The organism is Micromonospora sp. NPDC049089, assembly GCF_040648775.1.
Classification (GTDB): domain Bacteria; phylum Actinomycetota; class Actinomycetes; order Mycobacteriales; family Micromonosporaceae; genus Micromonospora.
In genome coordinates, this window is the sequence record NZ_JBEZEH010000026.1 from 1 (window position 1) to 45,872 (window position 45,872).

At 68.6% G+C, this 45,872-nt stretch carries 32 protein-coding genes and 1 pseudogene; 9 read left to right on the forward strand and 24 right to left on the reverse strand.

All coding sequences use genetic code 11. The annotated features are described in order from the left end of the window. Positions 1-221, forward strand: a 221-nt coding sequence (locus AB0B48_RS07100) for an oligopeptide/dipeptide ABC transporter ATP-binding protein (protein WP_357197138.1), incomplete at its 5' end; no start/stop codon positions are given. A 96-nt stretch (positions 222-317) separates the two neighbouring features. On the opposite strand, the gene AB0B48_RS07105 is transcribed toward AB0B48_RS07100, so the two are convergent. From AB0B48_RS07105 to AB0B48_RS07175, 15 genes are all read right to left on the reverse strand, one after another. After that, positions 318-1,154: an aldo/keto reductase gene (locus tag AB0B48_RS07105; protein ID WP_357197141.1), complete on the reverse strand. Its 837-nt coding sequence runs from the start codon at positions 1,152-1,154 to the stop codon at positions 318-320. Further along, entirely contained in the window at positions 1,151-2,953 is a 1,803-nt protein-coding gene (locus AB0B48_RS07110; protein WP_357197144.1) for a glycoside hydrolase family 15 protein, read from the reverse strand. Before AB0B48_RS07110 ends, AB0B48_RS07105 begins: the two co-directional genes overlap by 4 nt. Before the next feature lie 70 nt (positions 2,954-3,023). Then, positions 3,024-3,500: a hypothetical protein gene (locus AB0B48_RS07115; RefSeq protein ID WP_357197147.1), complete on the reverse strand. Its 477-nt coding sequence runs from the start codon at positions 3,498-3,500 to the stop codon at positions 3,024-3,026. A 186-nt stretch (positions 3,501-3,686) separates the two neighbouring features. Next, a complete protein-coding gene (locus AB0B48_RS07120; RefSeq protein ID WP_357197150.1) occupies positions 3,687-4,091 on the reverse strand; it encodes a hypothetical protein in 405 nt (134 codons plus the stop codon). Beyond that, positions 4,088-6,541, reverse strand: a complete 2,454-nt coding sequence (locus AB0B48_RS07125) for an AAA family ATPase (RefSeq protein WP_357197153.1) — start codon at positions 6,539-6,541, stop codon at positions 4,088-4,090. The genes AB0B48_RS07120 and AB0B48_RS07125 overlap by 4 nt, the downstream gene beginning before the upstream one ends. A 92-nt stretch (positions 6,542-6,633) precedes the next feature. Beyond that, a complete protein-coding gene (locus AB0B48_RS07130) occupies positions 6,634-7,470 on the reverse strand; it encodes an RNase H family protein (RefSeq protein ID WP_357197156.1) in 837 nt (278 codons plus the stop codon). 44 nt (positions 7,471-7,514) lie between these two features. Then, positions 7,515-8,132, reverse strand: coding sequence for a hypothetical protein (locus tag AB0B48_RS07135; protein WP_357197159.1), 618 nt, complete (start codon positions 8,130-8,132; stop codon positions 7,515-7,517). 50 nt (positions 8,133-8,182) lie between these two features. Beyond that, the gene (locus AB0B48_RS07140) at positions 8,183-9,958 is read right to left on the reverse strand and encodes a DUF6119 family protein (protein ID WP_357197162.1); all 1,776 of its coding nucleotides are present in this window, start codon (positions 9,956-9,958) and stop codon (positions 8,183-8,185) included. A gap of 95 nt (positions 9,959-10,053) precedes the next feature. Further along, entirely contained in the window at positions 10,054-10,581 is a 528-nt protein-coding gene (locus AB0B48_RS07145) for a DUF4352 domain-containing protein (RefSeq protein WP_357197164.1), read from the reverse strand. Between the two features lie 474 nt (positions 10,582-11,055). After that, positions 11,056-12,054 (reverse strand): IS481 family transposase, encoded by a 999-nt coding sequence (locus tag AB0B48_RS07150; protein WP_357197167.1) that lies wholly within the window; start codon positions 12,052-12,054, stop codon positions 11,056-11,058. 538 nt (positions 12,055-12,592) lie between these two features. Continuing rightward, positions 12,593-13,960 carry a hypothetical protein gene (locus AB0B48_RS07155; protein ID WP_357197170.1) on the reverse strand — a complete coding sequence of 456 codons (1,368 nt, stop codon included), beginning with the start codon at positions 13,958-13,960 and terminating at the stop codon, positions 12,593-12,595. 29 nt (positions 13,961-13,989) lie between these two features. Further along, positions 13,990-17,181 (reverse strand): type I restriction endonuclease subunit R, encoded by a 3,192-nt coding sequence (locus AB0B48_RS07160; protein ID WP_357197173.1) that lies wholly within the window; start codon positions 17,179-17,181, stop codon positions 13,990-13,992. 49 nt (positions 17,182-17,230) lie between these two features. Next, the gene (locus tag AB0B48_RS07165) at positions 17,231-18,430 is read right to left on the reverse strand and encodes a restriction endonuclease subunit S (protein WP_357197176.1); all 1,200 of its coding nucleotides are present in this window, start codon (positions 18,428-18,430) and stop codon (positions 17,231-17,233) included. Further along, positions 18,427-20,040, reverse strand: coding sequence for a class I SAM-dependent DNA methyltransferase (locus AB0B48_RS07170; RefSeq protein WP_357197179.1), 1,614 nt, complete (start codon positions 20,038-20,040; stop codon positions 18,427-18,429). Before AB0B48_RS07170 ends, AB0B48_RS07165 begins: the two co-directional genes overlap by 4 nt. Before the next feature lie 20 nt (positions 20,041-20,060). Beyond that, a complete protein-coding gene (locus AB0B48_RS07175; RefSeq protein ID WP_357197182.1) occupies positions 20,061-22,097 on the reverse strand; it encodes an SAM-dependent DNA methyltransferase in 2,037 nt (678 codons plus the stop codon). Between the two features lie 548 nt (positions 22,098-22,645). On the opposite strand from AB0B48_RS07175, the gene AB0B48_RS07180 reads away from it, so the two are divergent. Continuing rightward, a complete protein-coding gene (locus tag AB0B48_RS07180; RefSeq protein WP_357197185.1) occupies positions 22,646-24,532 on the forward strand; it encodes a DUF262 domain-containing protein in 1,887 nt (628 codons plus the stop codon). Between the two features lie 299 nt (positions 24,533-24,831). Here the strand turns inward: AB0B48_RS07180 and AB0B48_RS07185 are convergent, their stop codons facing one another. Further along, entirely contained in the window at positions 24,832-25,035 is a 204-nt protein-coding gene (locus AB0B48_RS07185) for a DUF397 domain-containing protein (RefSeq protein ID WP_357197188.1), read from the reverse strand. Beyond that, positions 25,028-25,915, reverse strand: a complete 888-nt coding sequence (locus AB0B48_RS07190; RefSeq protein WP_357197191.1) for a helix-turn-helix transcriptional regulator — start codon at positions 25,913-25,915, stop codon at positions 25,028-25,030. The genes AB0B48_RS07185 and AB0B48_RS07190 overlap by 8 nt, the downstream gene beginning before the upstream one ends. 228 nt (positions 25,916-26,143) lie before the next feature. On the opposite strand from AB0B48_RS07190, the gene AB0B48_RS07195 reads away from it, so the two are divergent. The 4 genes from AB0B48_RS07195 (at position 26,144) to AB0B48_RS07210 (ending at position 28,488) form a co-directional block, all read left to right on the forward strand. Beyond that, positions 26,144-26,446 carry a DivIVA domain-containing protein gene (locus tag AB0B48_RS07195; RefSeq protein ID WP_357197194.1) on the forward strand — a complete coding sequence of 101 codons (303 nt, stop codon included), beginning with the start codon at positions 26,144-26,146 and terminating at the stop codon, positions 26,444-26,446. Then, positions 26,443-26,694 carry a hypothetical protein gene (locus AB0B48_RS07200; protein ID WP_357197197.1) on the forward strand — a complete coding sequence of 84 codons (252 nt, stop codon included), beginning with the start codon at positions 26,443-26,445 and terminating at the stop codon, positions 26,692-26,694. Before AB0B48_RS07195 ends, AB0B48_RS07200 begins: the two co-directional genes overlap by 4 nt. Before the next feature lie 85 nt (positions 26,695-26,779). Next, positions 26,780-27,682 (forward strand): phospholipase D-like domain-containing protein, encoded by a 903-nt coding sequence (locus tag AB0B48_RS07205; protein WP_357197228.1) that lies wholly within the window; start codon positions 26,780-26,782, stop codon positions 27,680-27,682. Positions 27,683-27,762: 80 nt separating this feature from the next. Continuing rightward, positions 27,763-28,488, forward strand: coding sequence for a CBS domain-containing protein (locus tag AB0B48_RS07210; protein WP_357197200.1), 726 nt, complete (start codon positions 27,763-27,765; stop codon positions 28,486-28,488). A gap of 111 nt (positions 28,489-28,599) precedes the next feature. On the opposite strand, the gene AB0B48_RS07215 is transcribed toward AB0B48_RS07210, so the two are convergent. Further along, positions 28,600-29,088: a hypothetical protein gene (locus AB0B48_RS07215; RefSeq protein ID WP_357197203.1), complete on the reverse strand. Its 489-nt coding sequence runs from the start codon at positions 29,086-29,088 to the stop codon at positions 28,600-28,602. A gap of 119 nt (positions 29,089-29,207) precedes the next feature. On the opposite strand from AB0B48_RS07215, the gene AB0B48_RS07220 reads away from it, so the two are divergent. Continuing rightward, positions 29,208-35,168: a DUF4011 domain-containing protein gene (locus AB0B48_RS07220; RefSeq protein WP_357197206.1), complete on the forward strand. Its 5,961-nt coding sequence runs from the start codon at positions 29,208-29,210 to the stop codon at positions 35,166-35,168. Between the two features lie 364 nt (positions 35,169-35,532). On the opposite strand, the gene AB0B48_RS07225 is transcribed toward AB0B48_RS07220, so the two are convergent. The 6 genes and pseudogenes from AB0B48_RS07225 to AB0B48_RS07250 form a co-directional block, all read right to left on the reverse strand. Further along, a complete protein-coding gene (locus AB0B48_RS07225) occupies positions 35,533-36,048 on the reverse strand; it encodes a PASTA domain-containing protein (protein WP_357197208.1) in 516 nt (171 codons plus the stop codon). Positions 36,049-36,379: 331 nt separating this feature from the next. After that, positions 36,380-36,478, reverse strand: a pseudogene (locus tag AB0B48_RS07230) (DUF397 domain-containing protein); the annotation flags it as partial. Between the two features lie 279 nt (positions 36,479-36,757). Further along, positions 36,758-37,042 (reverse strand): hypothetical protein, encoded by a 285-nt coding sequence (locus tag AB0B48_RS07235; protein ID WP_357197211.1) that lies wholly within the window; start codon positions 37,040-37,042, stop codon positions 36,758-36,760. Continuing rightward, positions 37,042-38,049 carry a WXG100 family type VII secretion target gene (locus AB0B48_RS07240; RefSeq protein WP_357197214.1) on the reverse strand — a complete coding sequence of 336 codons (1,008 nt, stop codon included), beginning with the start codon at positions 38,047-38,049 and terminating at the stop codon, positions 37,042-37,044. Before AB0B48_RS07240 ends, AB0B48_RS07235 begins: the two co-directional genes overlap by 1 nt. Positions 38,050-38,183: 134 nt before the next feature. Next, entirely contained in the window at positions 38,184-38,504 is a 321-nt protein-coding gene (locus AB0B48_RS07245; RefSeq protein WP_357197216.1) for a type VII secretion target, read from the reverse strand. Then, complete coding sequence (locus AB0B48_RS07250; RefSeq protein WP_357197219.1) at positions 38,491-38,970, reverse strand: YbaB/EbfC family DNA-binding protein; 480 nt, start codon at positions 38,968-38,970, stop codon at positions 38,491-38,493. Before AB0B48_RS07250 ends, AB0B48_RS07245 begins: the two co-directional genes overlap by 14 nt. 321 nt (positions 38,971-39,291) lie before the next feature. Here AB0B48_RS07250 and nhaA point away from each other — a divergent pair, with 321 nt between their 5' ends. Continuing rightward, positions 39,292-41,226, forward strand: a complete 1,935-nt coding sequence (nhaA, locus tag AB0B48_RS07255; RefSeq protein WP_357197222.1) for a Na+/H+ antiporter NhaA — start codon at positions 39,292-39,294, stop codon at positions 41,224-41,226. 472 nt (positions 41,227-41,698) lie between these two features. Further along, positions 41,699-45,736 carry a discoidin domain-containing protein gene (locus AB0B48_RS07260; protein ID WP_357197225.1) on the forward strand — a complete coding sequence of 1,346 codons (4,038 nt, stop codon included), beginning with the start codon at positions 41,699-41,701 and terminating at the stop codon, positions 45,734-45,736. The last annotated feature ends 136 nt before the right edge of the window (positions 45,737-45,872 follow it).

Below are 45,872 nucleotides of genomic sequence, written 5' to 3' on the forward strand. Positions count from 1 at the left end.
TCGTGCGCGGCGGGGCGCCGAAGACTCGGATTCGGCTGGCCGGCGACGTGCCGGGCCCGATGGACCCGCCGACCGGCTGCCGGTTCCGCAGCCGCTGCTGGAAGGCCGAGGACGTCTGCGCCACCACGACCCCGCCGCTGCGCCAGGTGGGCGACGGGCACGCCGCGGCGTGCCACTTCGCCGGCCCGTTGCAGGAATCGGCCACCGCGGTGGCGGCCTGACGAGCCCGGCGCGGCCTCGTGGATGCCGCCGCCGGCCTGGTCGCCGGCCGGCTACGGCACCCGCCGGAGGTACGTCAGCATCGTGGGGCGGGCCCGTCAGAACTCCTCGTACACCGCGGGGTCCTGGTCCGAGAGCCGCCCGTCCGGGCGGCCCAGCGCGGTGATGGCCTCGACCTGCGCGTCGGTGAGCGCGATACCGAAGACGTCCAGGTTCTCGGCCTGCCGCTGCGGCGAGGCGGCCTTGGGCAGCGGAATCACCTGACGGGCCACGTGCCAGGCGAGGATCGTCTGCGCCGGGCTGACGCCGTGCGCGGTCGCGATCTCCACGACGACGGGGTGCTGCTGGAGGTCATTGCCGTGGCCGAGCGGGCTCCACCCCTGCACCAGGATGCCGTGCTCCCGGTGGTAGTCGATCGCCTCCTGCTGCGGAAAGTACGGGTGCACCTCGATCTGGTTGACCACTGGGGCGACCCCGGTCTCGGCCACCAGCCGCTCGATGTGCTCCGGCAGGAAGTTGGAGAGCCCGATGTGCCGCACCAGGCCACGCTCACGCGCCTCGATCAGCGCCCGCCACGCCTGCACGTACAGGTCTTCCTTGGGGTTCGGCCAGTGGATCAGGTACAGGTCGACCCGGTCGAGGCCGGTGCGGAACACACTTTCCTCGATGGTGGTCAGCGCCTCGTCGTAGCGGTGGTGCCGACCCGGCAGCTTCGAGGTGACGACCAGCTCGTCCCGCACGTCACCGGCCGACCGGGCGGCCCGGCCGACAGCGCCCTCGTTCTCGTAGTTCACCGCCGAGTCGATCAACCGGTAGCCCGTCCGGATCGCCTGACCGATCGCGTCGACACCCGCCGAGCCGTTCAGCTTGTACGTACCCAGCCCGATCGCCGGCAGAGCCGTGCCGTCAGCAGCCGTCAGGTGCGGAATCGTCATGATCGGAACCCTACCCGCGTGGGGGCGTCCCGGATGGCGAGCGCGGCCTGGATCAGCGCGGCGTGGGTCAGCGTCTGGGGATAGTTGCCGAGGTGGGCACCCGTCGCCGGGTCCACCTCTTCCGGGTAGAGGCCGAGTGGGCTGGCGTGGTCGAGCATGGCCTCGAACAGCTCGACGGCCTCGCGGCGACGCCCGGTGCGGGCGAGGGCCTGAACGAGCCAGAACGAGCAGGGCAGGAACGCGCCCTCGGTGCCGGGCAGCCCGTCCCGCCCGGGCGGGTAGCGGTAGAGCAGCGGACCGCCTGCGGAGAGCCTGTTCCAGATGGCGTCGATGGTGCCCCGAACCCGGGGTGAATCGGTCCGGTCCATGTCGAGCAGCGGCAGGACGAGCAGGGCCGCGTCGAGATCCGGAGAGCCGTAGGTGCGGACGTAGCTGCCCGCCGTCGGGTCGAAGCCTCGCGTCCGGACGTCGGCGGCGATGGCGTCCCGGGCGTCCTGCCAGCGTCGACGTTGACGCTCTGGCAGGGGATGTGTGCCGGCGATGGCCAGGGCGCGGTCCAGGGCGAGCCAGCCCATGAGCTTGGAGTGGACATGGTGGGCCGGCTCCCGTACCTCCCAGACACCGGCATCGGGCTCCCGCCAGCGACCGGCGACCACGTCAGCGAAACCGCGAACCGCCCGCCACGTCTCGGCGGGGAGGCGGTGCCCGGCCTGAGCGAACACCCAGGCGGCGTCGACCACCCACCCGTAGCCGTCGAGCTGGTGTTGACCGGCGGCGCCGTTACCCATCCGTACCGGAACGCTGTTGAGGTAGCCGGGCCAACCGGCCAGTTCACGTTCCGCTGGAACGCGCCGGCCGTGCAGGGTGAGCAGCGCCGGAAGGCGTGGCCGTTGCAACCGGGTGGCATGCAACAGCCAGGCGAGGAAACCGCGCGCCTCGTCGGTCTTGCCGACGCTGAGGAAGGCGCCGACACCGATGCTCGCGTCGCGGGGCCAGACATAGCGGTAGTCCCAGTTCCGTACACCGCCGGGATCCTCGGGCAGTGACGTGGTGGGTGCGGCCACCGGCGCCCCCGAGGGCGAGTAGGTCAGCAGCCGCAAGGTGAGCAGACTGCGTGCGACGTGTTCCCGGAACGGCAACCGCTCGTCGATCTCCGCGGTCCAGGCCCGCCAACGGGCCTCGTCCTCGACGAGCAGTTCCCAGGCGGCTGTCGGGTCGACGTGGATCATCGGCTCGCGGTGGGCCACAGCCAGGACGACTGTGACCGGGTGTCCCGGCCTGACCGTGAACGAGGTGGGCCGACCCGGTTCACATCTGAACGTGGGCGTGCTGTCCAGCGCGACCGCCAACGCCCCCCACTCACAGACGAGCCCTCGGCGCCGGTGCTGTGCTCGGGGCCGGTGGTGCTGCGCGCCAAGGCGGGGATCGAATTCCACCACCGCCTCGACCGCTGCCTGCTCGGCCGACAGCCGTCGCACGATCAGTGTCGTGGGCAGCAGGCGACCGCTGACCTCGGCCACCATCGCCTCGGTGAGGCGGAGCCGCCCGCCGCCCGTCGCCCAGGTGGTCTCCAGGGTGGCGGTGTGCTGCCGGTAACGGCGTTCAACGACGGTTGCCGGCCCGGCCGGGCCAACCCGGAACGTTCCGGCGTCCGGGCCCCCGACCAGTCGGCCGAACAGAGGATCGCCGTCGAAGCGTGGAACGCAGAACCAGTCCATCGCGCCGTCACTCGCGACCAGGGCGGCGGCGCGCGTGTCGCCCAGCAGACCGTAGTCGCTGATCGGTGGCCCACCGGTCATGGAGACCGCTCCTCGATGCGCCACGCCGAGGAGCAGCCCGTGTCAGGCCGGGACGGCAGGCGGGCACCGGTCACCTGGCCTGCAGGAGCAGCCCGAGACAAACCCCGTAGACGACGTGGACGACAGCCGTGACCAGCGGGGTCTGGATGCCGTAGTTGAGAGCGAACAGCCCGGGCGGCTCCAACACCGCCGTGCTGGCCGGTCCCGCCCGTTGCGAGGCCATGCGCGGATGGACACCGGGAAGCAGCGGCAGAATCACCGTCAGCGCGATCCCGACGTGCACAATCCCGAGCAGCGCCCCGATCCACCAGTCCGCCCGGTGCAGCAGCGCGAAGGTGGCCGCGTAACCCAGGGCGAAACCCTGACCGGTGCAGAGGTGGAGGAAGAACCCGACGACCCGGGCCCGGTCGGGGTCCTCCGTGACGAAGGCCCCCAGCACCAGGGGGATGTCGAGCCGTGTGAGACCGGCCAGTTGAGCGGTGATCATCGCCGCGGTGAGCGCCGCGGTGGCGACCAACCCGAACAACGCCCATCCGGCCCAGTCCATCTCAGCAGTCGTCGACGTCGCGGGCGTTCGCGGTCATCGGTCACCCTCCGGCTGAACAGCGTGAATCCCACGGCCCGGACCGGACACCAGCCCACCGGGTGTCCGGTTTCTCACCATAAGCCACTGGAGCTGTCGCGCTGACCTGCTCGCCCAGACGTCCCGTGACGAGTTGGCAGCGGGACGGGGTCACTTTCTGGTGTCCACGGTCGGCTCAAGTCGCGCGAGCAGGGTGCTCACCTCGGTGTGCAGGCGACGCAGCTCTGCTGCCGTGGGGGCCAGCTCGTAGCAGTGGTGGTGCGTGGCGGCGGAGAGCGTCGCCCAGGCGAACGCCACCCGACGAGCGGTTTCGCGGCCCGGGCCGAGCCGGCCGCGCAGCATCAACTGCTTCGCGCGGCCCTGCCGGCACTCCGCCACGGTCGGCTTGACCCGCTGCCAGTAGGCGTCGATGCCGCCTTCGAGGGCGAGCCGGATCAGGCAGGCGCACGCCCGCGGCCACCAGCCCGCAGTGATCGCCGCAGCACCGAGCAGACCGGTGCCGCGCAGCAACTGGTCGGCCGCCGCCAGGCAGCGCTGTGGCGTCGGCGCGGTCACGACAGCGCCGCCGCGAGGAGGCGGGCGTCCGCGACCAGGCCGGGCAGGTCCGCCAGGTACGCGCCGTGCACACCATCCCGACACGCCTGGTACGCGTTCACCGCACGTCGTCCGTGCCGGCGGCCCAGCCAGCCGAGCACCTCGCCGCCCTTCTCGGCGTCGTCGAACACCGCAAGGGCGACGATGGTGGCGACTCGACGCGACGCGTCCTCGATGGCCGCCTCGATGTCGGCGTGCCGGACACCCCGCGCCACCCGGTTCCGCCAGACCGAGCGGTGACAGGCCGCTTCGACCGCAGAGCGGCACAGCTCCGCGACCACCGGCCCGCGCACCTCGGCGGGGATCTCCTCGTTGCGCGCCAACGCGTACGCGTCGTCCAGGTAGCGGGTCACCGGGTCGGAGCCGGGCCGCAGCGTCACCACCGACTTCTCCGCGCGGGTCACCTCGATGATCCGCGCCTTGCCGAGATCGAGTCGGCGGACCGCGTCCGGCAGCCGGGTGTCATGGGTGAAGACGACCACCTGCCGCTGCTCGGCCAGCTCGGCGAGCACCCGCGCGAGACCGTCCACCTTCGACGGATCCATGCTCTGCACCGGGTCGTCGACCACGATGAACCGGAACGGGCTCTCCGGGGCGCAGCTGCGGGGCAGGAACGTCGCCAGCCCGAGCGCCTGCATCTCACCCTGACTCATCACACCCAGCGCCGTGCCGTTGTCGGCGCCGTCCACGCTGACCGGGAAGACCACCCGCCGCCGGGTGTTCGCGCCCTCCAACGTCATCGCACCCAACTCGACGTTGCTCTCCTGCCGCAGCTGCGCCCAAATTTGCTGCGAATGCCCGGCGAACGGCGCGACCCGCTCGTTGCGGATCTGCGCACCGGCGTCCTTCAGCCAGGCGCGCGCGGCCTTCAACCGGGCCACTGTCGCCTCCCGCGCCGGCAGCCCGCCGGCTGCGGCCACCCACTCGCGCACGTCGGCCGCCGCCGCCCGCCAGCCGGTGTCGCGCTGCCGCAGAAACCCCTCGGCGTACGCGCGGGCCGCGTCGACCGCCGCCACCACCGCCGGGTACCGCGCGGCCAGGTGGTCGGCCAACTCGGCCGGCTCCCCGGGTACGCGCCGCAGCGCGGCAACGGCGTCACACAGCACCCCGGCCGTCGGCTCCGACCCGGGGCCCTCGGGCACGACGAGGTCGTCGATCAGGTGGTGCGTCTGCCGCAGCAGAGCCGTCAGCCGGGTTGTCGCCGTCTGGGCGGCGACGCTGCGCTGCCGAAGCTCGCCGAGCGACTGTGCGGCGGCGGCACGCCAACCACCGTCGAGGGTGCCGGTGACGCAGACCGGGCACGACCCGTCGCCCTCGTCCTCGTGATGTTCGAGGGCGAGGCGGAGCAGCTCGGCGCTACGCAGTGCGGCCCGGGACCGGCCACCGTCGTACCGCCGGGCCTCGACCGTCGCGTCCCGCAGCTGACCGGCCAGCCGGGTCACCTCGTCGACCGGCGGCGGGGCGAGGGCGGCGAGCTCCCGACAGAGCAGCACCTCCCGGTCGGTGGTCGCCTCGTCCGGCTCGTCGAGGATCGCCGTCACCGCGTCGAGGTCGACCGCGCCCCGGCCACGCAGCAGCACGGCGGCCCGCCGGGCCCGGTCGTCGGCGATCCCGCCGAGCGTGGCGACCAGGGTGGCGCGCTGTGCGCGTACCCCCTTGATTGCCGTGTCGTGCGGCCGGGCGGCGCGCAGCAGACGCTGGTCGGCGTCGGTGAGCGCGTCCAGCCCGAGGATCGCGAAGAGCGCGTCGAAGAGCTGACTCTGCGTGCCGGCGGCGAGCTTGCCCAGCTCGGCCGCGGTGAGGAACGGCCGGTACAGCTCCAGCGAGCGGGCCAGACCCAGCTCGGAGAGGTCCGCGTGCCGGCCCTGAGCACTGGTGACGGTCACCTCGGCGTCGGCCAGTTCGGCACCGACCGGCCAGGCCCTGTGCACCCGGGTCGGCGTGGCCACCCCGTCGACGCGCAGCTCCACATCCACCCAGCACGGGTCCGGGTTGTGCAGGTTGCGCCACCCCGTACGCCAGACGCTGGTCTTGTCGGCCCACCGGGCGCTGTCCCCGGTGAGGGCGAGTTCGGCGGCCTCGGCGAAGCTGGACTTGCCGGAACCGTTGCGGCCGACGACCAGTGTGAAACCCGGTCCGGGGCCGATCTGGATGGTCCGTTCCGGGCCGACGCCACGGAACCCGGCGACGGTCACCGACTTCAACCAGATCCGTTCCGCCGGACCGTCGTCGGCGGGGGAGCGGGGGTCGAGCCGGGTGGGAGTACCGGCGAGCGCGGCGGTCAGGTCCTCCTCGCCGGCGAGGGCGGCGAGGACGAGTTCGGCGGTCTCGGTCGGTACGTCGTCAGCGGCGGCCAGTCGGTCGAAGATCAGCTCGATCAGCGGGGCGGTGGTCTGTGCGGGCTGGGTCATTGTCGTCTCCAGGCGTGTGGTGTCCGCGGGCCGACGGCTCGTCGGCCCGCCCGGGGTGAGCGGTGGAAGTGCGGACTACCGCGGTCGCGCGGTCAGAGCGTGGCGTTCGCGTGCCAGTCGCGCAGGAACGCGTCGACCAGGGCGTGCGCTCGAGGACGCAGGTCGAAGGACTCCTCCCGCCGGCGGCGCGCCATGTGCGACAGGCCGTCGGCGGCCTCGTTGAGGGCGTGGCCGCTGTGCCCCTTGACGTGCGCGAACGTCAGGTCGGGGCGGTGGGCCACATGGTCGGCGAGCCGGACCAGGGTCGGCTTGTCGGACCAGCGGCGCTGCCGCAGGCTGTAGCCAGCGGGCATCGCGTCGGTCTCGCCGGCCTGCCAGCGGTGCAGGTACCGCACGGCCGTCAGGCTGTCCAGCAGTACGGTCATGCCCGCTGGCACCTCGTCATACCCGGTGAGCAGATAGTCGACCGCGCGCAGTTCGTCGACGAGCACCCGGGACCTGCCGGTCGGGTCGAGCCGGCCGGTGCCCCGCCCGAGCAGACCGTAGTGACCGTCGCTGACCACGTACCCGATGCCGCCAGCGCGGCCCTTCCAGCTGGCGTCGGTCGCCGCCACCAGCGGACCGGACGCCTGCGCCCAGCGCAGCACCCGGCCGCGCCCACGGTCCTGGTCGGGAAGCGGCAGGCAGTCCGCCTTGCGCCCCGAGTGTTCGGTGTGCGCGGTGGCGAGGCGCTCGGCGGTGTCGAGCAGCTCGGCGGCGGAGGCCAGCTCGTCGTAGTGGGCGGCGGTGAGGGCGAGGTGGACCGCGTCACCGATGCCCTGGCAGTCGTCGCAACGGGTGGCGCGGGTGTAGGGGCGGAGGATGAGGACGCGGTCGTGCAGGGGCGGGTGGAGCTGGGTCAGGGCGCGGAGGAACTCATCGGGGCGCACGACGCCTCCTGACGTCTAGTGATGGGGACAGGTTCACTGAGCTCTCACAGCTCCAACACGTCGGTCACGACCGCGGTCAGCTTGTCGCCGGAGCGCTTCGTGCTGGCCGTCTCCTCCTGCTGAACGGAGGCGGAGTCGCCGGTCACCTCGAAGGTGTTGATGACCGGGTCCTCCGCGCCCTTGACCTCGTACGTCACCTCGTAGGTGCTGGACGGGTCGAGGCCATCGCCGGTGTAGGTGACGTCAATCCGGTAGGTGATGTTGCAGCCGGCGCTACCAAAGCACCGCTTCCGCAGGGTCTTGACCTTGAGCTTGAAGTCGCCCTTCGTCGGGGTGTCGTAGACGGGTGCGGGCGGCGGCGTCGTCGCGGGCGCGGTGGTCGGCGCCGCAGCACTGGTCGGGGCGGACGTGCTGGGGCGCGACTGGGATGCGGCGGTGGGGGTGGCCTTGCCCTGGTCGGGCGACTCCTCACCGTTCGTCGTCGCCAGCAGCACGCCGCAGCCGCCGAAGCAGAGCAGCAGCACCAGAACGGCAGCACCGGCGATGACCCACCGGACCTGGGACCTTTTTCGGACGACGGCCTGCGGGCTCGTTGCGCCCACGGTCTCGGGCTGAGCCGGAGGCTCGGCCGACGGGTCCTGCTGGTGGTGGGGCTCGGTCATGGTTCTCTCCTTGTTGAGCGGGATGCTGTGGAGCTGATGTCGTGGACGGATCAGGCGGACGGGATGCCGACGACCTCGACCTCGACGCCCTCGTTGCGCAGGGACTTCATCGCCCGGTAAAGCGCGACCTGGGCGAAGGTGAAGAGCGACTTCACGGTGAGCGGCTTGCCGGAGCCGAGGGCGATCGCGTAGATGACCTTGCGGGGCTGGAAGGTCAGGTCGACGATCCGCCCGGACGGCTGCCGGTCGACCATGTCGACCAGCGCCTTGCGGGCGTCAGCCTCGTACCGCAGCGCGTCGACCGACACCGCGCCCTGCGCGAAGAGGTGGCTCAGCGCCGAGCTGCCCGTCGCGCGCTTGACGTGGATCAGCTCGTCGCCGGGCCCGAGCAGGTCGCAAGCCTCGATACCGCGCGGGTGCTGACTCGTCCGCAGCAGCCGACGGTCCAGCAGGGTCAGGCCGCAGACATCCGCGGCGTGGACGTTGTACTTCGCCTCGTCCGTCAGGTCAGCGGTCCAGGCCGGGAGTGCGAAGCTGGCCGGCCTGGCCAGGATCTGCTCGATCTCGTCGCGGAGGAATTTGCGGTGTTGGTCGCCGATCTCGTACCAGCCGCCCTCGTGCAGCAGAAGCTGACTCTCACCGTGCGCGAGCTGCGCGGTGATCCATCGCGACACTGCCGTGGAGCCGATCTCCTCCGCACCGGCTGCATCCGCGTAGAGGGTGACGCGTCCGTTGCAGAGCGACGTCCACCGCTCGCCGTCCGGGACGCCCTCGGTCTGGGCGAGGACGTCCGCCAACGTGAGTTCGGGCAGGCGCGCAGGAGCGAGGCCGGACTTCGGCATTCGAAGCCTGTACGACTGGACCCGCTCGATCACGCTGAAGACCCGGCCCGGTACGGCCAGCCCGACCTCCGCCGGATCCGGCAACCGGAGCAGCCGGTCCAGCTGCTCCTCCACCGTCGACAGCCGAGGGTCCGTGGCCGGCACCGGACGGATCTGGGTGATGAACTCCAGGTCAGCGAAGGGTGCTTCCTGCTTGCGGACCCGATCGATCTCCCGCAGGTCGGCGAGCAGGCTCGCGGGCTCGACGCCGAGGTGGATGCGCAGGGTGTCGCTGCCCTCGACCGGGGTGGCCTTACCCGTGGAACGGCAGACGGTCAGGTTCGGGTTGAACGTCCGCCCGCAGACCTGGCCGACGATCTCGCCCCACTTGTCGATGCCGTACATCCGGATGTGCTGACCGCCCGGGACCATGTTGCGGTCGACCCGGCCGGTGGTGCCAAACACCCGCCGGCGTACCTGCTTGATCTCGTCGGGGGCGAGCGACCGCACCGCGAAGCCGATCCCGAAGCCTGGGTTGGCGAGGTCCAGATCGACCATGTGACGGCCGACGGTGCCGTAGGTGAGGGCGTAGACGTTGTCGTCGACCGCGACGAGCAACGCGGCACCGCCACTGCTGAACCCCAGGTCGGTTTCCTCCCCGGTCAGCGAGGCGAGCACATCGCACCAGTCGGCTCGCTGGCGCGGCACTGTCCCGTGCACCAGCAGCGCCGGTGCACCGGCGACCAGGCGCTCCTCGACCAGGAAATCGTGCTGTCGCACGTAGCGGTGGTTGACCGCGTCATGCAATCCCTCGATGGTCGGCGTCACCCGTTCGAGCTGGTAGACCGACGTCAGATAGGTGCCCTCCGGTCGCTCGGGCAGGTCGAGGTCGAAGAGGGTGGGTGCTTCGTACGGCGGACGGGTGACGTCCTTGCGGACGACACGGCGGTTGGTCGGTCTGGTCGTGGTGGGCCTGGTCGTGGTCGGCTGGCTCGCACGGCGCACGTCGATCTCCTCGCGTTGAGAATCGGGGTGGCGGTGGTGCGGGGAAGGGGTACGCCGAGGACGGGCTTCGCGGGTCCCGCCCTCGGCGCGAGGGGTCAGCTCAGGGCGACGGTGACGCCGCCGGAGAACATCGAGTCGTGCAGCTCGAGCTTGGTGAGCTTGACGTTCTTGGGGATGTCGAAGACCACGACGCCGTTGACCTGGTTGCCGGGGTTGATGTCGTTGAGGAACGTCTCGGCGTTCTTGTTCGCGTAGATCGCCGCGCCGGTGTCGGCGGAGTACTCGGTACCGTCGGCCGCGTAGGCCTTCTGGCTGCTGCCGTCGAACATCTGCGCTTCCTTGCCGATGTTCTTCACGTTGACCGTGACCAGGCAGAACTGGCCCTGCGCCTTCTGGCCGAGCATGTCGCTGCCGATCTTGGCGACGCCGCACTTGGACGACTTCACCGTGAACTCGAACTTCCCGTCCCGGGCCGGCTCACCGACCTTCGCGGTCTTCGGCTTGTCGTCACCCTTGGCGCCGCCAGCGTCGGCCTTGCTGGTCGCGTCATCGGTGGTGCCGGCACCGCAGCCGAGCGCGATGAGGCCGGTGGCGAGCAGGCCGAGGGTAGCGATCTTGCGCATGGTGGAACTCCTGTCGAAAGAAGGGGATTGCTGGTCGACTCGCCGGATCGGCGCTTCGTCGACGCCCATGAATCACAGCAGGAGCCTTGACCTGGAGTCCAGCCGTTGGGCGTCGAAGCGCTGATAACCCGGGTTACCAACAAACGGCTGCGCAGCTACCCTCGGGCGTCCATTTTCGACGGATTCTGTGGAATCTCGGAGCATGGAGGTGCAGATGTGCTTGAAGCGAGCGTCGGCCTCGTTACGTTGCCCGAGATCGCCATACTGGCCGGGAGGGGCGTCCGTCGTCACCACGTGGTGCCACCGGTATGCCGGCTTCCCACAGCCTTGTCAGATCGACCGCAGTCGTCGACTGTTCACGGGGAGGCCCTCGACTGGCTGATGGCGAGCACCGCGCCCAACTATCGGCGATCGAGCGGAATCTCGGCGGCCACGTCGCCTCCTCGCCGGATTGATTGCGCAGGCATGCTCGTTCTAGCTGTGCTGTCCAGGGACGTCGGTCAACCTGGTGATGGGTGGTAGGCCGCCGGTGGCGGTGTGGGGTCGGTGGTGATTGTAGTGATGTAGGAAGGCCGGCAAGGCTTTCCTGCGAGCTTGTTCGCAGCTGTAGAGCCGGGCGATGGCCCAGCCGTCGGTCAGGGTCCGGTGGAACCGTTCGACCTTGCCGTTGGTCTGTGGCCGGTAGGGGCGGGTCTTCTTCGGCGTGATCCCCAGCTCGGCGCAGGCGTCACGCCAGGCATGCGACTTGTAGGCCGAGCCGTTGTCGGACAGGACGCGTTCGACCGTGACGCCGCGGGCGGCGAACCAGCCAACGGCATTGCGTAACACCTCGATAGCCGTCATGGCTTTCTCGTCGTCACGGATCTCGGCGTAGGCGACCCGGGAGTGATCATCGATGACCGTGTGCACGAACGCGGTACCTATCTGAGGTCCGTAAACGCTGTTGCGTGCCCCGGTGCGCCCAGCGGTGGCCTGGCGGTTGCGCTTGCCTTGCTGGCGGCCGACGAAACGCCAGCCGCCGCCGTCGGGAATGTTGCCGTACTTGGTGACATCCACGTGCAGCATCGCGCCCGGATGCGGGTGCTCATAGCGGCGCACCGGTTCCCCGGTGATCCGGTCGATGTGTGACAGCCGATGCAGCCGGCAGCGGGTCAGCACCGCGTGCACGGTCGAGGCCGGCATGCCCAGCAGTCCGCCAATCTGCACGGGTTCGAGGCGTTGTTTCCACCGCAGGTGCACAATCTTGCGCACCAGCGGACGCGGAGTTCGAGCCGGACTCCGGTGCGGCCGCGACGCACGGTCCTGCATGCCCTCGACGCCCTGCTGCCGATATCGCTGCGCCCACCGGTCCGCGGTGCGCCAGGACACTTCGTAACGACGCGCCGCCGCAGCGACCGACCACTCCTCATCCACGATCAGACGCGCCAGGCGCAGACGTGCACGAGGGGTCAGAGCAGCGTTAGCGTGGGACATGAAGGCCTCCTGGTTGGCGGAGCGGTTCCTCGACAGCTCCACTCCACAACCGGAGGCCTTCACCTACCTACGACATCAAACCGTGTCGTCACACAACCTCAACCAACCTCCCTGGACAGCACATCTAGCCCGTGGGCAGCCCCTGAACAGCTCGGCGAGGAGAGTCCGCCTGCATCACCTCGACGAGGAGCCGCTGCACGGCGACGAGTACATTCAGCGGCAGGTGATCGACGAGCTCCGCGACCGTGCGGCGGAGGCCGACTGGGGCGACGTTTCCTTCGGTCCGAGATCGATACGCTTCCGTCGGAAGCCGCATGGATCGCCCGAGCCGTCGACGAACTCGGCGGTCACGACGACGCCTTGCTGTTCGCGGTTGAAGCGGCACTCTCCCGCGTCCAGCTCGCCCGGTGCCAACTGAATCGTGCGCGTCTCCTGGAGTAGCCGACAGCTTGAGGTCGCGCCAGGCCCTTATGCGGCGGCTAGCGTCGCCCCGGCCGGGCCTGGCGACCCTCGGGCAGTTGGCGCAGCTGCGGGCTACCTATTGATCAAGCGGCCACTCCCACAGCAACCCCTGTTGACCGTCCTGCCCTCCGGCTGCTGCACGGTTCCGCGGGGAGGACCTCCGCGCGGGCGTGCGCCACGAAGGACGCCGTCCGGATTCGTCGCTGAAAACGCCGACGCTGACGGACTTCCCGTGCTGCAACGACAGCTCGATCTCCCGCGCGACGAGTTCCGTGGCGGAACCACTGGTGCCGACGCAACCCAACGCCACTAACTGAGCGAATAGGGTGCTGGTCAGATAGTCCCTGACCGTGTGGGGGTCCAAGTACTTGGGGGCATCTGGGCGCGCGAGATGCTTTTCGACCTGCTCACGAGGCATGCACATGCCAGAGATCATTGAGGTGCTGTCGACATCCAAAGTGTCGAGCTGACAGATCTTCACGAAGCTGGGCGTCGGAACCATCCGGTAATCTCCACCGGGATCCCCCTGTCCGCACTTGTTGTCGAGGGTCCGCATCACGTCGAGTTGTTTTCGAAAATGGTCGTCGACACGACAACGCAGGGACGAACCGTCTGGGACCATCCGCTTGTACTGAACCAGGATGAAACTGCGTCGTTGCTGGTGGTAATAAATGAGGTCGGTGCCGAGCCGGGTCTCGATCGGCCACCGGTTGACGTTCATGATCTCCAGCGTGCGCCCGTGGCCGTCGCTGAACTTCCGAACGGCCAGCCGGTCGGTCTTCTGACGGGTCCAGCCGAGAAACGTGCTCGCGTCATGCTCGACCATTGGGTCTTCTCTTGGCCTGACGCCAGGCATCGGAGGAAGAAAAGAGTCGCGGCTGGTGATGCCGCTAATCTCCTCCTCAGTGAGGAAGCCTCCGTCCCGTAGTAGGTCGGGAGCGCCCGTGAACGCGCACAGAGAGGCGAAGCTATCCCGTTCCTCGGCCAGCGCCGCCCTGTGGGGCGGCGGTAGATCGATGTCCCGGATACCAAACAGTGCCCCGATCACCGGTTCAAGCCCGGGATTCTCGGTCAACAAAACATCGACCACGGCCTCGGTAGCCTTGTCGGTCAGCTTGCCCTGCTTATCCAGGGGGCGTTGCTGGTCCCTTCGAAGTACCGCCCGCAGACGGTTGACCTCGAGCGGACGTTCGAGTTCGGTGAGGCCTCGCAGCCGGAACGCCCACCGGATGTCGTCGGCTTGGCTGTCGTCCTCGACGCCCGACAGGAAGTGCACGGCTCCCCGATACGAGATCAGGACCACTGAAGCTCCGACCCGCGAACGCACGGGGAAGGAAACCCTGCACTCACCCTCTCCACTTCCGCGTGCTCGCCGATCGGCGACCTCCCTCAAGTAGGAGATGCACGCCTCGTCGGCGAACAGGATCCCGAGCTGTCGACCCATGACGCCTCCTTTCGTCCGAGCCGATGTCCCTACCTCGGGGGTGCTCCGGGTGACCACTCGTTGGCGAAGGTTTCCATCTGGCGGATGACCAGGTCGACGGCGGCGCGCTCGTGGTCCGGCGGGTAGTCGTAGCGGGCCAGCAGCCGGCGGATGTGGCTGCGGAGTTTGGCACGTACCGGCTCGCGGGAGAACCAGTCCACTGTGATCGATGACTGGATCGACTTCACCAACTCACGGGCGATCTCTGCGAGGGTGCCGACGCCCATGAGCTCCGTAGCGGCGCCGTTCTGGGCGACGGCGTCGTAGAAGGCCAGTTCAGCGTGGTTGAGCGGAGGGTCGAACTGCTGGCCGCGTCGGGCGTCGGCGGACACCAGCTTGGCCAACTCGACCAGCTCGACGATCAACTGCGCGCTGGTCAGCTGCTGGCGCATGTAGCGGTTCATCAGGTCTTCGAGCAGGGCGGAGAAGCGTTCCTGACGCACCACGTTGTGCTTGGTGACCTCGCGCATCTTTCGCTCGATCAGCCGGCGCAGCGCTGCAGCCGCCAGGTGCGGGGTCTCCGAGTTCTGCAGGCGCTCCAACGCCACCCCGTTGAGCTCGGTGATGTCCAGCTTGCCGAGGCCCGCCTCCTCGTAAATGTCGGTGATATCGGCGGCGTCAACCACCTCGGCGGCGAGCTGAGCCAGGTAGCGTTCCACCTCGGCCGTGTTGGGCAGGCCTTTGGCCTCCCGGTCGGCGGCCTCCTCCTTGACGATCCAGACCCGGACGTCGCGGAAGTAGTGGATGTCGCGGCGCATCCGCTGGATGTCGCCGGCACGGTCGACGAAGTCGCGGCTGGTCGCACAGAGCGTGTAGAACCGTTCCAGCCGGCCCGCTGAATCACGGAAACGCCGGTGCAGCGGCTTCGTGCCGGGTTCGACGTCGTTGCCGGGGGTTCGCGGGTTGCGCAGAAAGTTTGCGGCCTTCTTCACTGCCCGCCGCCAGCGGGTCGGGTCCGTCTCGTCGGCCAAGGTCTCCCGCCACTTGACCGGGGTCAGCATGGCCTCGAGGACGGAGATCTCGTTGTACACCTCACTGATGGCACGCTCGATCTCGCGGCCGAGGGTCTGGTCCTGCTGGTCGCTGGGCGTGTATTCGGTGAGCGCCTTGCGCAGGTTCTCGGTCAGCGGGGCGTAGCCGACCAGCAGGCCGTCCTGCTTTTCCCGGAACCGCCGGTTGACCCGGGCGAGCGCCTGCATCAGGTTGGCGCCCTTCATCGACCGGTCCATGTAGATGGTGTGGATCGGCGGCGCGTCGTAGCCGGTGAGCAGCATCGAGTGGACGATCAGCAGCTCCAGCTCGTCGTCCGGGTCCTTGGCGCGGGCCTGGATGGTCTTCTGCTGCGACGGGCGCAGGTGGTGCGGGCGCAGCACCTCCTTGTCGCTGGGCACCCCATGGAAGACGATCTTCATCTTGCCCCTGTCGACGGCGGGGTCCGCCCAGTCGGGCCGCAGCTCCTTGAGGGCGTCGAAGACGCGGACGCAGATCTCCCGCGTCGCGCAGACCAGCATCGCCTTGCCCGGCCCGCCGAGCTGCGGCCGCATCAGCTCCCGCCGCTTCTCCCAGTGCTCGACGAGATCATTCGCAAGGGTCTCGACCCGATCGGGGGCGCCGTAGACGGTGTTCATTGTGGCCGCGTACGCCTCGGCCTTACGCCGCTCCGCGTCGTCCAGGCTGGCGGTGAGTTTCTCCACCTGCTCGTCGATGCTCTCGGGGTCGATGTCCGGTGGCAGCGACACCGGAATGATCCGCGGCTCGTGGTAGACCCGCACCGTCGCCTCGTCGTCGACGGCACGCTTGAGGTCGTACACGTCAATGTGGTTGCCGAAGACGGCCTGGGTGTTCACCTCGGCGGTGGCGATTGGGGTGCCGGTGAAGGCGATGAACGTGGCGTGAGGCAGCGCATCGCGTAGGTGCCGGGCGTAGCCGTCCAGGCTGTCGTAATGGCTGCGGTGCGCCTCGTCGACGATCACCAGGATGTTACGGCGGTCGGAGAGGAGCGGATGCGGCCTCCCGGCGTCGCGCTCTTCCTTCGTACGGCCGAACTTCTGCAACGTGGTGAAGATGATGCCGCCGGCGTTACGGTTCGACAGCTTGTTCCGCAGTTCGGCGCGGGTTTCGGCCTGCTCTGGCTCTTGGCCCAGCAGCGTCTGGCTGTCGAGGAACGTGTCGAACAGTTGGTCGTCGAGGTCGTTGCGGTCAGTGAGCACCACGATGGTCGGGTTCTTCAGGGCGGGGTGGCGGGCCGTCATCGCCGCCGTGCACACCATCTCCTCAGACTTGCCGGAGCCCTGGGTGTGCCAGACGACGCCTGCCTTTCCGTCGCGCTGCGAGGCCCGGACGATGCACTCGACGGCCCGGATGACCGCAAAGTGTTGGTGGGCCTTCGCGATCCGTTTTGCCTTCGACGTAAAGTTGATGAAGCCGCTGGCGAGCTCCAGGAAACGCCGCTGGTTGAACAGGCCGTAGAGGGCGACGATCAAGGCTTCCGGGCCGTCGTAGTCCGGCGAGGTCGTGTCGACGCGTTCGCCCTCGTCGTCGATGTTCCACGGCGCAAAATGCTCGTACGGGGTGAACGGGGTGCCGTACTTCGCGGTGACCCCGTCGGAGACCAAGCACAGAACGGCGTGCCGGAAGGCGAGCGGGAACTCCGCGAGGTACGCCTGAAGTTGGGCGTGCGCGCCCGTCAGGGTGGCGTTCTCGTCGGCGGCGTTCTTCAGCTCGACGATCGCGACCGGCAGACCGTTGAGGTACAGCACGATGTCGAACCGGCGCCGGAAGTCGCCGTCGACGATCGTGACCTGGCTGATCGCCCGGTAGACGTTGCGACTGAAGTCGTCCAGGTCGACCAGGCGCACTGTGGGGTTGTGCTCGGCACCGAACGCGTCGGTGTACGTGACGGAGCGGATGCCGTGGACCAGCCGCTCGTGTGCCGCCCGATTCTCGGCGAACGCCTCTCGGGAGGCCACGTCGGTGGCGGCCCGGACCGCGTCAGCGACCGCCGTAGGCGGCAGGTCGGGGTTGAGCCGCTCGACCGCCGCACGCAGGTCCTCGACGAGCACCAGATCGGCCCAAGCCTGCCGCTGCCCCGACCCTGGCGCGAAGTCCTTCCCGGCACCCGGCTCCCACCCGAGCTCACCGAGCTGATCCAGCGCCAGCGCCTCCCAGTCCGCCTCGCTCATCCACCCGCCCGCACCCATCACAACCCCTCCCCGTGAACCGTTTACTTACCTAAACCGCTTCTTCGACAAGCCTCTCGGCGTCCCTGACCCGCAATCGTCCCGACATCAACTCGGGCAACAACGTTTCTCGAATGCCTACTAGAGCTCGATTCTGCCTAGCGAGCTCAACAATTATGCCATGCAATGGCATTGTTTCTTCCTCTAGGGCGTGCATGGCCGACGCCGCAGGAGCCTGCACCTCCAGACGTTCAAGGTCCGACTTGTTCAGGTGCGCCACCGTGGTGCCAGTCTTGTACGATTCCACATTGGCTAGCGGTGCCCGCAGGGCTTCTCGGGCAAATACTGGCCCGCCGCCAATGAGTGAAGTGGCATGCATTACCCGCTGATTGAGGAGCCCGGCATCGCCCAGCCAGAACGTTGGCCGAAACTCGGCGTCCATGCCGATTACGGTTTCCCCCGTTTCTACTAGAAAATCACGAGGCAGTCGCTCCTCTGTCCAGATCTGTGGGCTGAATGTTGTTAGATCTCGAATGCGTATTAAAGGGTAGCCGGCCGTATTCGTGTTGAATGCGCTGGAGCGAAATGGTGCGCCGAAAGTTAAACGGAGTGCCGATGGTAGTGCTACCAGGCGCGATTCACGCTCCACGGCCCGCTCGTATTTTGCCTTTATGAGCGAGTCTGCAGTGGTGGCGATGCGGTCGTTGACTGCAATCTTGTCATCTATGACACCTAGGATCGACGCGATCTTCCGCTGCTCCACGATCGGGGGTACTGACAACGCGAGCCGTCGTTGTTGCGTCAAGGGGACATAGGCGGCCATGTCGGATTCGTTCTCGATCGTTCGCAGTTGTGAGATGAAGCCGGGTGACCTGATGGCAAAGAAGAGATACCTTGGGTCGATCACTTCATGATCGAGGCTCCGCCAGAAAGTCGTTTGTGGCGAACAGACGAACGGCTCGCAATCTGCGTCGGCAAAAGCGACCTTTCCTACCGTTCCCTTGTGCGACAGGATCACGTCCTGAGGCTTACCGATGCCCTTCCTGATTCTCCTCAAAGCGGTCTCATTGATTCTCCCCGCTTTGTCAAACAGAAGGCGCCCGTTCGCCATATCGGCGGCTCGTACAAAGGTGGTCCCAACATCGCTGAACTCGCTCGGACGCGGCCGGTATTCACCGTGGTTTCCGTCTTGCACCAGGAGCTTGCCGGCGGCTTCGAGTTCGGCCGCCACGACGGCCTTGAAACCGGTCACCGTAGCTGCTCCAAGCGTTCCCGGACGATGGCCTGCAGGCGAGCCGATTCGTCGAAGCGGGTGTACAGATCCTTGGTGAGGCGTTCGATTCGTTCGGCGAGCGGCTCGGCGTCCGGGTCCTCCTCGGCTTCGGCGGCGCCGACGTAACGGCCGGGAGTGAGGACGTGGTCGTGGGCAGCTACCTCATCGAGCTTGGCGGAGTAGCAGAAGCCGGGCACGTCCTCGTACGTCTGGCCCTTGGTCTTGGCGGACTTGGTGCCGCGCCAGGCATGGTAGGTGTCCGCGATCTTGGAAATGTCGTCGTCGGTGAGGACGCGTTCGGTGCGGTCGACCATCGTGCCGAGGGCGCGGGCGTCGATGAAGAGGATCTCGCCGCGCCGGTCGGCCAGCGCCTTCGCGCCTTGCGGGGTCTTGTCCTTGGTCAGGAACCAGAGACAGGCGGGGATCGCGGTGGTGCGGAATAGGTTCGGCGGGAGGGCCACCATGCAGGCCACCAGGTCTGCCTGGACCATCTCACGGCGGATGTCGCCTTCGCCGGACTGCTTGGCGGCCATCGAGCCGTTGGCGAGGACGACGCCGGCACTGCCCCTGTCACCGAGCTTGAAGAGGATGTGCTGGAGCCAGGCGTAGTTGGCGTTGCTCTGCGGCGGCACGCCGTAGCGCCAGCGCGGGTCGTTTTCACGGCGCGCCCAGTCGCTCATGTTGAATGGCGGGTTCGCCATGACGAAATGGGCACGCCAGTCTGGGTGCTTGTCGTCGGCGAACGTGTCGGCCCAGCGGTCACCAATGCCGGCCGGGTCCATTCCGTGGATGGCGAGGTTCATCTTTGCCAGCCGCCAGGTGCGCTCGTTGGCTTCCTGCCCGTAGACGGCGATGTCGTGGGTGTGGTCGCGGCCGGCGCGGGCTTCGACGAACTTCTTGGACTGCACGAACATGCCGCCGGATCCGCAGCACGGGTCGTAGACCCGGCCCTCGTAGGGCTCCAGCACCTCGACGAGGACCCGCACCACGCTGGACGGGGTGTAGAACTCGCCGGCCCGCTTGCCCTCGGCGCGGGCGAAGCGCTCCAGGAAGTACTCGTACGTCTCGCCGAGGACGTCCTGCGCCTTACGGTCGCCGTGGCCGGTGAAGCGGGCGTCGCTGATCAGGTCGACGAGTTCCTTCAACCGCTTCTGGTCGACGTTGTCCCGATTGAAGATCTTCGGGAGGACGCCGGTCAGCGCCGGGTTCTCCCGCATGATCGCGTCCATGGCGTCATCGAGCAGCTCGCCAACCCCGCTGGGCGCGTTCTCCAGCAGATAGTCCCAGCGGGCGTTCTCCGGGACCCAGAAGACATTCGCGCTGGTGTACTCGTCGCGTTCGTCGAGGAACTCGGCGCGGCGGTTCTCCGGGATGTCGGAGAGGCTGCCGGCGATCTGGTCGCGGCGCTCGGCGAACGCGTCGGAGACGTATTTAAGGAAGACCAGGCCGAGGACGAACTCCTTGTACTGCGCGGCGTCCATGGAGCCGCGCAGCTTGTCGGCGGCCTTCCACAGGATGTCCTGGATCTGCTTGGTGCTGGACACGCCGAACAGCTCGGCCTGTCCGTTGGCACGTTTGCGTGGGGGCACTGGGTATTCCGTTCTCTCGTTTAGGAGTTCGTACCGTACAGAGTGGTGAGGGTGCCGTCGGCGAAGCCGGTCACGGCGAGTTCGCGCAGTTCGGTGAGGAGGGCGGTCTGCCGTCGCAGTAGGCGCTCACGTTCGTCGAGGCAGCGCAGCACCTCGTCCAGGCGGGTCACCTCGTCCCGGCTCAGGTCGGGAATCGTCACGTCGCTCAGCCGGGGGCCGTGCACCGCGCCTGGGCTACGTGCGGTGTTGCGGGCGGTGTCCAACAGCCCCTTTAGCACCCGAGGGGTGAGGGCGTCGCCGGGGGAGATACGCAGACCGCGGGCCGGAAACTCGATCACGGAAAAACCGTCCTCGTCGAGGAAGACACCGAACTCGGGCACGCCGGTAACCACGAGGTCACCCGGTTCCGTGAGGGCGACGTGCGGATAGTGAGCGGCGAGCCTGAGCCGGTCCATCCAGCGCTTCGACGATTGTGCGACCACCTCTACCGCGCCGATGACCCGATGGTGGCCGCGCGGCCCGGCATGCTCTGGTGACAGGCGGTGCCCCGGGAGGAGACGGACCCGGCGAGCCGTGCGCAGTGCGCCGAGGGACAACTCCCTCGGCCGGCGTCCGTCACGCTGCACCGCCCCGGTGTTCAGAGCACCGTGCTCCTCGGCGTACCGAATCGTCTCTTGCTCGGCGTCGGTGAGACGGCGCTCGACCTCACCGATCAACGCGGGCCGATCTGCGGCCTGCCGGGAACGCAGGGTTACCGAGGCCGGGCCTGGCGGCCGCAGCGCCGCGCCACGGCGCAGGTCGAGGGCGTCGAGCGGGACCACCAGGCCCGTTCGGGGGTCGTGGCCGTCACGCCGGTGTCCCTCGCCGCGCCACAACAGGATGTCCTGGGCCGCAGCCTCCGCGACGCGCTGATCCAGGGCGCCTCCGCTGAGGTCGGCCAGCAGTAGGCGGCCTTGGGTATCCGGGACGGGATCGCGGGTCAGCGTCCAGAGCGCAGCGGAGTGGCCGGGGCGGGCGGGAAAGACACCGCCAGGGAGACCCACCACGGCCTCGACGAGGCCACTGGTCAGTAGGTTAGCCCGCTTGGCAATTGCGTCGGTGTCGCGTAGGGAGTCGACCAGACTCGCGGCGGGGCCGACCACGACGGCGGTGCAACCGGGGCCGAGCCGATCGGCGATGTCGCCGATCCTGGCCAAATCCTCGGCCGGGTCGCAGAGCTCGGCGGGCTGGTATGGAAGCCTTGTGACGATCGCATTCACGTCGGCGAACTCGTCGTTCAGGTCGTCCGAAAGCACCGCGAAGTTGAACTCGGGCACGCCAGCCAGCAGCAGGCGGCGGCGGATCAGACGGGCCAACTCCGGGTCCGGCTGCGCGGCGTTGAAACTCAACGCGTCCGGCTCCTGATCGACCAGCAGCGCGGCAAGGAGATCGCCAGCGCATGCGTAAGGGTCACCAACCGTCAAATGGCCGTCGGTGCGCAGCCGACCCGGCACGTCGGCGGCGAGCCGGATCAGCGTGACCAGATGGGGAGTGAGCGCGTCGGTGGCCAGTTCTGGCCAACCGAAGCGAGCACAGTTGCCGAGCAGGAACTGATACGCCGAGCTCGCCTGGTAGGCACCCTCGATCAACTGCTCGACCATTCCCGGAAGATCGGTCAACGCCGGGGCTTCCCGCAGGTTGGTGAGCAGGAACTCGTCATCAGGGTCGAAACGCTCGGCCAGCGGCAGCGGGTCGGCCGGCAGTGGCCGTCCGGCAAGGTGACGCAGGCAGAGGGCGGCGCCCAGGGATAGCACCAGGCGGCGACCGTCGTGCTCACGGGCGTACGCGGCCAGCGAGTGCATCGCGCGTTCGGCGCGCAAGCTGTTGGCGTCGGCGTTGCCAAGCTGGCGGTCCAGCAGCCAGGTGATGACGGCGTCGGCGGGGAAGAGTGGCTGACCGCTGCTGCCGGGGATCGGGGCGGGGAAGTCGGGGTGTCGGCGCCGCCAGGTCGTCACGACGGGGCGCTCAACCCGGGCCAACCGGGCGATCTCGCCGTATGACATCAGCTCAACGGCCACGCACACCTCCTCCGCGATCAAGGGCTCACTGTAGCGGTAGCCATCGCGCAAAGCGAATGCAGGTTGATAACCCGTGTTATCAAATGTATGCGTCTGTCTGGCAAGCCGAGGGTGTGTTCTGGTCCGGCCAAGGGTTGCTGTGGCTCGGCCGCAGTGCGATTACTGGTCGACTCGGCGCAGGGCCCTTCGCGAGCTTCAGGTGTCAGGTCGAGGACCGGCACCTAGCCGTCGTAGAGCTGGGCGCGAGCCCTTCTCCAGTGCGAAGGATCAGATGTTAATGACAGCGGAAAAGCCCTTAGAGCTGGCCGATTGTCCTACTCGAATGACAAAAGGATGACTGGACTTCCTCGAACTGATTGGCGGCCGCCCCGGATGGTGAGTGGCAGCGGGGCCGTGGTCGTCGACCTACCGCTGTGGACTTATCGATCGGACTTTCGGCTCATCCGAGCGCACGCCCTTGTCGCATACCTGACCATCGAGCGGGCGGTGGGCCGGAGGTTGTGTAGGTAGCCTGGCCGGACTGTCAGCCGATAGTTCCGGGGAGCATCGTGGGGTTCCAGACGCCGCAGTACAAGTTGTCCAAGCTTCTGGAACAGGCCGGTAGCGGCAGCATCCAGCTACCTGACTTTCAGCGCGGCTACAAGTGGGACGAGGAGCGGATCAGGTCCCTGCTCGTCACAGTGACCTTGGGTCACCCACTTGGCGTGCTGATGCTGCTTCAAACCGGCAACGACCAGGTGCGGTTCAAGCCAAAGGCGATCGAGGGGACTCCCCCGACGTCTAGTAAGGCAGAGCCGGATCTGCTCCTCCTTGACGGGCAGCAACGCCTGACGTCGCTCTACCAGTCACTGACCGGCTCGGGCGTGGTCGACACGGAGGACGCCCGGAAGAAGCAGGTTCAGCGGCGCTTCTACATCGACATTGAGCGAGCCTTGGAGGACCCAGCGCGTCGGGACGAGGCGGTGGTGATCCTGCCAGGCGACGGGATCGAGCGGACCAACTTCGGCAAGGACATCCGCCTCGACGTGTCCACGCCGGAGAAGGAGCGCGAACACGGCTACTTCCCCTTCCGCCTGATTTACGACTCGCCCGGTCAACTCGATTGGTTGTGGAACTTCCCCGGAGAGGCGGGTGATGCGGGGGCGCGACGAGCGCTTATTCAGCGCTTCCAGGGCGAGGTTCTCACACCGATGCAGAGCTACGAGATCCCTGCTATCGAATTGGACAAATCGACGACCAAGGGAGCGGTTGCCACGGTCTTCGAAAAGGTCAACACTGGAGGACTTCCCCTCAACGTATTCGAGCTGCTGACCGCGACCTTCGCTGGCGACGCCGCTTACTTCGCCCAGCACGGGGACGACTTCCGCTTGAAGGACGACTGGCACCTCACTGAGCAGCTCATTGCCGCCCATCCTGTCTTGAAGGGCATCCGCAACACTGATTTCCTTCAAGCGGTCACCCTGCTCGTCACCGCTCACGGGTCGTCGTTCACCTCCGCTCGTAAGGAGGACGTCCTGCGACTTGAGCTCAGCCAGTACCTGGCCTGGGCTGAGCAGGTGCGGGAGGCGCTCGTGTGGGTTGCGCAGTTCCTCCGAGACGAACACATCCACCGCGCGCGCGACATTCCCTACCCGACCCAACTCGTGCCTCTAGCGGTGATCCGCGTGATCCTTGGGGAGGCTGCGACCATCCACGGGGTCCGCAGCCGTCTGCGCCAGTGGTTCTGGTGTGGCATTCTCGGCGAGCTCTACGGAGGCGCTACGGAGACCCGCTTTGCACGCGACGTGGACCAGGTTCCGGCGTGGGCGCGGGCTGTAACGTCTTCGGACACCACGACCCAGCAACCGGGCACCGTGTCGGGAGCGACCTTCGCTGAGTCCCGGCTTCTGTCGCTGCGGACGCGGCAGTCCGCGGCGTACAAGGGTTTGCACGCTCTCCTGATGGCCGGGGGTGCCAAGGACTGGAGATACCACCAGACGTTCGACCACACGCAGTACGTCGCTCTCGACGTTGATATCCACCACGTCTTCCCGAAGAAGTGGTGCGATGACAACGGAATCTCGCGCAATCTCAGGGAGAGCATCATCAACAAGACGCCGCTAGCGGGAAAGACCAACCGCTTCATCGGCGGAGCCTCGCCTGCAACCTATGTGCCGAAGCTCGAAAGCGCCGCCGCCGTTAGCTCCGATGAGCTTGACACGATCATCGGTGCCCACCTGATCGACACCAAGGAACTGCGGGCCGCCGACTTCGATGCGTTCTTCCTCGCGCGTCGGCGGGCTCTGCTCGAGCTGGTTGAGAAGGCCATGGGCAAGCAGGCGCAGCGGGACGTTGATGCGGGACAGTTGACCGGGGGCGTTGAGGCGCCTGAAGCTTTCGCAGAGGAGGACGACGATCCACAGGACGCAGGCGACGCCGATCAGGACGACCGCTAAGTCCTACTGCTGCTCTGGCTAACTCCTTGTCGGGCGCATCAGCTCGACCTGGTCGCCGGGCCTTACATTCCACCTTGCCCTACGGTGGTGGATCCCCAGCACCGGGACGCCTTCGTCCAGGTGCAGGTCGTTTTGTTCCTGCCCCCTCGGCACTTGCGACGACGGACGCGCCGGTTCGCAGGATCGACATCGTCATCGCGGCCCGCCTCACGGCCAATCCCGTACGCCGTGTCAGCCGCGAGGACCTACCGGGCACCAGCTCACTGGACTTGCTCCGCCTGCGCAACAGGCCTTCGGCCTCAGTGGCTTAGCGTGTTGTGGCGGGCGCTGCCGACGAAGGCATACCAAGCGGTTGGGCCGAAAATGAGAGCCGGTCCGGCTTGATCCTTGGAGTCGCGGACGGCGACGATGCCGGGGATGTTGGTGGCGACCTCGACGCAGTCGCCGCCGTTGTCGCCGCTGCGGGTGCTCTTGCGCCAGACGGCGCCGGTCAGGTCAGTCATGCCGCATCTCCCCAGCGATCCGCTTGATCATGTCAGTCGATTCTGCCTCGCCGAGGGCCAGCGCATCCAGCCCTCGCCAGACGCGTTGGTAGGCGGCCAACTCGTCGGGCTTGTCGAGGTACAGCGCCCCAGTCAACGACTCGCTGTAGACCACGGACGGCTCCGGCGCGGCGCGGCCACCCTTGGTCGTCGGAAAGTCGAGGATTACGAACGATCCCGCGACCGCTCCGGGCTGGGGGCCTGCTGCCAGTGGCAGCACCCGGACGCTGATGTTCGGTAGCTCGGACAGCTTGATGAGGTGAGCGAGCTGTTCGGTCATGACCGGTGAGCCGCCAACGCCACGGCGGAGGACCGCCTCAGACAGCATCGACTCAAGCCTGGGAGCTGCTGGCAAACGCCGAGAGAGCAATGCTTGCCGTTGAAGTCGGACCTGTACGGCACGTTCGCGTTCCTCCTCGCCCAGCATTCCGCCAAGGCGGTAGAGCGCGCGGGCGTATTCCTTGGTCTGCAGGAGTCCAGGGATGAGCGACTCGTCATAACGGCGGAGGTGGGCGGCGGCGGATTCCAAACCGACGTACAGCTCGAACCAGCTCGGCACGGCATCCCCGTACGCGTGCCACCAGCCCTTCGACTTCGTCTCCGCCGCCAGCCCGCGCATCGCCTCGGTCATCTCCGGCGACACCCCGTACAGCTCGCACATCGCCTTGACGTCGAGCACCCGGACCGAGCCCTGGCCGCATTCGAGGCGCCAGATCTTCTGCCGGCTGTACTCCAGGGCCTCGGCGGCGGCGTCGAGCGTCACCCCGGCCTCGTTGCGGAACTGTCGCAGCAGCCGGCCGAGTTGCCGGCGCGGCACTGTCGATCCGATGTCTTCGGGCATCCGCACACTCCCTGGTTCCAACACGCAACACTGCGTGACCTGCTCCTGCAACTCCTACGGGTTGCAGCAAAGAAAGTCAATGCACAGCAGCGAAATTGCGGTTTAGAACGTTGCGTTGCCACTCCGGACTGTCGCAGGCTGATCACAGCACGGCGGCCGTCCGGTCCCCCGATCGGCCGCCGTGCTTCCCGAACCCCTCGCCCCTCCGCATCAGGAAGGCAGGCAGACATGAACGCCAGAAACCAGCGACCAGGGACGGCTAGCGGTGGTGCGACCTACCGCTCCGCCGCGTACACCGGTCTGCTGCCATGGCAGGTGCGCGAGCGCCGCTTCGCACCGACCGGGCTCGGACGTCGCGGTCTGAACCCCGACGACGTTTACGCCTTCCTCGACCGGGTCGCCGGCGACATGGCCGCCGTCTACGCCGCGCTCGCCGAGAGCCGCCGGGAGACCGCCCGGATCAAGGCCGGGCTGCGTCGCTGGCAGACCGAGCAGGCCCGCGCCCGCAACGAGCAGGGCCAGGCCCGATGAGCCAGCGGTACGTCATCCACCTGCCCGTGGTCGCCACCGACCTGCCCGCCGCGCAACGCCTGGCGCGGGTCATCGGCCGGTGGATGCTGGTGCTGCCGACGACGGACCCGGGGGAGACCACCGTCTCCGAAGAGGACCATCAGCTCGTCCGCCACCGGGTCTTCTGCGACCTTCGGCTGCCTGGTGGCCGGCGCTGCCTCCTGCGCGACGGCCACGACGGCGACTGCTCCCGTCGCTTGCGTCGATGAGGGAGCGGAGCTGGCGGCGAACCACCGTGGACACGGCCGAATTGACGGGCCATGATGCGGTGTGCCATTCATAGCGAGCCAGGTGATGCACACGATCTGTCAGAAGGCCGAGGGCAGGAAGGTCAAGGCTGCCGTCGCCTACGCGGGTGACGGGGCAACCGACCTGCTGCCGGTGAAAGCAGGCGACCTGATCGTCGTCAACGGCAGCAGGAACGCAATCGCCAGCGGCGCTACCTCCGCTCGCCTCTTGCGGAACTGGTATGAACAGGGCGTCCTGCTCTATGCCCATGAGACCCTGCACGCGAAGGTCTTCGTCATCGGTCGGACCGCCTTCGTGGGTTCGGCCAACCTCTCGCTGCGTGCCCACACCGACCGTACGGTCGAGGCAGCGATCCAGAGCACCGATGCTGCAGTCGTCGTCAGTGCTCGGGAGTTCATCAACGAGATGGCTGTCAATGCAATCGAGATCGACGAAGCTTGGCTCGATTGGGCGTCGACGGTACCGGTCCGTACCGCTGGTGGTCCGGTGTTGTGGAACCCGGATCCGCCGTTCGAGCCAAACGAGCCGTACGACCTCTGGGTTGGCCTCGAGGTAAGCGTCGACTGGACTGAAGAGGAGACCGCGCTGGCACAGGCGGGCTACCGGATGCACAGGGTTGCCGGTGGCAGGGGCCGGTACGGCACGATCGCCATCAGCGAGGCCGCGACGGACGGGAGTTCGCTCGTGCAGCCTGACATGGTGTTACTCATCCGCCCGCGCAGCGTTCAGCTGGTCAGGTTTCTCGACCGCCGCCAGCGTGGGGGAGCGGCCATGGGCTTCTACCGCACCGACCGGGATTGCGTCCGTCGAACGTTGGGCGAAGTGGCGGCGGTTCTCGACAGCACCCCAGCGAAGCTGCGCGAGGGGGACTGGGCGCGGATGGATTCGTCGCAACGTGAAGCGCTTCGAGACCTGTTCAAGCTGCCGAAGCTCCCGGCGCGGTCATGATGAGTGCCGTCGCCATGTGAGCCGGCGAACAGCACCCGCCGGCCGTCCGGGTGTGGCCCTCGGTGTGGCAGGCTCCGCCGGTGACGATCACGACGGCAGGCGCGCGATTTCTCGCCGCCTTCAATGACATTGAAAAGCACTTTCGCTCTACTCTGCGGGCCGACGTGGCGGTCGGGTTCGCCCAACTGATCCGGGACTATGGGCAGCGGAGGCCTCTGTCGCACCAGCAGAAGAATGCCCTGGTCGCGTTTGCCTCGCTGCGGAACGCGATCAGCCACGGCACCTACTACGGTGGCCGGCCGATTGCCGACCCGGTCGAGACCGTCGTGCAGGAGATTGAGCATCTCCGACAGCAGATCATCGAACCGCCGTTGGCGCTGACCGTCCTCAAATCCGGCAATGTCTGCGCGGTACGTCCGGACGACCCGATCAGCACCGCGCTGGAGCACGTCCGTGCCTTCGGGTACTCACAGTTGCCGGTGTACGACGACGGCTACGTGGGTGTGCTGACCACCAACGCCATCGCGCGGTGGCTCGCCGATCAGCTGGCTCGGAACACGGGAATTGCCGAGGAGGAGCCGGTTCGGCAGGTGCTGAGGTTTGCCGAGCCAGGGGAGGGCGCCGAGCTGGTCTCCAGGGCGATCACCGTGGTGGAGGCGATCGACCGGCTCAGCCGAAGCCGGCTCGCCGGGCAACAGAATACGGCGCTAATCATCACTCAGAACGGGATGCGGACCGACAAGCCGCTGCGCCTGGTGGTTCCGTTCGACCTGCCGGTCTTGAGTAAGGCGCTCGCCTTCACCTGAGCCGCACCAGGCAGGGACGGCAGCGGCATTCTTGGCCCGGCCATACGGCGGCGTCTCGGACTCGGAGGTGACCTCCGAGCCGGCGACGCCGCCGCTGCGTCGAGGCGCCGGTCAGCTGGCCAGCTTGCCCAAACTGAAGCCGTCGAGCAGGTTGATCAGCTCGTCGTCGCGGGTCACCTCGTAGCCGCGCCGGCGCAGTTCCGCAAGCAGCTCGGCCTCGCCGGCGAGCGGGATCTCGAGGTAGTCGCCGCTATGGACCGTGACCTGGCGCTTGCCGTACCGGTCCTGCAGGTCCTGCGGCAGCAGCGTGAACGCCCGCTCGGTGACCATCCGCGGCCAGGTTCCGTCCTTTACCGCACCCACCTCGGTGATGTCGAAGGGCTTGTCGTCGGCGTACCCGTCCTCCGGCTCGTAGCAGTCGGGGCCGGCGGGGTGCGACAGATGGGTCATTCGGACCTGGCGAGCCTCGCCCCACGTTCGCGCGGCGGCGAGCGCCCGGATCTCCGCGGCCTCCTCGGTCGCGGTGCCGGCGTCGGCGAAGGCGAAGCAGTCGTGCGCCGTGGCGTGGCCGTAGACCAGGTGCTGGTGTTGCGTCGTCATGGCGCACATCCTGCCCCAGACGTACGACCTCCAAGATCGTCGTACGGCCGGGGCCCTCTCCACCGGTTGGTTGACCGCTAGGCTGGCCCTCCCTGGTCTCCCCACCTGGAGAAACGCCCATGTCCGACAGCGTCTTCGCGCAGTTCACCGCCGACGACGACCAGCTCGAAGTTGGGCTGCTTGTTCAGCCGGCGATCAACGCCGCCCTGGTGCACAACCGGGTGCCGCTGGTCCGTCACCTCACGCTGGTCAACCGAGGTGCGGTGCCGCTGACCGATGTCACGCTGACGCTGGAGCTGCGCGGCCCGGACGGGGCGCTGACCGAGCCGTGGACGCGTACCCTCGCCACGCCGTTGCGACCGGGGGCGAGCACGAGCTGGGACGACTTCCGCGACCTCACGCCCGACCGCAAGCTGCTGTACCGCACCGACGAGGCGTTCCCTGTCGACTACGTCCTCCGAGTGCAGGCGGGGGAGGAGACACTGCGGCTGGTCGCCCCGTCACGAGTGTTGGCGCACAACGAGTGGTTCAACAGCCCCGCCCTGTACGACAGCCTGGCCGCCTTCGTACAGCCGAACACCCGGGCGGTGGAGGCGGTTCTGCGGGCGGCCGCCCAGCTCCTGCTCGCGCGGACCGGCTCCGGCTCGTTGCAGGGCTATCAGGAGGGTTCGGAGCGGGCGGCGCTGATCGCCGGCGCGGTGTACGAGGCGCTGCGCCAACTCGAGATCACCTACCAGACCCTGCCGGCGTCGTTCGAGAACACCGGCCAGAAGGTGCGCACGACAGCGGCGGTGCTCGACGGGCGACTCGGCAACTGCCTCGACCTGTCCGTCACGTACGCCGCGTGTCTGGAGGCGGCGGGGCTGCACCCGCTCGTCTTCATCAGCGCGGGGCACGCCTTCGGTGGCTTCCTGCTGGAGGAGGAACGGCTGGGCTCGGCTGCGGTGACTGAGACCAACCTGCTGATCTCGATGGTGGACTCCGGCCGGGCCGTGCCGGTCGAGCTGACCCGCATCGGGCCGGGCGCGCAGTCGGCGACCTTCACCGAGGCGGTACGCGTCGGGCTCGGCCACTTCCGCGGCGACGGCGAACGCATACAGGGCGTCGTCGACGTACACCTGGCCCATCGCTCGGGGATCCGCCCGCTGCCGTCAGCCGACGAGCTGATCGCGCCAGCCGCAGTCGAGGCCGAGGCGACGCCGGAGATAACAGCGTCCCTCGACCTTCCGCCCGGCGTCGCCGCCGCGAAGCTGCGCCAGTTCGCCGACGAGGGCGAGGAGGTGCCGCAGCAGTCCGACGGGTCACCGGCGCGCGTCCAGCAGTGGAAGAAGTCGCTGCTCGATTTGAGCCTGCGCAACCCGCTGCTCAACCTGCCCAAGCGTGGCCGTGGCCTGGACCTGCACGTGCCGGCGGGCGCGCTGGCCCTGCTCGACGACCTCATCCACGACGGCCGTCAGGTGCAGGTCATCCCGCAGGACGACATCAGCCAGGTCCACGAGCTGGCCGGGTCACGTCGGGCGCAGGACCTCGACGCCGAGATCCTGACCCGGGAGCTGCGTACCGACCGGCGGGTCTACGGCGCGGTCACCGACGCCCGCTACAAGACCGCGATGCGCGCGCTGCAGCGTGAGGCGCGCACGATGGAGCAGGAGACCGGCAGCAACTACCTCTACCTGACCATCGGCACCCTGGTCCACACGAAGGCGACCGGGGGAGAGGCGTACGCGCCGCTGTTCCTCCTACCGGTGCGCATCGAAGGTGGCAGCGGCCGTCGCCCGTACGCGATGGTCATCGACGGCACCGAGGTCGCCAGCCCGAACTACTGCCTGATCGAGTGGTTGCGGGTCAAGCACAGCGTGCGCATCCCGGAGCTGGAGCGGCCGGTCCTCGACGAGCACGGCATCGACATCGCCAAGACCCTCGCGGCGATCAACACGGGGTTGCTCGACAACCGGCTCAACTACCGCATCGACGAGACCGCCAGCCTTCGACTGCTGCAGTTCTCCACCTTCCAGATGTGGCGGGACCTCACCGACCACTGGCCCCGGTTCATGGAGAACCCGGTCGTCCGGCACCTGGTCGAGTCGTCCGGCGCCACGTTCGACGATCCGGCCCGCCCCGACGACGCCGAGGTCATGGTCGACGAGGCGGACCTGCACCTGCCGATCCCCGCCGACGGGTCGCAGATGCAGGCCATCGTGCGCGCCGAGCGCGGACACTCCTTCGTCCTTGAAGGCCCGCCGGGCACCGGCAAGTCCCAGACCATCACCAACATGATCGCCCGCGCGGTCAGCTCGGGCCGGTCGGTGCTGTTCGTCGCCGAGAAGCAGGCCGCCCTGGAGGTGGTCAAGCGCCGCCTCAAGCAGATCGGCCTCGGGCCGTTCGCGCTGGACCTGCACGGGCGCAAGCAGTCCCTCAACGCGATCCGCCAGCAGCTGCGGGACGCCCTCGACCAGTACGACCAGGGCGGCGACGGCACGTGGACGGCTGTCGAGACCGCCTACCGGACGCGGCTCGCCCCACTGACCGAGTACCCGGCCCAGGTGCACACCACCAACCCCGTCGGGATGTCACTCTGGTCGGCCTACGAGCAGACCCTGGCGTACGGGGACGGCCCGGTCGCCCCGATCCCGGTGGCCTATCTGCACGCACCGGCCGAGGCGCGCACGCAGGTCGAGACGACACTGCGGGAGTTCCCCGCCGCCGCCCGGTCGGCCCGGCTCCGGGCGGCGCACCCGTGGGCGCTCAGCGGCTGCCGCACCCTCGACGGGCTGCACGGCGCGGCGGTCACCGAGATCGCCGGTGAGCTGGAACGCCTCCGCGCCGACCTCGCCGCGTACCCCGGTCTGGTCGGGTTGCTGCGGACCCTGCCCGCCCCGGAGACCGTCAGCGAGTTGCAGGCGGGCGCCTGGCTCGCCGTACGCGGACTGCTGCCGGACCGGCAGACCACAGTGCACGCCAGCGACCGGCGGTGGGACGAGGCGGTGGCCCGGTTCCAGGCGAACCTGGCGGCCTTCCAGCAGGGCTTCGCCGGTGAGCTGGCCACCTTCCGGCCGGACGTGTTCGCCCGACCGGAGCTGACCGACTGGCACGGTGAGGCCCAGGAGGCGGCGAAGCGGTTGTTCGGCAAGGGCAAGCGCCGCCAGGCCATCGCGGACCGGTTGGCGGTGCATCTGGTCGCCGGCGCCACGCTCGACGTGGAACAGGTGGAGGTGCTCACCGGCCGGTTGGTCGCAGCCCGCGCGCAGGCCGCCGCGCTCCACCAACACCTGCTGGGGCTCGGTGGGCTGCGGCTGTCGCAGTGGTTGCCCACGGACCCGAACGCGCAGGAACGGCTGACGGAAGCGGTCGAGGCGACCCGGGTTGGCCGGACGCTGCTGAGCCAGCACCCGCAGGCCTGGGAGCTGTTCCAGAGCCGGTTCACCGACGCCGACGCGGCAATGCTCGACCGATGTGCCTCGCGATGGCGGGCCTGGCGTGGGGTGTTGCGCTCGGGCGGGCCGGAGCTGACCCTGTGGGCGGGCGGTTCGCACTGGATCGACGCGTGGCAGCGCGACGGCGCGGCCTGGCTGCACGAGCTGCAGAGCGAGGAGTTGTTCCCGCTGCGCCGATGGGCGACCGTCCTGGCCCACGCCGACGTGCTCGCCTCGGCCGGTCTCACCGACTATCGGGACCAGCTGCTGCGCGCCGAGGTGCCCGCGCATCTCGCCGAGGAGGTCTACCGGCGGGGAGTCGCGACGGCGTCCCTCGCCGAGCGGGTACGGGCCGGCGGACTTCAGTACTTCGACCCGGAACTGCACGACGACGAGATCAGCCAGTTCGAGGCAGCCGCCGGTGAGCTTCGGTCCGCGCTGCCGACGCAGCTGCCGTCGGTGCTGGTCCGTCGCCGCCCCTTCAGCCCGACCGACCGGCGTGGCCGCTTCGCCGACTTCGCGGCGGAGCTGCGCCGGAAGCGGGGCGGACGGTCCTTCCGGGAACTGTTCGAGCAGTACCCGGACGCGGTGCTCGCACTGACCCCGTGCGTGCTGGTCAGCCCCGCGTCCGCGGCGAACTTCCTGGCACCGGGGAGCCAACGTTTCGACCTGGTCATCTTCGACGAGGCCTCGCAGATCCGCGTCGCGGAGGCAATCGGCGCGATGGGTCGGGGCAGCGCCGTGGTGGTCGTCGGCGACTCCCGGCAGATGCCGCCGAGCAGCATCATGCAGGCCAGCCACAGCGTGGACGAGGTCGACGAGGGCAACGGCCCGGTGCCGGAGGACCTGGAAAGCATCCTCAGCGAGGCCGTCGAGTCGGGACTGCCGCAACGGTGGCTGTCCTGGCACTACCGCAGCCACGACGAATCCCTCATCGCCTTCTCCAACCGCTACTACTACGACAACAAACTCTCCAGCCTCCCGTCGCCCGGTGCCGCCAGCTCGGCGGGTGTCAGCTGGCGGCGCGTCGAGGGCCAGTACGACCGGGGCGGATCCCGCACCAACGAGGTCGAGGCACGGGCGATCCTCGCGGACATCACCCGGCGGCTGCACGACCCGGCGACCGCCACCCAGTCCGTCGGCGTGGTCACCTTCAACATCCAGCAGCGGGACCTCATCCTCAACCTGCTGGAGGAGAGCACCGATCCGATCATCCGCGAGCACCTCTCCGGCGCGGTCGCGGAGCCGATCTTCGTGAAGAACCTGGAGAACGTGCAGGGCGACGAGCGGGACGTCGTCCTGTTCTCTCTGGCCTTCTCCACCAACCTGGAAACAGGTCAGCTCCCGTTGAACTTCGGCCCGCTCAGCCAGGCCGGCGGCGAGCGGCGGCTCAACGTGGCCATCACCCGCGCCCGCCGCCAGGTCATCCTCTACTCGTCCTTCGACCCGTCCGACATCGACCTGTCCCGTACGTCGGCGCTGGGCACACAGCACCTGCGGGCGTACTGCGAGATGGCCGCCGCCGGCGCGGACCGTCTGGGCGACCTCACCACCGACCGCGCCGAGCGGCGCAGCCGGATCCGCGATGAGGTGGCCGCGGCGCTGCGCGACCGCGGCCACGAGGTCCGTACCTCACACGGCCTCTCCGACTTCACAGTCGACATCGCCGTACGCAGACCAGGCTCTTCCCGTTGGCAGGTGGCCGTCATGCTCGACGGCCCGGACTGGAGCGCCCGCCCGACGGTGGCCGACCGGGACTCCGCACCGACGCTCCTCCGCTCGATCATGGGCTGGCCGGAGGTCGTGCGGTTCTGGCTGCCGGCGTGGATCCACGACCGGTCGGCGCTGCTCGACCGGGTCGACGACGCGGTCACCCGAGCCGAGACCCCCACGACCGCCGAACCCGAAGCCGAGTTGTCGGCGGTCGCAGAGAGCGTCGAGCTGCCGCAGCCGCGCCCCGCAACGGACGTGGAGCAGCCACGCCCGACACCGGCCGCCGAGTTGCCGCAGCCGCGCCTCGCGCTGGACGAAGAGCCCCTTCGGGGTGCGTCGGTGGCACCCGACACCGTGCCGGTCACGGGGGCGTCGGCCGCCGACACCATCACGGCGAGCCCTTTCATCCCGTACGCCCCAACCTCGCTCGGAGACCAGGCCGACCTCGATCTCCTTGCCACCGACCAGCGGATACGCGATCTGATGCGGAACGCGCTCCGCGACATCATCGAGGCGGAAGGGCCCATCGAGCAGCACCGGCTGGCACGCCTCGCTCTCGCCCGGTTCGGCTTCCTCCGGACCCGGGAAGACCGACGCACCGCCGTACTTTCCCTCGTCGACTCCCGCCGCCTCTACACGCACCCGACCGTGAGTCGGTACGCCTGGCCCGATGGCGTCGACCCGCAGACCTACCGAGGGTTCCGGGTCACGCAGGCGAGCAACGACCGCGCGTTCGAGGAGGTGCCACCCGAGGAGGTGGCCAACGCCCTCGTGCACGCGCTGCAGTCGGTAGGGAGCATGGACGAGGAGCGGCTGCTGCGCGCCGGCCTGGAACGGCTCGGCTACCGCCGACGCACCGAAAAGATCGACAAGCTGCTCCGGTACGGGCTGCACGTCGCCCTGACCAGCGGTCGCCTCCGGTACGACCAGGAGGGTCGCCTAAACCTTGCATGACATACGCACCGTCGTTACAGCAGACGGCGGTAGGCGAGGTTGTCATGGTTGCGTTCCTCGCCGGATCGCCAACACCTGACGATCGCGCGGGCTGTCCCGTTCGCTGCCCAATCCGCGCCGTACGCCGGCGATGGTGCCCAGCAACCTTTCCGACGTCGGTGAAATCATCAAAATGGTTTCGAGCGTGGAGTACGGCAACTGCGGCGTGTTGTGCGGGCCCGGGAGGCCGAGGTTCCGCTCCCTGATCCGGTCTCGGCCTGCGCCGCCTAGGTCGGCGCAAGCCGTGACGTGGATTAGAATCCCGAGGGTTTCGCCGCGACAGGACGTATCCGCGACAGAATCACGGTTGTTCCACCCTCTTCCGTCAACGCTGTTTTGTGCAGGTGAGCACAATCAGTGTGTCGGAGGGCACCTTGCTCGCAGCCTTGGCCGACTGCTTGGTGACGGTCCAGTTCGAAGCGAGCAGCACAACGGTGTCGTTCTCGTCTTGAGACCCGTACTGCACTTCGGTGAATCCGAGCTTACGGAGTTGGTCTGCGGCCACGGCCGCGTTTTTCCCTACCACATTGGGCATCGTGATAGCCGCCAGCACGGCACTAGTTGGTGGGGTGGTCGGCGTGCTGGTGGTGGTTGGGGTCGTCGTCGCGGTGATCGGTGCGCTCGGGGCGGCGTCGGTCCGAGGAATGCCGGCGGGAATCGATGCGATTGCCGCAGGCTCAGGATCGGATTCGCCCATGCTTCGGCCGATGGCCACACCACCGCAGCAGCCGACGATTAGAGCGACAGCACCTGCGGCGAGGCCAACAATGAACGGGTTGGTTGCCTTTTTCGGCATGGCGGGCATGCCGGGAGGCGGCGACGGTTGTTGTGGAAAGTTCACTAGCCGATTCTCATGATCACCCGCGCTTCTGACTAGCCGCTGATCAGGTGTCAGGCCTGCCCGTTCGGCGGCGAATGCGCGCCAGGTGGGCGAGACGGAAGGATCAAGTGGAGTTGTTGCGGCAGAGCGGAATAGCGGTAGCCGGTCACGCCTACCTGAGGGATGAATTCAGTGATTATGCCCTTATCTTCCGGACCTTTTCGATATGTGCACTCTGCGAGCGAGCGGTGCTCGCTGAAATTCGACTAACCCCCCGCGTACGGCCGTACCGATGAGGTCGGTCCATCCCCCACGGTGAAGGCGAGCCGCAGTCCTGCGGCGTGCTATGAACGCGGACGGCGACGAAACCGGGAAGGTTCATGGCGGCCCCGACGCACTCGCGACCGCTATCGCCGCTGCGGGTGCTCTTGCGCTGGGGCGACGACGGCAGCTCAGTCCAGCCATCGCATTGATCAAGTCGCTTGACTCGACCTTGCCGAAGGCCCTCATCAAAGATTCGTTGTAGATGTCCGGGTCGGTGCTCTCGGCAGCACCGGATTGGAGCGCCGCCTCGCGTCGGTCGGATTCCGGTGGCCTGTCTTCGGAGTGGGCCCGCGCGTACTCCGGCTGCGGGTCTTCTGCGATCTGCGGCTGCTAGGCGGCCGGCACTGCCTGCTCCGCGAGGGCCACGCCGGTGCATTCTCCCGCCGCCTACGCCGGCGACCCGGTTCTACGTCACGAGGCGGTAGTCGGGGATGCCACGGTTGCGTTCCTCGGTCGGCTCGTCCGTCGATCGGGCGGTGACTCCGGGTGGAACAGGTGCCCGGGACAGGTAGATCCCCTCCAAGCAGGTGTCGCACCAGAAAGAGACGTAGCCATGCTCAGCTGTGGGCGGCGCAGTGAAGACGATCCGCAGGGTTCGGTGACCGCAGTTCGGGCAGGCAAAGTTCGACGTCGCCGGCAGCGCACGAAAGACGACGTCGTACGCCGTCAACCACTCGTCGAACGTGGCCATCACTGCGCTCCCTCGGGCCTGACCGCTTGGTTGGTCCACCACTGTTCCTCATGGGCGTAGGCCCGATCCTCGAATGCGTCGATTTCATGACGGGTGGCAGGGTACGGGCGCCCCTGGCGAAGCTCGGCGACATGGAACCGCTCATGCTCGAGCGTACGGGCTAAGTCCTCCTCGCTCCGGAAGGCTTCTCGACAGAGCATGACCGACTCGTCAGGCTTCGTCAGTCCGCACACACCAGAAACCCGATTGTTGATGGTGAGCCGGATGTCGGAGATATCAATCCCGTACTTCGCGGCGAGGGTCGTCACTGCCTCTATCCTCATCGGCACTCGGGGACCAGCTCCGCGACCGCGAACCCGACTGAGGCTACCCGGGTCTGCCCCGGCATGCCGGAGTCGCCCAAGTGCCTGCTTGAGTTTCTCGATGAGGTCGCCGAGCCGACGCATCTCCGGAATCAGCCGCCGCAGGCTGGCCAGCAACCCGCGCAACAACCGCGCTATCCGCGCGCCCCACGACGCCACCAACGTCGTGACCTGCTCCACGACCAGCGGCGCGGCCAGTCCGCCGGTGATGAGGAGTTCGCCCGCGTACACGATGATGCGGGACACGCAGGCGGCGATGGCGTCGCGGACGAGGAGTCGGACGGCGGCCACCAGGCCGGCGGCCCCTTCGGTGATCGCGGCCATGGTGTCGGCGCCCTGGGCGAGGCCGGTGATGGCCTGGTGCTGTTCGGCTGTCCAGGCCCGGTAGGCGGGGCCGGCGCTGCCGCCCCAGCCGGCGACGTCGGTGCGCACGGCGCGTGCCAGTTCGGCGGCGTCGTCGCGGAGTGACCCGGCGACGTTGCGCCAGGTTTGCGCGTGTGCGGTGATCTGCGCCGGGTCGCCGGCGAGCCAGTCCAGCGCCTCGCTGAGTGGCTTGACGTGTTCGATGAGCCAGGCGATCCCGTACTGGAGCAGGGCGCCGACCGGGTCGGAGACGAGGGCGAGGGCGTCCAGGCCGGCGCTCACGACGCCGAGGCTGCCGTCGATCCAACTGCCGGTGCGGACGCCCTGGGCGATGAGTTCGATGTCCTCGCAGATCCACACGCCCGCCCAGGCGCTGGGTGGGGTGTCCGCAGCAGTGGCGACGAGCGGGTTCGACGTCACCTGTGTCGCCGCACCCCGTCGAGTAACTGCTTGGCGTGGGCGTCGGAGCGTCGGTAGCGGTCGGCTCCGACCCGCAGCTTGCCGGCGGTGTCCCGTACCGATGCGGCGGCGGCGCCGATGCTGTCTACCAGGGTGCGCTGGAGGCCGTCGAGCAGCACCGGCATCACCGCGCAGAGTTGCCCGTAGGCGTCGGTGCCCAATCGGACGCGCTGGCCTGCCTGCTGGGCGGTGTCGAGGCTGCTGGCGCAGCGGTCCAGGTGGGCCGCGTGGGCGGTCAGGTCGTCCGGGTCGACCTGGATGCCGTCACCGGCGGGCATCGTTCGATCCCTGGTCGGGGAGGAGCCGGCTCCGGTACGAGTCGATGATGGCCTGGGCGCTCGCGTCGCCGCCAAATGCTTCCGTGGCTGCGACGCTGACCTGTCGAAGCAGGTCGGCGCGCGCGGCAGCGGTGGTCTCCAGGATCTGCCGAGCGGTGTGCGCCGCGGGTTGTTGCCGGACGCGTTCGTCGAGCCGTAGGTCGATCAGCAGGCCGGCTGAGTCGACCGTGACGTCGACAGTCCGGTCGGTGTTGTGGGCGGTGCCGGTCAGACCCCGCATCGTCGCCGACAGGGTCTTGGCCCGTGTCGCCCGCTCGGCGAGCGACGTCTCCCACTCGTCGAGCCGGCGCTCCGCCGCGTCGAGCGCAGCGTCGTCCGCCCACACGTCGACCCTCCCCAGGGGACCGCTGCCGGCGACAACCGGCAACATCACCGGCACGCTACCAATCAGTCGCACTGCGTGCATGCCCACAGGATCGAACGCCAAGGAGTTTCGCTAGGCGAAGCAAACGGCCCGTCAAGCCGCGCCCGCCCCGTCGATCATGGACTTGTGGTGGGTAACAAAGCGCCCGGTACGGCGCTAAATCAGGCACCACAACTCCATGATCGACCAAGTAGGGGCGCGATCTTGCAGTTTCTGGCGCGACATATGACGCAGAAACCCGCATCTCGACGACCGAAACTGCAAGATCGACGCGGCAGGGGGGTGCCGCCAAGGAGACGTGTTCGCGGGGGAGGAGTGGCAATCCGGACCACGTGACGGTCCAGGGCGACGAAGATTGTTTGCGTGACGAGCGACAACACGCAGCGCGGGTGGTCCGCCCGAACCATCTGGGACCGGCGGTTCGACGCTCCGCTGCGCTCGTTCCTGCGTACCGAGACCGGCGGCGCGCGGGTGGTGCTGATCGCCGCGGTGGCGGCTCTCGTCTGGGCGAACCTCAGCGCATCGTCGTACGAGTCGGTCTGGAGCACCCCCTTCTCGGTCCGGCTCGGCGACTGGCAGGTGGCGCATGACGTGCGTACCTGGATCAACAGCGGCCTGATGACGTTCTTCTTCCTGGTCGCGGGGCTGGAGTTGCGCCGTGAGTTCGACATCGGTGAGCTGCGGGAACGGCGTCGCCTGGCGTTGCCGATGCTGGCCGGGGTCGGCGGCATGCTCGTGCCGATCGCCATCTACCTCGCCATCAACGCCGGGCACACCACCGCGGCGGGCTGGGGTGCGGTGATGGCCACCGACACGGCGCTCGCGCTCGGCGCCCTCGCTGTCTTCGGGCCACGCTTCTCGGAACGGCTGCGGGGTTTCCTGCTGACCGTCTCCGTCGTCGACGATCTGGTGGCGATCGCGGTGCTGGCCATCGCGTACCCGCATCACCCCTCGCTGACGGCGCTGGTCGTCGCCGCGGCGATCTTCGGCGTGGTGCTGCTCGTCCGGGGCTGCGGGGTGCGGTTCGGGCCGGTCTACGCGCTGCTCGGGGTGGCGGCCTGGCTCGCCGTCTCGATGTCCGGTGTCGACCCGGTCGCGGTGGGCCTGGTGATGGGGCTGTTGACCTACGCCTACGATCCCGGCCGCGGCGACCTGCAGCGGGCCAGCGACCAGTTCCGCCTTTTTCGGGAACAGCCCACCCCGCAACTGGCCCGGATGGCCCGGGCCGGGCTCATCTCGGCGCTGTCGCCCAACGAGCGGTTGCAGACGCTCTACCACCCGTTGGCGAGCTACCTGGTGGTGCCACTGTTCGCGCTCGCCAACGCCGGCATCGTGATCGACGGCGACCTGCTGGCCAGGGCGGTGACCTCCCCTGTCACGCTGGGGGTCGTGGTCGCGTACGTCGTCGGCAAGCCGGCCGGGATCGTGACCACCGCGTGGTTGGTGACCCGGCTCAGCGGTAACCGGTTCCGACCACCCGTCGGTTGGGCCGCGGTCGCGGGGGTCGGCACGATCTCCGGCATCGGTTTCACCGTCGCCCTCCTGATCGCCACCCATGCCCTGAGCGGCCCGGCCCTGGACGAGGCGAAGTTCGGCATCCTCGTGGCGACGCTCGGCGCGTCAGTCGTCACCTGGCTGGTGTTCCGGTCCGTCGGTCGACTCTCGCCGGCGCGGCGGACCCGCGCGCTGCTGGGCGTCACCGAGGGGATCATCGACCTGATGCTGCCGGTCGATGCGGACCGTGACTACATGCGGGGGGCGCTCGACGCGCCGGTGACTGTGGTGGAGTACGGCGACTTCGAATGCCCCTACTGCGGGCAGGCCGAGCCGGTGGTCCGGGAGCTGTTGGCGGACTTCGCCAACGTCCGGTACGTCTGGCGGCACCTGCCGCTCACGGACGTCCACCCGCATGCCCAACTCGCTGCCGAGGCCGCCGAGGCGGCGGGGGAGCAGGGCGCGTTCTGGGAGATGCACGACCTGCTGCTCGATCACCAGGACGCTCTCGACCCCTCCGACGTGCTCGGTTACGCCGAACAGCTCGGCCTGGACCTGGACGGGTTCCGGGAGCACATGGTGAAGCGGATGGGCGTGGACCGGATCGCCGAGGACGTCGACTCGGCCGATCTCAGCGGTGTCACCGGCACCCCGACCTTCTTCATCAACGGCCGGCGGCACCACGGCGCGTACGACATGGCCGCGCTCTCGGCGGCGGTGAAGTCGGCGTTCGCGAGCGCGAAGCTCCGCCCCGAGTACCACCCGCGGGACCCCGGCCGCCGGGAGACCGGCCCGGCGAGCTGACCGACGATGTTGTCCTTGCCCATGAAGTAGTAGGTCGGGCGCGCTGCCGCCGTGACCTCCGATCCGCCTCCGCGTCGCGGGGTGGAGAGGTGTTGGTCGGCGCCTTTGGAGCTGAATCGTTTGTGGCATCACCGTGGCACCCAGGGGTCTGATCGTTTGCGGCATCACCGTGGCACCCAGGATCTGAATCGTTTGCGGCATCAGCTCCAAAGGCAGCGCCCATATAGCCCGCACCCCCCGTGCCGAGTTGTGGGGGCGACGTTGACGAGACCGGACGCGACGCCTGGCCGATTCCGACCACCAGGAGGGTCAGCAGCCGCCTGTCGATGTCCGAACTGGAACAGCTGCGGAACGTGTTCGGGAATCACGATCGACTCGGACCCTTGACTCCGGGGAAACAACGGGCCACCATCTGACAACGTTGTCACAGACCCCCTCGCCATCTGACAACGTTGTCATGTCTGGAGGCAAGATGTCCGAGCCATCGCCGATTTCCCGGCGTACCTTCCTCTCCGCCGGCGCGACGCTGTTGGCGTCGGTCGGGGTGACCGCGGCCCTCCCGAACGCCCCCGCGTCCGCCGCCGCCGTGCCGCCGCCGACCGCCACCCCCGCCGCCACCGACCTGGCCCGCTACCGCCCGGTGGCGGTCTCCTCGACCGACTACGCGCCGACGCCGGCCACCTTCGCGGTGGACGGCCTGCCGCAGGTCGGCGTCCGGGGGAGTGGATGGCGCGCCGCCAGCGGCGATCCACAATGGATCTCGGTGGACCTCCAGGCGCTGTGCCAGATCGAGGCAGTCTCCCTGGTCTTCGAGGCCACGCTCGACGACGGGCCGTTCGACGGCAACTACACCGACACCGACGGCGACGAGATCCTCTCCAGCGCCGCGACCGCGTACCGGATCGAGGTCTCCACCGACGGCCGTGCCTGGCGGTCGGTGTACGAGACCAGCGAGGGCCGGGGCGGCGCGCAGACCATCAAGCTGTCCGAGCCGGTCACCGCCAGGTGGATCCGGATGACCGCCACGAAGCGCTCGAACAGCAACCCGGTGGGCCTCAACGGCTTCCAGGTCTACGGCGTACCGCTGGCCGGCCGGCCGAAGGCCGAGGGCTGGACCAGTTGGGAGGGCGGCAACACCGGCCCGGCACCCGAACTGACGGTCGCCGCCGACGGCACGGTGCCGTTGGAGTCGGGCTGGTCGTTGACGATGGACGACTTCGCCGGCACCGCCGACGGCGCTGAGCTCTCCCGCGTCGGCGTGGACGTCCGGTCCTGGCTGCCGGCGACGGTGCCCGGCACCGTGCTGGGCACCCTGGTCGAGCAGGGCCACCTGCCCGACCCGGTGGCTGGCTTCAACAACATGCGCATCCCGGAGGCGCTGTCCAGGCATACGTGGTGGTACCGGCGCGCGCTGCGGCTGCCGCGCGACCTGGACACCTCGGCCGGCCGACGGATCTGGCTGGAGTTCGACGGGATCAACCACGAGGCGACCGCCTGGGTCAACGGCGTCCAGGTCGGCAGCGTCAAGCACCCGTTCGCGCGGGCCGCCTTCGACATCACCGACGCGTTGGCCGGTCACCGTGGCGAGCACGTCCTCGCCGTCCGGGTAACCCCGATGCCGCACGCGGGCACCCCCGGCGACAAGGGCCCCGACGGTCGCACCTTCCTCCAGTCGGCCCACCACTACCTTGACGCGCCGACCTACCTGGCGGTGTCCGGGTGGGACTGGATGCCGGCCGTGCGCGACCGGGTCACCGGCCTCTGGGACCACGTCCGCCTGCGCAGCACCGGTGCGGTGGTCATCGGTGACCCGCACGTGCAGACCACACTGCCGGGCCTGCCGAAGACCGACACCGCCGAGGTCACCATCCGGGTGCCGGTCCGCAACGCGGCGACCAGCGCCACCACCGTCACCGTCCGCGCCGAGTTCGACAAGGTACGCGTCGAGTCCACGGTGACCGTCCCCGCCGGCGGGAGCACCACAGTCACCTTCGCGCCGGAGCGCTTCCGCGCGCTGCGGCTGCACAAGCCCCGACTCTGGTGGCCCAACGGCTACGGCGACCCCCACCTGTACGACCTCACGCTCACCGCCACCGTAAAGCGCTCGGTCAGCGACCGACGTGCGCTCCGCTTCGGTGTCCGCGAATTCGCCTACGACTGGCACCAGCCGATCGTCATCTCGCCGCCCGGCAAGCCCGCCCTGGACTTCGTCGACGGCGCGGCGACCCAGACGGTCACGTTCGACCGGCAGCACGCTCGGCACGTGCGTATCCAGGCCGGCCAGCGCGCCACCGGCTGGGGCATCTCGATGTTCTCGCTGTCGGTGGCCGACGGCACCGGCCCGGATCTCGCCCTGCGCCGCGACACCAGCGCGTCGTCCTCGGAGAACGACGGCAACGGTCCCGGCAAGGCCGTCGACGGCGACGCGGCGACCCGCTGGGCCTCGCAGGCCGAGGACGACCAGTGGATCCAGGTCGACCTCGGCGCGGCGGTCGACTTCGACCGGGTCACCATCGTGTGGGAGCAGGCGTACGCACTGGACTACCGCGTCCAGGTCTCCTCCGACGGGGACGCCTGGAGCGACGTGACGTCGGTCAGCAACGACACCCCGCTGGGCAGCCGCGCCACCCAGGTCGAGACGTTCGCCAGCCAGACCGCGCAGCACCTGCGCATCCAGACCGGCGCGCGGGTCACCTCGTGGGGCGTGTCCATGTGGGCGCTGTCGGTGCAGCGGCAGGCCGAGCCGGACGTCGACCTGGCGCTGCGCCGGACCGCCACCGCGTCGTCGTCCGACGGCGACTCCAACGGCCCGGACCGGGCCGTCGACGGCAACCCCCGGACCCGCTGGTCGTCACAGTTCGAGGACAACCAGTGGATCCAGGTCGACCTCGGCGCTCCGGTCACCTTCGACCAGGTCACCATCGTCTGGGAGCAGGCGTACGCCCGCGACTTCGTCATCCAGGTCTCCGACGACGGGCAGCGCTGGACCGACGTCAAGGCGGTCAGCAACAAGATCACCGAGCTGAAGATCACGGTGAACGGCGTGCCGGTGTTCGCCCGGGGCGGCAACTGGGGCTGGGACGAACTGTTGCGGCGGGTGCTGCCCGACCGGCTGGCCGACACGGTCGAGATGCACCGCGACATGAACTTCACGATGATCCGCAACTGGCTCGGCAGCAGCAACCGTGAGGAGCTGTACCAGGCCTGCGACGAGCAGGGCATCCTGGTGTGGAACGACTTCTGGCAGGCGGGCGGGTTCCTGCCCAACCCGCCCGGCTACGTGGACATCGCCGCCGACACCATTCGGCGGTTCCGCCACCACCCGAGCATCGTCGTCTGGTGTGGCGCGAACGAGGGAGACCCGCCGCCGATCGTCGACGCCGGGCTCAAGCAGGCCGTCGCCACCGAGCACCCCGAGATCCTCTACATCCCCAACTCCGCCAGCGGCATCGTGAGCGGGCGTGGGCCGTACGGCTGGGTCGACCCGACGACATACACCGACAAGACGATCTACGAGGCGGACTCGTTCGGCTTCCACACCGAGATCGGCATGCCGGTGGTGTCGGTGGTCGAGAGCATGCGCAACCTCGTCGGGGACGCGCCGGAGTGGCCGATCGGCGAGGTGTGGAACTACCACGACTGGTCGACCATCGGTAACCAGCGTGTCGGCACGTACCAGGCGGCGATCGACGCGCGGCTCGGTGAGTCCGCCTCGCTCGACGAGTTCGCCACCCGGGCGCAGTTCGTCAACTACGAGAGCCACCGCGCCATGTTCGAGGCGTGGAACGCCAACCTGTGGCAGGACGCCACCGGTCTGCTGCTGTGGATGTCGCACCCGGCGTGGCACAGCACGGTCTGGCAGACCTACGACTACGACCTCGACGTGAACGGCGCCTACTACGGCGCCCGCAAGGGGTGCGAGCCGGTGCACGTCCAGGCCGACCCGGGCACCTGGCAGGTCCGGGTGGTCAACCACACCGCCGCCCCGCTGAGCGGGGTCACGGTGAGCGCCCGACGCTACGACCTGGGCGGCCGTTCGTTGGGTTCGCCCCAACGTCAGCGGGTGGACGTGGCCCGCTCGGACACCACAGCGGCCTTCGCGCTCGCCGCGCCGAACGGCGGCGGGCTGCACCTGGTGCGACTGGAGCTGCGGGACAGCCGGGACCGGCTGCTCGCGGAGAACACCTACTGGCGCTACGACAAGGCCGAGCAGTTGCGGGCGCTCAACGACCTGCCGAGCACCCGCCTGTCGACGTCGTCGAGCACCGTACGCGTCGTGGACGGGCGCAACACCGTCACCACGACGGTCCGCAACCAGGGTCGTACGGTCGCCGCCCTGGTGCGGCTCGCCGTGCGCGACAGGAGCGGTGAGCGGGTCCTGCCGGCCCGCTACGACGACAACTACTTCTGGCTCCTGCCGGGGGAGACCCGTGAGGTGCGGATCTCCTGGCCGGCCCGGTCGGGCCTCGCCCGCCAGGTCACGGTGACCGCGCAGGCCTACAACTCCTAGGGGTACGCGGTGGGGACCGGGGCCCTGGCGCTCCGCGTACCACCGACCGCCCCGGCGCCGCCCCCGGAAGGGGGGGGTTTTGTACGGTTCCGCACCACGACACGGGCCCCAGATTAAATCTGGACGGGTGACACCG

Excerpts from the sequence above, each read along its gene's own strand:
- AB0B48_RS07105 (WP_357197141.1), bottom strand. The coding sequence starts at position 1,154 with ATGACGATTCCGCACCTGACGGCTGCTGACGGCACGGCTCTGCCGGCG.
- AB0B48_RS07110 (WP_357197144.1), bottom strand. The coding sequence starts at position 2,953 with ATGACCGGTGGGCCACCGATCAGCGACTACGGTCTGCTGGGCGACACG.
- AB0B48_RS07115 (WP_357197147.1), bottom strand. The coding sequence starts at position 3,500 with ATGGACTGGGCCGGATGGGCGTTGTTCGGGTTGGTCGCCACCGCGGCG.
- AB0B48_RS07125 (WP_357197153.1), bottom strand. The coding sequence starts at position 6,541 with ATGACCCAGCCCGCACAGACCACCGCCCCGCTGATCGAGCTGATCTTC.
- AB0B48_RS07135 (WP_357197159.1), bottom strand. The coding sequence starts at position 8,132 with ATGACCGAGCCCCACCACCAGCAGGACCCGTCGGCCGAGCCTCCGGCT.
- AB0B48_RS07145 (WP_357197164.1), bottom strand. The coding sequence starts at position 10,581 with ATGCGCAAGATCGCTACCCTCGGCCTGCTCGCCACCGGCCTCATCGCG.
- AB0B48_RS07150 (WP_357197167.1), bottom strand. The coding sequence starts at position 12,054 with ATGTCCCACGCTAACGCTGCTCTGACCCCTCGTGCACGTCTGCGCCTG.
- AB0B48_RS07155 (WP_357197170.1), bottom strand. The coding sequence starts at position 13,960 with ATGGGTCGACAGCTCGGGATCCTGTTCGCCGACGAGGCGTGCATCTCC.
- AB0B48_RS07160 (WP_357197173.1), bottom strand. The coding sequence starts at position 17,181 with ATGAGCGAGGCGGACTGGGAGGCGCTGGCGCTGGATCAGCTCGGTGAG.
- AB0B48_RS07185 (WP_357197188.1), bottom strand. The coding sequence starts at position 25,035 with ATGACTGACCTGACCGGCGCCGTCTGGCGCAAGAGCACCCGCAGCGGC.
- AB0B48_RS07190 (WP_357197191.1), bottom strand. The coding sequence starts at position 25,915 with ATGCCCGAAGACATCGGATCGACAGTGCCGCGCCGGCAACTCGGCCGG.
- AB0B48_RS07195 (WP_357197194.1), top strand. The coding sequence starts at position 26,144 with ATGAACGCCAGAAACCAGCGACCAGGGACGGCTAGCGGTGGTGCGACC.
- AB0B48_RS07200 (WP_357197197.1), top strand. The coding sequence starts at position 26,443 with ATGAGCCAGCGGTACGTCATCCACCTGCCCGTGGTCGCCACCGACCTG.
- AB0B48_RS07205 (WP_357197228.1), top strand. The coding sequence starts at position 26,780 with ATGCACACGATCTGTCAGAAGGCCGAGGGCAGGAAGGTCAAGGCTGCC.
- AB0B48_RS07215 (WP_357197203.1), bottom strand. The coding sequence starts at position 29,088 with ATGACGACGCAACACCAGCACCTGGTCTACGGCCACGCCACGGCGCAC.
- AB0B48_RS07220 (WP_357197206.1), top strand. The coding sequence starts at position 29,208 with ATGTCCGACAGCGTCTTCGCGCAGTTCACCGCCGACGACGACCAGCTC.
- AB0B48_RS07235 (WP_357197211.1), bottom strand. The coding sequence starts at position 37,042 with ATGGCCACGTTCGACGAGTGGTTGACGGCGTACGACGTCGTCTTTCGT.
- AB0B48_RS07245 (WP_357197216.1), bottom strand. The coding sequence starts at position 38,504 with ATGCCCGCCGGTGACGGCATCCAGGTCGACCCGGACGACCTGACCGCC.
- AB0B48_RS07250 (WP_357197219.1), bottom strand. The coding sequence starts at position 38,970 with ATGCACGCAGTGCGACTGATTGGTAGCGTGCCGGTGATGTTGCCGGTT.
- AB0B48_RS07260 (WP_357197225.1), top strand. The coding sequence starts at position 41,699 with ATGTCCGAGCCATCGCCGATTTCCCGGCGTACCTTCCTCTCCGCCGGC.